We start from the raw sequence: 55708 nt of genomic DNA on the forward strand, positions 1-55708 counted from the left end.
GCGCCACGGCTTCGCCGATGCATGCCGGCGCGATGGGACGCTGCACGGCGGCCAACACCGCCAGTTCCTGCGAGGTCGCGTCCTGGGCAAAGGCGCTGGCAAAAGCGTCGTGCGGCAGCCAGATCCAGCCGTCTCTATCGGGAGCGAGCTTCGGCGCCAACGGATGCGTTTCGCCGCGATAAAACACGTCGGCCACCGTTTCGCCTTCGTCAGGCGCGAGCGCCGCCACATAAACCAGCGCCCGAACCGCTTCGGCCCGCGCCGCACCGATCACCGCGCCGGCATAGGCATGCCCCGCCAGCACGACCGGTCCCGCGGCCCGCCCTATCGCCCGCCCGAGCGCCGCCACGTCGTCGCCGAGCGAGGTGAGCGGCAACGGCGCCGCGATTGCCTCGACGCCAGCCGCCTCCAGACAGCCAATCACCTTGCTCCAGCTCGATCCGTCCGCCCAGGCTCCATGGGCGAGCACCACGCTTACGTTCTCGGATGCCATGTCGCATTCCTCCAGGGAAAGTGGCCACCGTCCCGGCAGTCAGACTCCGCCTCGATCAGTAACCTGTTTGATGTTGTTTTAAAGGTTACTAACCGCACATGTAACTTGTCAAGCGAATTTTTAACGGTTACATTTCGCCCAATATCATTTAATTCGTGGTCAGCAATGGACTATCGTCAAACCCCCGCGATACTCGTGGCCGACGCATTGGGCCTCGACTTCCTGAACTCCGTCGCGACGCCCGTGGACGAACCCGTGGACTGGGTGAGCGACGGGGAAGGTCTGCTCGCATGGCTCGCGCAGACGGATCTCGTGCCGGCCGCCGTGCTCGCGCAATTGCGCGCGCGAGCTACGCAGGACGAGCTGGACGCCATGGCCGCGCAAGCACGAGCGCTGCGCGAATGGTTCAGGGGCTTCGTGCGTTCCCGCAAGGGGAAACCGCTGACGGCGCGCGATCTCGACGACCTCGAACCCCTCAATCAGTTGCTCGCTCAAGACGAGCGGCATGAAGCCATCGTGGCGGCCGCCGACGGCGATGCGCCGGCCCTGGCGCTACGCGCATACCGGCGCTGGACGTCGCCGGACGCCTTGCTGCTGCCGATAGCCGAGGCCATGGCGAAGCTCGTGTGCGAAGAGGATTTCACGCATGTGAAAGCGTGCGAGGGGCCGCGCTGCACGCTGCTGTTCGCCGATCACACGCGCGGCCACGCCCGCCGCTGGTGCAGCATGGCGCTCTGCGGCAATCGCGCGAAGGTTGCCGCGCACCGCAAACGCCTAAAGGAACAGGGCAAGGAATAAGGCAGGAAACGAGAGAAAACATGACGGGGGGCGCTAGGGCGGTGCACACGATGCGCGTATGATCTCCCCCCACGAATGATCTTTCACTGCCGGGTTTGACCATGAATTCTTCCGCCGATAGCGCCTCGCCGCGCCCCCTGCGCACCCTCACGCAACTCGAGGCGCGCATTCTGGGCGTGCTGGTCGAGAAACAGCACACGGTACCGGACACCTACCCGCTGTCGCTCAACGCGTTGACGTCGGGCTGCAACCAGAAGACGGCGCGCACGCCGGTGATGAACGTCAGCGAGACCGAGGTGCTCAGCGCCATCGAGGACCTCAAGCACCTGAGCCTCGTGTTCGAGGGCAGCAGCAGCCGCGTGCCGCGTTTCGAGCACAACCTGAATCGCGTGCTGGGCATTCCGGGCCAGGCCGTGGCGTTGCTGACGGTGATTCTGCTGCGCGGCGCGCAGACAGCGGCCGAGTTGCGCCTGAACTCGGCACGGCTGCACGGCTTCGCGGACGTGTCGTCGGTCGAGGCCTTCCTCGACGAACTGGCCGAGCGCGAGCCGCCGCTCGTCGTGAAGCTGCCGCGCGCGCCCGGCGAGCGCGAGAACCGCTGGATACATCTGCTGTGCGGCGAGGTGGAAATGAGCGCGGGCGCCGCGGCGGCTGGCGATGCGGCGGGGGCCGGCCATGCCGTCTCGTTCGCGGATTTCGAAGCGTTGCGCGGCGAACACGAGCGGCTTGCCGAAGAGGTGGTACGACTGCGCGCGCTCGTCGAGCGGCTGGCCGCTGAACTGGGTGTTGGGGTGGATGAGCCGGGTGAGCGGACGTAACGGTAAGCCGGCTTTCATTGGCGATCGACGATCATCCGACGCCATCACCAGACTCGAATATTGCTCATGAAAATTCGCCGTGGCTCGCCATTCGTCTTTTGTGCGCGAATCGCCATGGCGTAGCGAATAGCCGTTCGGTTCACCGCTGCCCGATAGTCCTTCGGCGCATTTTTTCCAGCACACGCCTGGCCGCCCCAGCGCAGTCCTCGCCTTCCACACGGCTTTCTATATCGCCGGCAAGCGCAACGAGATGCTGTTTGGTCTCCGCCAGTCGCCGCTCCAGCCGTTCGATCTCGCCCACCTTGCTCCGAAGCGCCTCGATCAACGCCTCGTGCGGCCACGCGTTCATGTCCGGCGGCAGAATCGCGCGGATTTCGTCGAGCGAAAATCCCGCGCTCTGCGCGCGATCGATAATCTCCAGCCGCGTCACGGTTTCCGCGCCATATTCGCGATATCCGTTCGCCTGACGCTGCGCGGGCTGAAGCAGCCCTTGCGCCTCATAAAACCGGATCCGCGAGGCAGCAATCCCGCTCAACCTCGCCAGTTCGCCTATCTTCATCCGTTCGCCCCGCACTTGACATTAAAGTTGACTTTAAGGTTAAGGTCCCAACATCGTCAACCGGGGATATACCGATGAAACTCTTCACACCGCTCGCCCTGCCCAATGGCGCCGCAATTCCGAATCGCGTCGCCAAGGCGGCCATGGAGGAAAACATGGCCGACGCGGACCATGCGCCGTCCGAAGCACTCCTGCGGCTGTACGAAGCCTGGGCGCAAGGCGAAGCGGGCCTGATCCTGACCGGCAACGTCATGGTCGACAGCCGCGCCATGACCGGACCGAATGGCGTCGTGCTAGAAGACGACACGCATCTGGACCGTTTTCGCCGCTGGGCGCAGATCGCGCGGACACATGGCGCGCAAGTGTGGCTGCAGATCAATCATCCGGGCCGGCAGATGCAGGCCGCGCTCGGCCAGGCCACGCTGGCGCCCTCAGCGGTCGCGCTCGAACTCGGCTCACTCTCGAAGCAGTTTCCCGTGCCGCGCGCCATGACGGAGCAGGACATCGCCGAGGTGCGGCAGCGCTTCACGAAGAGTGCCCAGCTTGCCGAGCAAAGCGGCTTCACGGGAGTCGAGATCCATGCGGCGCACGGCTATCTGCTGAGCCAGTTCCTTTCCCCGATCACGAACCGCCGCGAGGACCAGTGGGGCGGCAGCATCGAGAATCGCGCGCGCCTGCTGGTCGATATCGTGCGATCCGTGCGCAGCGTGGTGCAGCCGGGCTTCGCGGTGGCGGTGAAGCTCAATTCGGCGGACTTCCAGCGTGGCGGCTTCAGCCCCGAAGACGCGCGGCGCGTGGTCGAGATGCTCAACCCGCTCGGCGTCGATCTGGTGGAACTCTCGGGCGGCAGCTATGAGGTTCCCGCCATGCAGGGCGAAGCGCGAGATGGGCGCACGCTGGCGCGCGAGGCGTATTTCCTCGAGTTCGGGCGCGACATTGCCGCCATTGCGCAGATGCCCTTGATGGTGACGGGCGGGATACGCCGCCGGGCCGTGGCCGAACAGGTCGTGGAGAGCGGAATCGCCATGGTCGGCATCGCCACGGCGCTGTCCATCGACCCTTATCTGCCGCGCGCATGGAAAAATGGTCAGGATACCGTACCGACTCTGCGTCCGATTGCGTGGAAAAACAAGGTGCTCGGATCGCTCGCCAACATGGCGGTCGTCAAGTTTCAGCTCACGCGGCTAAGCCAGGGGCGTGCAACGCGTCCCGGCGTCTCGCCGCTCAAGGCACTGCTGCTGCAGCAACTCTCCGCCACCTGCCAGACGAAACGTTACCGGCGCTGGATGGAGCGGCGCGCGGTCCGCTAGTCCGATAACCGCGCGCCTCGCAGGCAACCGGCGCAGGGCCTACGCCGCGTGCGCCAGCCAAACTCGACTACGCCTTCACGCTCCGTGGCTGCGCTCGCTGTCGAGGTGCGCCATCTGCGCCGCGGCGTAACGCTCGCCAGCGGCCGCGCCTCTCGGCACCGCACGCTCGATGGCCGCGAGATCGTCCGCGCTCAGGACCACATGCAGCGCGCCCAACGCTTCGGTCAGCCGATCGCGGCGGCGCGCGCCGATCAGCGGCACGATGTCGTCGCCCTGGGCGGCCACCCAGGCAATCGCGATCTGTGCCACCGTCGTGCCCTTCTTCTCTGCTACCGTTCGCAGCGCCTCGACGAGCGCGAGATTGCGATCCACGTTCTCGCCCTGGAAGCGCGGGCTATAGGCGCGAAAATCGCCGGCGCCCGCCGCGCTCTTCTGCCAGTGCCCGCTGATGAGCCCGCGCGAAAGCACGCCATAAGCGGTAATGCCGATGCCGAGTTCGCGGCAGACCGGCAGAATCTCGTCTTCGATGCCGCGCGAGATCAGCGAGTACTCGATCTGCAAGTCGCAGACGGGGTGCGCGGCGGCGGCACGGCGGATCGTCGCCGCGCCGACCTCGGAAAGGCCGACGTGCCGCACATGGCCCGCCTTGATCATGTCGCCGATCGTGCCCACGGTTTCCTCGATCGGCACGTTCGGGTCGAGGCGCGCAGGCCGGTAGATGTCGATGTGGTCCACGCCCAGCCGCTGCAGCGAATAGGCGAGAAAGTTCTTCACCGCGGCGGGACGCGCATCATAGAGCGACCAGCCGCCCGCCGGATCGCGCATCGCCCCGAACTTCACGCTGACGATCGCGGCGTCGCGCCGCGAGGGCGGCGCGCTCTTCAGCGCTTCGGCGATCAGCAATTCGTTGTGGCCCGAGCCGTAGAAGTCGCCGGTGTCAAGCAAGGTCACGCCCGCCTCCAACGCGGCGTGAATGGTGGCGATGCTCTCCGCGCGGTCGGACGGACCATACATGCCCGACATACCCATGCAGCCAAGGCCGATGGCCGAGCTGACAGGTCCCGTTGCGCCGAGTCGAAGCTGCTTCATGTCTTTCTCCTGAACTGGCACCGCACACGAGCGGCGGTGGACGAGACGGATTATGGGCGCCGCTCTCGCGTACGATAATCCCCCTTAAACCGAATAGCTTGTCCAGATTTCCGCACAATCCCACGCACGCTCTCCCCTCCGCACTGGCCACCGGTTGAATCGTCCCCTGAAGCCGATCGGCAAAAGACCTCCTTGCACCGCCGGACACCGCCTGTTAGAGTCCGAAACTATTCACTGCATAGTTTCGCGTAGAGGGGACAGTATCATGCGGGCATCGCCCCTGCCAAAGGAGACAAGCATGGAAGTCAGGAACCTGCCGGAAGCAGCCCGGCGCACGCTCGTTACATGGCTCGATCTTCTCGAGCGCAATGCGATGGAAGAACTGGACCCGCTGCTGTCCGACAACATCGTCTTTCGCTCGCCGGTGGCTCACACGCCTTATCCCGGCAAAACTGCGATCAAGCTGGTGCTGAAGACCGTCAACACCGTATTCAAGGACTTCCGCTATCACCGCACGTTCGTGAGCGACGACGGGCACAGCATCGTGCTGGAGTTCAGCGCAACGGTGAACGGCAAGGCCCTGAAGGGCATCGACATGCTGCGCCTCGACGCGCATGGCAAGATTGAGGAATTCGAAGTGATGGTGCGCCCCATGAGCGGCCTGCAGGCGCTCGCCGCCGAAATGGGTGCGCGCCTTGCCGCCTCTCAAGCCGTGCTGACCGGCACGAACGCGTAAGCATCGGGAGATACCATGGTTCCCGCAATATGGTTCGGAGGACGAAATTATTCGCCTGCCTGGATGCAGGCGGAAATCCAGCGCATTCTCGCCGGGCTGCACGGATTGCAATGCAAGGAAGGCGACACCGTAGCCGCCATGCTGCGCAATAGCCCCGAGTACGTTGCACTGGTGCTGGCCTGCCGCCAGGCCGGCCTCTACCTCGCATCGATCAACTGGCATTTCAAGGCGCTGGAAGCCGGACATATCCTCACGGACAGCGCTGCGCGCACGCTGTTCGTCGACGCGGACCTGCTCGCCCAGATCCGCGAGGGGATTCCCGAAGGCGTCCATATTGTCGCTGTGGCGCCCGCGGACACCGCGGCGACGGACCGCGAGGTGCACCGCTGGACAGACTTCGGCAGCGGCCTGCCGCCCATGCCGCCGCGCACCGGCCTGCTGCATGGCGCAATCACCTATACCTCGGGCACCACGGGCAAGCCCAAGGGCGTACGCCGCATTCCGTGGTCTCCCGACGAACAAGCGCAGATGCAGCCGCGCTTGCAGCGCGTCGTCGATATCGTGTATGGAACCGGCACCGGCGTGACGGCCTATTTTTCAGCGCCGATCTACCACAGCGCGGTGATGAACTACCTGCTGCACTTCAGCCAGCTCGGCGCCACGCTGGTCATGGAGCCGCGCTTCGACGCCGATCGCGCGCTCGATCTTCTGGCGCAGCATCGCGTCACGCATGCCTACCTCGTGCCTACGATGTATCAGCGGCTGCTGGCCGTGGATCCCGCCGCCCGCGCCCGCCGCGATCTGTCCGCCTTGCGCCACGTCGCCTCGACCGGCTCGCCCTGCGCCGCCCCGCTGAAGCAGGCCATGATCGAGTGGCTCGGCCCCGTTATCACCGAAGCTTATGGCTCGAGCGAGGCAGGCTACACGACCTTCATCGATTCCGCCGACTGGCTGACCCATGCGGGCTCGGCCGGGCGCCCATTGCCCGATGCCGAGGTCCGTATCCTCGACGAAAACGGCAACCCGCTGCCCATGCGGGAGATCGGCCTGATCTACGTGCGCCAGCGCGCCGTGCCCGACTTCACCTATATCAACCGGCCCGACGCGCGCGCTGCGGCCGAGCGTGACGGCCTCGTCACGCTCGGCGACATGGGCTACCTGGACGAAGATGGCTTCCTCTATATCTGCGACCGGAAGGCGGACATGGTGATCTCCGGCGGCGTGAACATCTATCCGGCCGAAATTGAATCCGTACTCCTGACCATGCCCGGTGTGGAAGATTGCGCGGTCTTCGGCATTCCTGATTCCGAGTTTGGCGAAGCGCTGGCCGCGGCGGTCCAGCCGCGCGCCGGCAGCCACATCGAAGCCCATGCTGTGCAGCACTTCCTGCGCGAACGCATCGCCAACTACAAGGTGCCCCGCGTGGTCGAGATTCACGCGGCGTTGCCGCGCGAAGATAGCGGCAAGATCTTCAAGCGGCGCTTGCGCGAGCCGTATTGGCAAGGTCAAACGCGAGCTATTTGACACCGGCGCCGCGTTCAGCGCTTCTGCGGCGCCACCCGCAGCGCGGAGAGGCAAAACTGGACAACGATGTCGGCCAGTTTCTCCGCGGTGGGGTTTTGGGTCGACGAGATGGAAATCTTGCGCCCATCCAGGGTCAGCACGGCCAGCCCGTGTGTTGCCGCCCAGATGGCGAACGCGAGTTCCTCTTCGCTCAACGCACAGGCATCCGCGCCCTCCAGACAGGGGGCGATCGCGCGACGCAGCAGGTGAAAGGAAGCCGAACCCGCTTCCAGCAGTTCCGGATACTGCTCGCGATTCTGGATCTGAGGCCCGAACATCAGGTGAAAGCGCGCCGGATACGCCTGGGCGAATTCGACATAGGCCAGCATGACCGAACGCAGGCGCCCGGCTGCGTCCTCCGGATCGACCTCGTCCAGCCGCCTGTGGCGGAAGCTCACCAGATCGCGAAAGGCCTGGGCCGCGATGGCCGCAAGCAAGCCGTTGCGGTCCTGGAAGTGATATGCCGGCGCGCCCGGCGAAACTCCGGCGAGCCTCGCAGCCGTGCGCATGCTCATGCCCGCGATCCCTTCGGTGTCGAGCAGATGGGTGCCCCAGGCGATCAGCGAAGCGCGCAGATCGCCGTGGTGCCACTGCCCCTCCGGCTTGATGGTCCCTCCCGCCGTGCGCGCGGACACTTTGCGCTTCGGCGGTTGCCGGCCGTGTTCGGATGCGGATCTGGTCATGCGCGGTAGTGTAGCAGGGCGGTATGGAGAGACCCGGCGGCGGGTCACGCCAGTTCGACCCTGCTCCGTACCGTCACGCTGCCGCGTTCTCGGTACTCAGCTTCGACACCACGCCCGTCCTCGTGTCGTAGTGATAGCCTTGCTGCTCGAGTTGGGCACTGATCGCTTCGACGATCAGTCGCTGCTGGACATCCTTGCGCAGCAATTCGTGCTCCGGATTGATCGAACCCAGCTCGGCGGCCAGCCGACGGCTCAGCGATGCTTCGCCGGCGCCGCGTGCATGGACGACGATCATCTTTTCGTTGGTCTGGGCCAACTGCTGCTTCAGCCCGTTCGCATACTCGGACCACTTCTTCATGTGCTCGCGCGCCTCGGCGATCGCAGCGGCGTGGCTCTCCGCCTCGCGCGAGATCTGGGCCTTCAGCGCTTCGAGTTCTTGCGGATCGGCACCCGCCGGCAACGCCGCATCGGCGCTCTCCACACCCTCGCTCGCCAATGCGCTTTCGGCGAGTTCCGCCGCACGCTGCTGCGCCGCGTTGGCGCGCTCTTCGGCCTCGGACAAGCTGGTCGAGAGCCTGGCGATTTCCGAGGCGTCCGCACTGCGTTCCTCGGTCAGGCTGGCGAGCTGTGCCTGGGCCGTCTGCAGTTCATGAGCCGCGGCATCGCGTTCCGCCTGCACGCCGGCAGCCTCTTCACGCTGCGCGGCATGTGCTTCCTGCTCGGCCTGCAGCGCCGCGCGAATCGCTTCCAGTTCGCTTTCAAGACGAGCAACCGCTTCGGAATGCGCGGTCTCCAGTGCTGCGCGTTCCGCATCGACGTCCGTGGTTGCGGCAACCGGTTCTCCCCGCGAGCGTGCCTCGGTGGCCTCCGCCTCCTGGCGCGAGCGCGCTTCACGTTCCTCAGCCAGCTCCGAGATCGCGCGATCCAGCTCCGCCTGCAGGGTCGCAACGCGTTCCGCAAGCTCCTGAGCACGCTTTTCGGCGACGTCGGTCCGTTGCACCGCGAGCGCGATGTCTTCCTCCAAACCCGTCACCGTATCGACTTTCGCCTCGTAGGCGTTCGCCATCTGGTCCAGCTGGCTTTGCAGCGCATCGAGTTCCTGGACGGTGTTTTGCAGTTCCGCCAGCGCGTCGTCGCGCTCGGTGCAGGCGTCCTCCACGCGCTGGCGCATCGCGGCGAGGCGCCGCGCCACCGCGCGCTCGGCCTCGTCCTGCGCCGACGTCCACAGCCGGTCGAGCGCGTCGCGCATCGTGTCCGTCACGGTCTCGGGCAAAGCGGGACGCTCCACCACCTGCGGCGCCCGCGGCGTGCGCGTTTCGCGCCACTTGCGCAACGCCGCCGCCACCGAGACCACCGAACCGGTGTGGACTTCGGACCAGATGGCCAGCGGAGACACCGTCTGGCCTTCGTTAGCCATGCGGTTTGCAATTTCAGCAACTTGTTCGTCGGTGATCGTAATGCTGCTTGACATATCTGCCTCGACAAAGCGCGAGCGGTGACGAATGCCATTTCGTCGTTCGGCGGGTAGGGGCGCAACAAGGCCCCCTCGTATAAGTACAGATTGTGGGGGAGTGCCCCGGCGGTTAATCGCTCGAAAAGCCGGGCTTACGCGCGGGTATTCATGAGATTGCGCCGCATTCGGGCCGCAGGGTTGCGGCGCCGATTATGGGGTCCGGATCACCTGCCGGTTAGCGACACAGCCCTCCGGAACGATCCGGGGCCGCAATCATTTGGCCGCTTCCGCCTCTTTGAACTCGCCCGCGTCCGGCACGCTGCCCGACGGACTCATCATGCGCGGCTGCAGCATCAGCGCGACGAGCGCGCTCCACCCGGTCTGATGCGATGCGCCGACGCCGCGCCCGTTGTCGCCATGGAAGTACTCGTGAAACAGCACGAGATCGCGGCAATGCGGATCGGCCTGGAGCTGAGGATAGGCGCCCATTACCGGGCGTTCGTTGTTGCGGTCGAGCAAAAAGAGCGTCGTGACGCGGCGCGCCAGCTCGTCGGCAATCTGCGCGAGCGACAGCTTCTTGCCCGAACCGGTCGGATATTCCACCAGAAAGTCGTCGCCGTAATAGCGGTGGAATTCGTACAGCGACTCGATCAGCAAATAGTTGACCGGCATCCATACCGGGCCGCGCCAGTTCGAATTGCCGCCGAACACGCGCGAGTCCGATTCGGCGGGCAGGTATTGGACGCTGAAACTGCAGCCGTTATAGCGGTAGACGAAGGGCTCGTCGAGGTGGGCGCGCGACAGCGCGCGCACGCCATGCTCCGAAAGGAACTCGCTTTCGTCGAGCACGCGGCGCAGCAGCGCCTTCATGCGGTGCCCGCGCAATAGCGAAAGCAGCAGCGCATTGCCCTTGCCCGGTTCGTTCCAGCGCGACACGAGCTGGGCAAGGTCGGGCCGGTGCTGGAGGAACCAGACAAGCCGGTCGCGCAGCCCCGGCAGGTTGCCGTGGACGTGCTCTTCCAGCACGCGCACGGCGAAGAAGGGAATCAGCCCGACGATCGAGCGCATCCGCAGCGGCACGGTGGTGCCGTCGGGCAGTTGCAGCTTGTCGTAGAAGAACTCGTCGACGCTGTCCCACAGCCCCGTCTCGCAGCCGTCGTCGCAGCTCACGGCACTCGCGATATACAGGAAGTGCTCGAAGAACTTCACGCCGATATCGACAAACACGTGATTCGCGAACGCGAGCTCGAGCGCCATCCGCATGAGGTCCAGCGCATACGCGGCCATCCATGCGGTGCCGTCCGCCTGATCGAGACGGCCGCCTGTGGGCAATGGCGACGAACGGTCGAAGATGCCGACGTTGTCGAGCCCGAGAAAGCCGCCCTGGAAGATGTTGTGGCCGTCCGCATCCTTGCGGTTCACCCACCAGGAAAAATTCAGGAGTAGCTTGTGAAAGATCCGCTCGAGAAAATCGCGGTCGGCGTGACCGGTGATCGAGCGATCGATTTCATAGACGCGCCATGCCGCCCACGCGTGCACCGGCGGATTCGCGTCGCCGAATGCCCATTCGTAAGCGGGAAGCTGGCCGTTCGGATGCTGGTAGCGATCCTTCACGAGCAGCAGCATTTGCTTCTTCGCGAACATCGGATCGACGAGGGCGAACGCAACCGCCTGGAACGCGAGGTCCCATGACGCGTACCACGGGTACTCCCACTTGTCCGGCATCGAGAGGATGTCGGCATTGCTCAGATGCCGCCAGTCCGCGTTGCGTCCGCGCCGGCGGGCCGCGGGAGGCGGCGGCTGCAGCGGATCGCCTTCCATCCAGCGGTTCACGTCGTACTGGTAATACTGCTTCGACCACAGCAGGCCCGCGAGCGCCTGACGCTGCACGAGCCGCGCGTCGGCACTCTCGATGTCGTGCTGCAGCGCGGCGTAGAACGCGTCTGCTTCGGCGATACGGTGTGCGAAGAGCGCGTCGATATCGAGCGACACTTCCTCCCTGGGCACGGACAGCGGGCGCCAGCGCAACGTGACGACGGCGCGGCCGTGCGCCGCGAGCTCGAAGTGGACCCGCGCGGCAGCCTTCGTGCCGGCGTCGCGCCGGATCGCATCTTCGCGGCCATGCACGACATAGTCGTTGATGCCGTCCTTGAACGGGCCGGCGCCGTCCATGCCGAAGAGCTGCTTCACGTTGGTGTCGTTCTCGCAAAACAGCCACTCGACACTCGCGCCGTCCTGCGAGGCCGCCGTCACGACGAGCGGCTCGTGCATGTCGCCCCGCGCGACAACGTGTTCGCCGTCGGACGACGGGACCAGCGTGAGCGACGGCTTGCCGGCGGCGGTTTTCCACGACCACGTGTTGCGTGCCCAGATCTGCGGCAGCACGTCGATCGCGGCGTGCTGCCCCGCGCGGTTCTCCACCGTGATCCGCATGACGATGTCGTCCGGCGTGTGCTTCGCGTATTCGATCTGGACGTCGAAATAGCGCGCGTCGTCGAATACGCCGGTATCGAGGATTTCGTATTCGGGCATGTGGGTGCCGCGCCGCGCGTTTTCCTCGACCAGATCCTGGTATGGAAACGCGGCCTGCGGGTACTTGTAGAGCATGCGCATATACGAATGCGTCGGCGTGCCGTCGAGGTAGAAATACAGCTCTTTCACGTCCTCGCCGTGATTGCCCTCTTCGTTCGTGAGGCCGAACAGACGCTCCTTCAGGATCGGGTCGAGGCCGTTCCACAGCGCGACCGAGAAGCACCAGCCAAGCCGCTCGTCGGCAAAGCCGGCGAGGCCGTCCTCGCCCCAGCGATAGGCGCGCATGCGTGCGTGGTCGTGCGGGAAGTAGTCCCATGCGGTGCCATGCTCGCTATAGTCTTCGCGCACCGTGCCCCACTGGCGCTCGCTCAGGTACGGTCCAAAGCGTTGCCAGCGAGCGTAATCGCCCGAATACAGGCGTTGGCCTTCAACCGTCCGGGTGAGGCCGTCGGCACGCTGCAGCATGGGCATCTCCTGTTCGAGGGGCCGCCTGGGTGGGGCCGCGGAGGTCGGGGTTGCGGCGCCGGTTGGCGCGCGAACGCGTCGAGAGCCACATGCTAGCGCGGTTTGACCGCCGGCAGGCGCACCGTAGGCCGGCGTCGGCTACCCCGGCACGCCAAGCCGCTTGAGAACACGCAGCAGCTCGCCGAGCGACCACGCCTGGAACGGCGTGCCGCCCGGCACATGCGGCGCGTCTCCATCGGCCACTTCGGAAACGTGATCGAGCCCGGCGCGGTCGAGATGCGCGAGCAGCGGCGCCACAAACCGTTCGTGCGCGAGCGCGCGCTGCGCCGCGGTATCGCCATGGGCATGCAGCCACGCCTCCACGAAGGGACCCAGCAGCCAGGGCCAAGCCGTGCCCTGGTGATACGCGCCGTCGCGCTCCAGCACGCCGCCCCGGTAATGCCCGCGATACGCGCGATCCGAAGGTGCGAGCGTACGCAGCCCCATGGGCGTGAGCAGATGCGTTTCGACCTGGGCGACGATCGCGCGCGCCGCGTCGCCTTCTAGCAGCGCGAACGGCAGACCGCCCGCCGCGAAAATCTGATTCGGCCGAATCGAGCGATCGACATTGCCGTCGACGTGATCGACGTCGACCACGTCGAATAGCGCGCCCGTCGACCGGTCGATGAAACGCTCCGCGAACGCGGCGCTGGCGCGCGCTTCCAGTTCGCGCCAGCGCGTGTCCCAGGCGCCTGCAATGCGGAGCGCGTTGATCCACAGCGCCTCGATTTCGACCGGCTTGCCGATACGCGGCGTGACCACCCAGTCGCCCGCCTTCACATCCATCCAGGTGAGCTGCACGCCCGGTACGCCGGCTCGCAGCAGCCCGTCGCGCGGATCGGCTGCGATCCGGTAGCGCGTGCCGCGCGCGTAGCCTGCGAGGATCGCGTCGACCGCGCCTTGCAGCATACGCCGCGCGGCTGGCGGCACGTTCGCGGCCGCGAAGTAATCGTGCACCGCAACAACGAACCACAGCGAGGCGTCGACCGAGTTGTATTCGGGCGCACCGCCGCTATCGGGAAAGCGATTCGGCAGCATGCCTTCCGAGACGGTCGCCGCCCATTCCAGCAGGATCGCGCCCGCGTCCTCATAGCGGCCGCTCGCGAGCAGCAACCCGCGCATGGCGATGAACGTGTCGCGGCCCCAGTCGGTGAACCAGGGGTAGCCCGCGACGATCGTGCGGCCCGAGCCGCGCGCGACCAGGTAAGCGCGGGCGGAGCGCTGCAGGCGCGAGCCGAGGGAGGTTCTGCGCACGGCCTCGAAGCCGGCCAGCAGCGCCGCGCGGCTCGCCGCGCCATCGCCGGTCTCGTGCGGGGTATTGGCCGCGCCAGAGCCAGGTCGCGGTTCCGCGCGGAACAGGAGCACGGCGTCGCCTTTGCCGAGATCGAACGAGAACACGCCGGGTGTCGCAAGGTCCTCGATGCAGTCGAGACCGCGCTCGCGTTCGCGCAGATAGCAGAAATTGCGGTACCAGTCCGGCGCATGCTCATAACTGCCGTTCGAGAATGCAACGATCGCGGGCAGATCGCCGTACGGTTGCCAGCCCACCCGCTCGCCGTCGATGTGGGCGTCGAACGCGAACGCGGGGTTCTCATGGTGCAGCGCGTGGTAGTCGCGGCCCGACATCAGCGGGCGGACTTTCAGCGTAAGAGCGGGCGTGGGCGCGGGCGGTACGTCGCGCGGCGCGGCTGCATCGGCGGTCCCTGCGGCATCGGCTTCGAGGCGCCAGCGCAGCACGGTCTCGCGGCTCGCCTTCGCGACGAACAGTTCGGCGGTGAGCATGGCGCCGCCGTCGAGCCCGTAGCGCCACGTCGGCCAGGGCGCCGTGTCGAAGCTCGCGATACGGCTCGAGGTATCGGGATAGAGCAGATCGGGCGCGTAGCGCTGCATCGTCAGCGCGATCTTGCGGTCGCCGCATTCGAGCCACGCCTCGACGCCGTTGACGAGCACCACGCGGCCGGCAGGCGGCCGCATCGCGGCAAGCAGCAGCGCGTGGTAGCGGCGCGTGCGCGCCGTCCCGACCGTGCCGGACGCGAATCCGCCCTCGCCGTCCGCTTCGAGCCATTCGTCGTAGAGGCGGGCCGCATCGATGGGACTATCAAGGCGCGTCATCGGGGTACCTCGCCCTCATGGATATCCTATGGCGCCGAGTGTAATGGAAGCGTCGCCGCCGCGTGCCATGCAGCGCTGCGGCCAAGACCGAAGCGAATTCAGGCGGGGCGCCGCGCCCTTGGCCGCTTCCGGTCATCCGGCCCAATGACGAGGTGCTGGCTGAAATGAGCCCTGACAAAATCCACGAACACCCGAACCTTGGGTGTCATTTTCCGGTTGCTGGGCCACACGATGTGGAATGTATTGGAATCCGCTACGTAGCTGTCCAACACGGTCTTCAAACGCCCATCCGCAACCGCGTGCTTGACGGCGAAGTCCGGCGCGCATGTGATCCCCCGCCCCGCCAAAGCCAGGTAGAGCAAAACATCCAGGCTGCCGCACACCATCGTCAAGGGCAGCGACGACCCCGCTGCGGCGAATGTCGATTGCCGCAGGGGCCATTGATACAGCGTCCCGGTCGTGGCCCAGCGATAATGCAGACACGCATGATCCAGAAGGTCATCCGGCTTCGCGGGCGTTCCCTTTCTTTGCAGATAAGCAGGCGCTGCCACCACGCAAGCGCGCCAGGGGCCAAGCGGGCGCGACACCAACCGCGAATCGCGTAGCGCGCTCCCTCGAATCACCACGTCGAATCCTTCATCGATCACGTCGACCAGACGATCCGTGAAATCAAGATCGAGTTCGATTTCCGGATGGCTCTCCATGAACGCGGCAAGCACGGGCAGCGGCAGTCCCGCGGAGAGGGACAGCCCAACCCTGAGCCTCCCTCGCGGGTGTTGCGCCATGACGCTGAGCTCGTCTTCCGCTGCCTGAACTTCTCCGAGAATGCGTTTGCATCTTTCCAGAAACACTTCACCTTCGGACGTAAGACGGACGCTTCTCGTGCTGCGTTGAAAGAGCCGCACACCCACCCGCTCTTCAAGTCGCGAAATGCTCTTGCTGACGGCCGAGGCCGAGATGCCGAGACCTCGCCCTGCAGCGGCGAAACTCCGCGTCTGCGCAGTCCGTACGAAAACATCCAGCCCTCCCAGCGCACTCAAATTCTCCATGTTTTCTCCCAAGAATCGATTAGTGACATTTTTGTCATTGCTGACAAGAACGGTAGCCCCGTTAATCACGTTGAGTCAATGCGCCTACGATGGAGTCGAAAGGCCGTCCACCTTCGCGGGATTCCGGCGCGCCACTTCAAACAGGAGAAAATTTACGTGAACACTACTGAACATCTCGATGCTTACCTCGAAGCCATGGCCAGGCGCCACGTGGAAGGGACGTTGCCCCACATGGCGGACGACGTCGTGCTCCGCAGCCCGATCGCCCCCACGCCTTTCGAGGGCAAGGAACGGGTGGCTGCTGTCCTCACCCAGCTTCTCGGCACGGTGGACGCCTTCGAACCCAAGCTGCTCCTGCGCGATGCGGCCGACTGTGTCTCGATCTTCACGATCCGATCCGGTGACAACGTAATCGACGGCATGGATCACATGCATCTCAACGACGCCGGCCTTGTCGACAGCATGACGGTTGCATGGCGCCCGCTTCCGGCGGTTGTCGCCGTGCAGCAAAAACTCGCTCCGAAATTGGGAGGGACGGCGCTCATGCTGGTTCCCGCAAATCCCTCCGCCTGAGCAACTGGCCGCCTTGACCACCACGAGGGGTGCGCTTTGCACCCCGTTGATCGCGCCTTCGCGCGCCGAATGTGGCAGATCGTCCAATTTTCGCCAATAATGGCCGAACAACCACTACTGGACGATGGCGGCCATGGATTACAGTCCCGAAGCCATCCGCACGATCGCTCTGGTCGGGCACGCCGGATGCGGAAAAACCTCTCTTGCCGAAGCGCTGCTGCATCAGGGCGGCGCACTGCACACTCAAGGCAGCGTGAACCGCGGCAGCACCCTCTGCGATTTCGACCCGCTCGAACGCAAGTATCACCACTCGCTCAGCTCCGCCGTCGCCCATTGCGATTACCGCGACACACGCATCTATCTGCTCGACACGCCTGGCTATCCTGACTTCGCGGGCCTCGCAATCAGCACATTGCCGGCCGTCGAAACGGCTGCCATTGTGGTCAACGCCCGAACGGGCATTGAAATGACCACCCGCCGCATGATGGCGTACGCGCAGCAACGCAAGCTCTGCCGGATGATCATCGTGAACGGCATTGACGGCGAGAAGGTCGATCTTCCCGGCGTGCTGGCAGATATCCAGGCGGTGTTCGGCAAAACTTGCCTGCCCATCAATCTGCCGGCCCAGGACGGTCGCGAAGTGGTGGACTGCTTTTTCAACCCGGCGGGCGAGGCCGACTTTCATTCCGTGGAAGCGGCGCACAATGCGCTCATCGACCAGGTGATCGAGCTGGACCCCGAGTTGATGGAGCTGTACCTGGAACAGGGCGAAGCCATCCGTCCGGAGCAACTGCACGAACCCTTCGAACGCGCGTTGCGCGAAGGCCATCTGGTGCCGGTCTGCTTCACTTCGGCGGCCACCGGCGCCGGCATCGCACAGTTGCTCGACGTGTTCGTGCAACTCCTGCCCAATGTCACCGAAGGCAACCCGCCGCTCTTCTACCGCGAAGTCGACCATCAGGTGAAAGCCGTGCATGCCGAGCCGGTTGCGGACAAGCACGTGCTCGCGCATGTGTTCAAGATCGTGATGGACCCCTATATCGGCAAGATGGCCGTGTTTCGCATCCATCAAGGCACGGTGATGCGCGACCGGGAGCTCTATATCGGCGAGGGGCGTCAGCCGTTCAAGGTGACGCGTCTGTTCATGCTGCAGGGCAAGGAGCACACGGACGTCCTGCGCGCCGGCCCCGGCGACATCTGCGCGGTGGCGAAAGCCGACGAGATCGGCTTCGACGCCGTGCTGCACGATGCCCCCGAAGACGGCGACATCCACCTCACGCCGCTCGATTTCCCCACGCCGATCTACGGCCTCGCGATCGAGCCGTCGCGCCCCGGCAACGAACAGCGCTTGTGGGAGGTGCTGCAAAAGCTCGCGGTCGAAGACCCCTGCCTGACGATCGGGCACCCGATGGGCACCAACGAAACCGTCGTGCGCGGACTGGGCGAACTGCATTTGCGTTTCATGCTGGAGCGGCTCACCGACCAGTACAAGCTGGAAGTCGTCACGAGGCCGCCCACCATCGCGTGGCGGGAAACCATAGGCGGCAAGGCGGAGGGCCACTACCGGCACAAGAAGCAGACAGGCGGCGCCGGCCAGTTCGGCGAAGTCATGCTGCGCGTGGAGCCTTTGCCGCGCGGCGAGGGCTTCGAGTTCGTCGATGCCGTGAAGGGCGGCGCCATTCCCACACAGTTCATTCCGGCCGTGGAAAAAGGCATCCGTCAGGTCGTGGACAGCGGGCCGCTGGCGGGCTTTCCGATGCAGGACGTGCGCGTCACCGTATTCGACGGCAAGAGTCATCCGGTCGACTCGAAGGAAGTGGCTTTCGTGACGGCAGGGCGCAAGGCGTTTATCGATGCGGTGCTGAAAGCCCAGCCGATCGTGCTCGAACCCATCGTCGATATCGAGGTGATGACGCCCGAAGCGACGTTGGGCGACATCATCGGCGACCTGTCCGCGCGCCGCGGGCAGGTGCATGGAACGCGCACGGTGGGCGGCAATGCAATGGTCCTTGCGGGCAAGGTCCCGCTGGCCGAACTCAACGACTACCAGTCGCGCCTGAACGCGATGGCGGGCGGCCACGGCAGCTACAGCATCCAGTTGAGCCACTACGATCCGGTGCCGACCGTTCAGCAAGAGCGGTTGGCGGCTCAGCACAAGAGCCGGGGCGACAACACCGAGTAAGCATCAAGTATCGCGGCGGCCGGAATCAGCCGTCGCTCAACCGTCGGGCGGCCGCGCCGGTACCTTCTGCCAGCCTCCGGGACAACTCTGCACGTAAGGGTAGTAGCGCTGAGACATGGGGCAGTAGTACCAGACGGCGAGTTGCGCGGGAGGCCCCGGATCGTCCGCGCCCGGGTAGCCTGCGCCTTGATCGTCCGGATAAGCGGTGCCGGCCTGCGGCTGACCCTGCTCGATGTACTCCGTGGGCGGCAACAGGTCGCTGGATACATATGGGTAGTAGACGCTGCCGTAATAGGCCGGGGCGTAGTACGGATAGAACGGGTAACCGTAGATGAAGCCCGGACCGAAGTAGAAACCGACGTTCACGCCGCCGCAGCAACCGTACCAGCCATGGTAGTAACCGCCGCGATACCCGCCGTAGTAGCCGCCGTGGTACCAGCCGCCGCCGTGATAGCCGCCGTTCCAGCCGCTGCTGTGGTTCACGCCGCTATAGCCGCCGTAGCCGCCATAGTGGCCGCCGCCGCGAAACCAGCCTCTGCCCGCGGTGGCCGTGGCGCTGATGCACAGCGCCGCCAGCGCGAACAGCAGCCAGCCCAACACACGCTTGATCATGATGCTCACCTCGACAGCTCCGCGCCCCTGTCCGGCGCGACGCGGCGACCGCATCCGCCGGCGCCGGGTGAGAAACCGCTGCGGCAGCGGGAGCCCACGGGAGCGCACTGGTTGGCTTCATAGATCAGTTTAGGCGTCGGGAAGGGATTTTTCCTGCCGGGTCGCGAGGCCGGTTTCACCGTTATGCGCAGGATGCGGACAAGCGACGCTAATCGTCCCATGTCGCGAGATACGCGATGACCGCGCGCGACGCCTCCTGGCAAATCGCTGCGGACACCAAACCTTCCGTTGCGTAACCGTGCTTCATGCAGGCGAAGGCGATTTCCACGGCGATCGTCGCGGCGTCGGGCGTGGCCGGCAGCGCCTTCAGCACGCCCAGGCTGGCGATTCTCGCGCGAAAGAGCGTTCCGATCGTCACGTTCTTGGCTTCGTGCGCCGCGCGGTCGGTCTCGGCGAATGCCCCTCGCAACAGCAGGACGCTCGCCGCGGGGTGGGCGTTGTAGTAGTCGGCCGCCACCTTGACCACCGCTTCAACCCACGTTCGCCAGCTACGCGTGCGCTCCGCCTTCGACGTGGCCAGCGCCTTCGTCAGCCCGTCCATGTGCAGCAGGGCGAGGTGCGAAAACAGAGCGTATTTGTCCGGGAAAAAGGGGTAAATCGCGGCCCGCGGCACTCCCGTTGCTTCGGCGAGCGCGGGAATGGAAGTTTTCTCGGGGCCGACCGCCTCCAGCATGCGTTCGGCCGCTTCCGTCACTTTGGCCATCCGGGCCGCGGAACGCTCCTGCACAGGGCGGCGCCCATCTCGCACGCGGGTGGTGCTTGATTTTGAATCCGACATAAGTTAGATTTGCATCCGACATTTGTTTGATTTTACACCAGCGACCCGGCACGGTCGAATGGTGCCTTCCGAAGCGAGACCGCAAATGACGACCTATGCACAGCAAGCAAGCTGGCGACGTATCCAGAGCTTTCTTCCCGCCGAGTTTCAATTGCAGCCGGGGCAGGAGCCGCAGGAGGAGTGGTGGCAATGGGGCGCGCACCGCATTCATCTCGACACCTACCGCAATGCCGCCGCGCCGCTGAAAATCATTCTCTTCCATGGGGTCGGCACGAACGGGCGGCAGATGTCGACGATACTCGGCTCCCAGCTCGCGCGCAGGGGCTTCGAAGCCATTGCGATCGACATGCCGGAATACGGCCTGACACAGGTAGGCCGCGGCAAGCCGGTTCGCTACGACGACTGGGTGCAGGCCGGGAGCGATCTCGTCGACGCGGAACTGGCAAAGGACAACCGCCCGATCGTGCTTTACGGCCTCAGTGCCGGAGGCATGGAGACGTATCACGTCGCCGCAAGGAACAGAAAGGTGAAAGGCATTGTCGGCATGACCTTTCTCGATCAGCGCGTGCAACAGGTACGCGACGAGACGGCACGCAATCTGCTCATGAGCCGCGTTGGCGTACCGCTGGCGATGCTGCTCGATCGTACCCCGCTGGCAGGCTTTCGTATGCCCATGGCAGCCGCGAGCAAGATGCACGCGCTGGTCAACGATGCGGCGGCGCTGCGCGCCTGCATGGCGGACAGCACTTCGGCCGGCAAGTGGGTGACGATGCGCTTTCTTTCCAGCTACATGACGTATCGGCCCGATCTGGAGCCCGAGCATTTCGACGTGTGCCCGATCCTGCTGACGCAGCCGGCGCAGGACCGGTGGACGCCGCTGCACCTGAGCGAGCCTTTCCTTCGGCGTATCAGGCGTGTTTCGGTAAAGGTCGAGATGCTGGAAAACGCGGGGCACTATCCGTTGGAGCAGCCAGGACTGGGTCAGATGGTTTCCACCATCCACGACTTCTGCATCGATGTGACGCACGGGCATGCGTAGGCGTGCAGGATTGAGAGAGCGATTCCGGTTTCTTGAGTACACTGCACGCACGTCATTTCTGCCATCACATGCGCCGCGAATGACAACTTCGTGACGCACAGCCAGGAGCGCATTGTTGCATGTACAGCAAACTGATTCGCGCGGCATTGCTGAGTCTCTGCGTTGCCGCACTGGCCCCCGCGAGTCACGCGCAATACACGACCGACTGGCTCGCGAACACGTTCGGCACCCTGGCGTCACACGTTGGTAACGGAGCGCGCTCGATGTGGGTCGCGCCCGAGGGCGTCATCTACACATCGTCGCGGTGGGACGAGAATGCGGGCGGCGTAGCGATCTACCAGAACGGCCGGACGCTCGGCACGATCGGCGCGCACGACGAATTCCAGGGCGGTGCGATCACGGGCAACGCAACCTCGATCTTCGTTGCGCTCGGCGACAACCAGTCATTCGGCAGCGGCTCGGTGGGCCGCTACAACCGCGCCTCGAATACGCGCGACCTGCGCATTCCGGTCAGCACGTGGACCGGCATCCAGAACGCGGACGTGATCACCGGGCTCGCCACGGCCGGCACGCTGCTCTATGTCAGCGACTTTTACGGCAACCGCGTGCGCGTCTACACCACCGACGGCATCTGGCAGCGTGACATCGGCGTGCAGCAACCCGGTGCGCTCGCAATCGACGCCGCGGGCAACCTGTGGGTCGCGCGCGAGAACGCGAGCGTAATCGCGCAGTTCAGTCCGAGCGGCACGCCCATGAACACCATCCAGATGGCACCGGGCGCGCGCCCGTCGGCACTCGATTACGACGCGCTGACGAACCAGCTGCTGGTCGGGGACGAAGGCCCCGACATGAACATCAAGTGCTACGCCCTTCTCGGCGTGCCGGTGCTGGCCGGCACGTTCGGCGTGCAGGGCGGCTATCTCGACACGACGACAGGCATCAAGGGGCAGGTTGGCGACAAGCGCTTCACGCGCGTAGTCGGCATAGGCAAGGATGCGGCCGGCAATCTGTACGTGCTCGACAACGCCTGGGGCGGCGGCTGGGATCTCGGGCGCAACGGCAGCACCCACATTCAGTCGTACAACCCCACGGGCACGCTGCAATGGACGCTGCAGGCCCTGAATTTCGAGGCGGTCGCCGCGCCGGACCCCGCGACCGACGGCGCCTGGTTCTACAGCGGCAACAACATTTATTCGGGCACCTCGGGCGGCACGTTCGTTGCGAACACAATCGATCCGTTCACCTACCCGTCCGATCCGCGCCTGAACATGAACGACTATCAGCGCGGCCAGCATTTCGGGCAACTCGTGGTGGTCGGCGGCAACCGCATTCTCGTCGCGTCCGGCCAGAATCCCGGCAATTTCAACTTCTATTACTTCCAGCCGTCGAGCGGTTACATCGCGATTCCGGCCGGCTCGATCCCGGGCACGCCGTTCAACACGAATCTGCAGGTCACGGCGGGCTTTGCGATCGACGGCAACGGCGACGTATGGGCCGGGCTCAACCGGACCAACCAGATCTACCACTATCCGCTGACGGGCTTCGGCACGAACGGCCAGCCGTCGTGGGGCGCGGCCGCGCCGATCCAGATCCCCCGCACCGTGCTGCCGCTCACACGGATCATCTATCAGTCGGACAGCGACACGATGATCCTCGCTCAAGGCATTTCGGGAAGCTGGGACTGGACGGCGATGAACGGACGCATCGAGGTCTATCACGGCTGGAAAGCCGGCAACACGAACGCGCCGAGCCCCGTCATCCAACTGACGAGCGCGAACCCGAAATCGATCGCGGCGGCCGGCCATTACCTGTTCGTCGGCTACGTGCATACGGTGCCGAACATCGACGTGTACGACCTCAATACAGGCGGCTTCGTTACGACGCTGACGAATTCGAACCCGTCGGCCATGGACGTCGGCAACGACGTGGATTCCATGTACGGCGTTCGCGCGTACCTGCAGTCGACCGGCGAATATCTGATCACGAAGGACAACTACAACGGATCGAGCGTCGTTGTTTATCGCTGGCATCCGTGAGCAGGGCTGAACATCGGGTCAGGTGCGCCCGCGGCGTGCGATAATCGCCATCGAATTCAAAGGGTTGTTCCGATCTCCGCCCCATGTCCGAGCCCGATCTCTCCGATCTGAGCACCTTCGTGGCCGTCGCGCAGGCGCGCGGATTCCGCGCCGCGGCGCTCACGCGCGGCGTGTCGCCCTCGGCCTTGAGCGATGCGATCCGACGCCTCGAGCAGCAGCTTGGCGTGCGCCTCTTCAATCGCACCACACGCAGCGTCACGCCCACCGAGGCGGGCCAAAGGCTGCTCGAGCGCCTGGCGCCGGCCTTCAGCGAGATCGCCGGCGCGCTCGACACCATCAACAGCTTTCGCGACAGCCCAACAGGCACGCTGCGTCTGAACGTGCCTTCCATCGTGGCGCGCGAGATCCTGCCTTCGCTCGTGCCGGACTTTCTCGCCGCCCACCCGGGCATCACCCTGGAAGTCGTGACGAACGATACGTTCATCGACGTGCTGGCCGCCGGCTTCGACGCCGGCATCCGCTACGACGAACGCATCGAAAAGGACATGGTCGCCATTCCGATCGGCCCGCGCAGGCAGCGTTTCGTCGCCGCTGCGGCGCCGCGCTATCTCGAAGCGCACGGCGAGCCGCGCCATCCGCGCGATCTGCTGCAGCATGCGTGCATCCGGCATCGCTTCGACAGCGGCGCGATGCCCGCGTGGGAATTCGAGCGCAACGGCGAGGTTGTCCGCGTCACGCCGAACGGCCCGCTCGTGGCATCCACGACCGATCTCGAACGCGGCGCCGCCATCGCGGGGTTGGGCATCATTTACACGTTCGAGGAATTCTTGCGGCCATCGGTCGAATCCGGCGCGCTCGTGCCCGTGCTTGCGAAGTGGTGGCAGAGCTTTCGCGGCCCGTACCTCTACTATGCGAGCCGAACGCACATGCCGGGTCCGCTGCGGGCATTCGTGGATTTCATTCGCGCCGCCGGTCACGAAGAAGGAAAACAGCAGCGCGCTTGACGGGCAGAGGCGCGTCAGTCCGGCCCCTTCGGCAAGAGGCTCTTGCGCCCGCGCTTGCGCGGCTTCGGCTCGACGCCCATGCGCGGATCGCGCGCCAGCACCAACGCCACCGCCGCCTCGACGGTGTCTTCGAAAGCCGGGTCGTCCTGCGAGACATAGAGCCACTTGCCAAGCACCGGATGCGGCCGCAAGGCGGGCAGTTCCTCGATGAGCGCCGGGTGATGCGGCTGGGACGTGCAGATCATCAAGCCGTTCCACGGCTCGTCGCCGTCGCCGGTCACGAGGTACAGCAGGCCGTCGAGATACGCGGCATCGCATCCGAACATCCGTTTGCCGACGTAGGTGAGTTCGCGCTCGAACGGCTCGAAGATCCAGAGCAGCGAATTGCGGACGGTGGCGGGCATGTGGGGGAAGTCTCCGTGCAAGTGCCCGGAGACGGTAATCCAGTGCGGCGAAGGTCGTCAACTCGCGGGGATGTTCGTCCACGCGAGCAGCCGAAAAGGATGCCGGGCGCCCAGCGCCTCGGTGACGAGCGAAGCCGACCGGTAGCCGCCCGCCTCGCGGCGCGTGTAGTCGAGAAAGGGCGTTGCGTCGGGCATGTCCGTGTTGTCCGCCACGATCAGCGCACCGCGCCGCAAACGCGGCTCGACGAGTTGCAGCACGGGCAGATACAGCGACTTCGCTCCGTCGAGGAACACGAAATCCACGCTCTCGGGAAGACCATTGGCCAGGGTTTGCTGCGCGGGGCCCGTGCGGATCTCGACGGTCGCCTCCACACCGGCCTCCGCAAGGTTGAGCGCCGCACGCCGCGCCTTGGTCTCGTCCATCTCGGTCGTGACGAGCCGGCCGCCGCCGTTCTCGCGCAAGGCGGCCGCCATCCAGATCGCCGAAATGCCAAACGAGGTGCCGAACTCAATGGCCGTATGCGCCGCCGTGGCCCGCACAAGCGCGTAGAGCAGCATGCCGAGATCGGGCGTAACAGGCATATAGGCGTCCTTCATGGCCGCGTAGAAGCCGGGCGCGCCCTCCTCCAGTCCACGGCCAGTCGCCGCTGCGCGCGCGGCGGGGTCCGCGCGCAGCGCGTCGGCATAGAGCCGCTGCAGCGTCGAGTCGACACGTGCGTTACCGATGAAATACGATGGCAGGGTTGCCGGTTGTATTGCGGGTTGCATCGATCAGTCCTCCGTGGGTTGAACACGGCGAATGATGGGCCGGCTAACCCAGGAAAGCTTGTATGGACGCGCCATTCTCCGAACAACCGCCCCGCCCGCGCCTGATGGCCGCGCGCGTGCTCCATGATTCTCTCGTGCCCCGCGCCACGGCCGCCTGCCGGCCGGCGGCGCGCTTTGCACAGGCGGTGGGGCGCGTGGTCAACGGCGTCGTGAGCCATGAAACCTACGCCGGCGCGGCGCGCGCGGCGAACGCGAGCGGCGTGACGCCGCGCCAGGCGCGGCAGAACCTGGCCGACACCGCCGCTTGCGACGCGAGCCCGCTGGCGGCACTGTTCCCGCCTGAGCTGACGACGCGCGCATTCGAACAACGGTGGAACGCATTGAACAAGGCGGCGACGTTCGGTGTGGTGACGATGGTCGCGTCGCCGGGCACGGAGACGGTGTCGATCCGCCGAACGCCGCGCACGAGCGAACGCGACGACCGCTTGCGCGCCGCGCTGAGCGAGGGCTGCATCGAATGGCTGGCAACCCGCGCCGCCGAAGATGCGCATCTGGGCGAGCGGGCGCTGCTTGCCCTGTCGTTGCGGCTGGGCCTCGATCGATCCGCCGTCCACGAAGCCGCCGCCTGCCTCTATGCCGAACCCGCGGCCGACCTCGAGCAGTGCGCAACGGAACTGGCGGTCTCGCCGCGCACGCTGCAGCGCCAGTTGGCGAACGACGGACTCGCCTTCGGGGTGCTGCGCCAGGCCGTGCGCCTCACGATCGCCGGGCAGCGCATGCGTGGTCGTCGAGCCGAATCGATTACGGCCACCGCCCATGCCGCCGGCTTCTACGATTCGGCCCACCTGACCCACGCCTGGCAGCAGGCATGCGGCCTCGCCCCATCCGCCTGGCGGGCGATCGCCGCGAGTCCGGCTTCATAAACGCGCAGGCGCGTTGACGGCCTCACGTCATTGCGCGGGCCGTACCTTCGCCGCAACGGCGTCGGCCACCTGGCTCGCCGCGTTCGCGAGCGCCTTCTTCTCGTCGCCACGCGAAAGGACAAACTTCGCGATCGCGACATAGGGATTGAGCGCGACAACCGCGCCCGGCACGTGCTGGCCCGACTGGCCCTCGGCTTCCTGATAGAGCGGCGTGGGTGTCCGGGTGGCCAGATCGTCGGCGGCGAAGGCCACTTCGAACTGGCTCTTGCCCGAGTTGAAGCCCACCATCGCGCGGCGCACGCGGTTGCCTTCGTCCACGCTCAGGAACACGCCGCGCACGAGCCAGCCCTGCGCCGGCGCGGCGCCGCCCGCGGGCAGCCGGCGCGCATCGATACCCTTCTTGCGCAGATCGTCCAGGATCGTCTGCGCCATCGCGGCGACGATCTGAGGTGCGGTCATCTCGGGATTGCGGCGATGCAGGAGGCCGCCGCCAGGCAGAATGCTGCCGATAATGCGGTGACTCTGATCCACGGGATTGGTGTCGGGCGTGACGTCGGCCGTGTCGAGTTCGAAGTCGCTCACGTAGACAATCGCGGGCGCGGGCAGCGCTCCCGCGCCCTGACCTTGGGCCTGCGCCTGGGCCTGGGTGAAAGGCGCAAGAATGGCCATGCACCCGGCCATCAGGAAACACAGCCATCGCAAGACATTCATCGAACGCTCCAGGCAGATAGAAAACGATGCCGCCATTCTGCCCGTTCTGTGCGTTCGAACCCTGCCAGGTGCCGGCACCCTGGCGCCAGGCACTTCGCCGCGCTCGCTTTGTTGCACTTACTTCGTTGCACTTACTTCGTTGTATAACCGCCGTTGATCAGGATGGTCTGGCCGGTGATCCACCAGCCGTCGCTCACCAGATGACGGATGAACGGCACGACGTCCCCGATATCGGTGAGCCCCGTCTTCGAAAATGCCGACAAGGCGGCCGCCGTCTTGTGATACGCCACCGCGTCGGCACCTTCGGCGGGATAGAAGAACGGCGTATCCATGGGGCCGGGGCCCACGGCCGTCACCGAAATCCCGCGCGCGCCGAACTCCTTCGCCGCCGCCCGCGTGAAGTGCTCCACGGGCGCCTTCATGCCGGCATAGGCCGCATAGAACGGCGTAAACGCGCCGAGCAACGAGGTCACCAGCGTCACGATCTTGCCGTTGTCGTTCAGATGCTTGCCGGCTTCGCGCAGAAAGAAGAATGCCGTCTTCGAATTCACGGCGGCCATTTCGTCGTATTCCGCCTCGGTAATGTCGACGAACGACTTCTTCAGCACCTTGCCCACCGTGTTGATCGCGATGTCCGGGCGCCCTACGGCGGCAACCGTGTCGGCGAACAGCTTTTCGACCGCCGCGGCCGAACTGAGATCGGCCTGCAACGCCACGGCCTGCGCGCCGGCCGCCTTCAACGCCGCAACCGTTTCGTCGGCAGCCGCTTTCGTGCCCGCGCTGTTGTAGTGGATCGCCACCGCCTTCGCACCGTGCGCCGCCAGGTCCCGCGCGATCAGCCCGCCCAGATTCTTCGCGCCGCCCGCGATGAGAACCGTTTTGCCTTCGATGCTGTGGTTTGCCATGAGCCGTTCCTCCGTGCCGGAGGCCGCCCGATGCGACCTCCTGTTGCTGACGATGATATCGGCCAGGAATCGGACATAAAGCGGCTGATTCTGGAATCACTATCCAGAGCAGGCGAACAGATTTTGCCGCTCGCTTGTACGAAAAGCGCTTCATGCCTCCGCCCAATGACCCATGAGTCCGTGCCCCAGGTTGCGGGCGGCTTTCGTTAGAATCTGCTTTCGGAGCGGAAAAAACCTGTTTGCATTGTTGCGGTAGTATCAGGACCGCCCGTACTGCTCACATTGTTCATTCCTTACCGGAGGCGGACGTGCCAGGTTTACTTCCCAATGTCGACCGCGAGGGACTCCTCGAATACTCGGTGGTGTACACCGACCGCTCGATCAATCATATGTCGCAGCGCTTTCAAGGCGTCATGCGGGATATTTCCAGCGCCCTGAAAAACGTCTACAACGCGAAGTCGGTCGTTGTCGTCCCGGGCAGCGGGACTTTCGGCATGGAAGCCGTGGCCCGGCAGTTCGCGACGAACAAGAAGTGCCTCGTCATTCGCAACGGCTGGTTCAGTTTCCGCTGGTCGCAGATTTTCGACATGGGCGGCATTCCGTCCGAATCGATGGTGTTGAAGGCGCGCCCGGTCGAGCCAGGCAGGCAGGCCGCCTATGCGCCGCCCCCGATCGAAGAAGTGGTCGCCGCGATCAAGGAAAACCAGCCGGATCTCGTCTTTGCGCCGCATGTCGAAACCGCGTCCGGGATGCTGCTGCCCGATGCGTACTTGCGCGCGGTGGCCGACGCTGTGCATGCCGTCGGCGGCATGTTCGTACTGGATTGCATCGCCTCCGGCACGATCTGGGTCGACATGGCGGCAAGCGGCGTAGACGTCCTGATCAGCGCGCCGCAAAAGGGGTGGAGTGCCTCGCCCTGCTGTGCGATGGTCATGCTCAGCCCTATCGCCCGCGAAAGAATCGACGCAACGACCAGCACCAGCTTCGCCTGCGATCTGCGCAAATGGCTGCAGATCATGGAAGCCTACGAGAACGGCGGGTTCGCATACCACGCCACGATGCCCACGGACAGTCTTGCGACGCTGCGCGACGTGATGAAGGAAACCGGGGCATACGGCTTCGACAAGGTGAAGGCGGAGCAGCTTGAACTCGGTACGCGCATTCGCGCACTCCTCGCCGACAAGGGTTTCAAAAGCGTGGCGGCCGAGGGTTTTGAGGCGCCTGGCGTCGTAGTCTGTTACACGGACGACGACGGCATACGATCCGGCAAGAAATTCGCCGATGCGGGCTTGCAGATCGCCGCCGGCGTTCCCCTGCAATGCGACGAGCCCGACGATTTCAAGACTTTTCGCATCGGATTATTCGGGCTGGACAAGCTGAATGACGTCGAAGCCGCGGTCGCGCGGTTCGCCAAGGCATTGGACCGCGTTCTATAGATTGTCTTTCCGGAGCCTGCGGGCATGATCGCGCTACGTCGCGCTGTCGGCGAGCGCCTTGATGCGTTCGGCCGTGTCGTCGTCGAGCGGCGTATAGACGATCATGCCCAGATCCGGCCGACCATCGACAGAGAACGCCGAGTACTCGAACTCGATCGGCCCGAGCTTCGGGTGCGACAGGCGTTTCACGCCGCCATCGGCGTGGTTATGCAAATCGTTTTCACGCCATAGCGCTTCGAATTCGGGGCTCGTGCTGCACAACTCGTCGACGAGTTCGCCAGCCTCCGAAACAAGGCCCGCACGCGCCACGTCGGCTCTGAATGCACCCACGACAAAACGCGCGACGCTCTCCCAGTCGTGCTGCTTCGCACGCATCAGCGGATTGCCGAACAGAAAACGCAAGATATTGCGCCCATCGGGCGGCAGCGCGCCGTAATCGGTCAGCACGACCGCCGCGGCGCGATTCCACGCGACAACGTCCCAAACCGGGTTCTTGATGATCGCGGGACTCGATGGCAGTGAATCGAGAAAGCGCTGCAGCCGTGGATTGACGTCGTTGACGGCCCGGTAGCGGACTTCCGGCGGTCTGCCCAATCCAAGCATGAAAAGATGTTCGCGCTCCGTGTTCGTGAGCATCAGCGCGCTTGCAATGCGTTCGAGCACGTCTGCGGAGGGTGCGCCGCCGCGCCCCTGTTCGAGCCACGTGTACCAGGTCGAACTGATATTCGCACGTTGCGCCACTTCCTCGCGGCGTAGGCCTGGCGTGCGTCGGCGCCCCGAATATCCAAAGCTCGCGGGATCGAGCCGGGTACGGCGGCTCCTCAGGAAGTCGCCGAGCGAGGCAGGCGTGGTGACCGGCATGAGATTCCTGTTAGTCGTTTTACCATGATAACGTCACTACTTTAACGGAATAAGAAATCGACAGATAGTGTGGAGGTCACGACCACGAGGAGTTGAATATGCGAATCTTTTTGACGGGTGCGACCGGCTTCATCGGGTCGGCCCTTGTTCCTGAACTGATTCAGGCCGGTCACGAGGTCATTGGAACGGCCCGTTCGGACGCCGGCGCGCAGGTGCTCAGGAAGGCAGGCGCCGAACCCCACCATGGCACGCTTGAAGACGTCGAAAGCCTGAAACGCGGTGCCGAGAAGGCGGATGCGGTGATCCACACGGCGTTCGACCACGACTTTTCGCGCTTCGTCGAAAACTGCGAAAAAGACAAGCGCGCGATCGCTGCGCTCGGCTCGGTGCTGGCCGGCTCGGATCGGCCGCTGCTCATCACGTCGGGCACCGGCGTTGGCAGCGGTGAGCCCGGCGAACTCGCTCGCGAGGACGTTTTCAACACGAGCCATCCCAATCCGCGCATCGGCTCGGAAATTGCGGGAAACGCGCTGCTCGACGCGGGCGTGAACGTTTCGGTGATGCGCTTGCCGCAAGTGCATGACCCGCTCAAGCAGGGGCTGATTTCACCGCTGATCGCGATCGCCCGTGAGAAAGGCGCCGTGGCCTACGTTGGCGAGGGCCGCAACCGCTGGCCGGCGGGGCATCTATCCGACGTCGTCCGGCTCTATCGGCTCGCGATCGAAAAAGCGCAACGAGGCGCGCGGTATCACGCCGTGGGGGAAGAAGGCGTCAGCAGCCGCGATATCGCCGAATCGCTCGGGCGTGGTCTGAAGCTGCCCGTCGTGTCGATCACTCCGGAGCAGGCGCAAGCCCAGTTCGGCTGGATGGCCATGTTCGTCGGCATGGATATGCCCGCCTCCAGCGCGTTGACTCAGGCACGCCTCGGCTGGCGGCCGACCGGACCGTCGCTCATATCGGATCTGGATCAAGCGCGATATCTGTAGCGTCCGGACAACGGCATATTCGCTTCGTGCGGCCGGCAAGCGCCTCTCTCGGGCATTGCCGGCCGACCCTCCCTCCCGGCACCCAGGGAAACCCCTCCCTTCAACCCGCCCATCGTCGGTCGATATCGCAACCATCCGTGCCATCCGGGCACGCGGAGGAGCCGCCGATGAAAGTTCGTTTGCCAGTCGCCGCAATCATCTGGGCAGCAGCGTGTGCAGGCGCCTCATCGGCGTTCGCGGGAAGTTCAACCGCATCTTCCGAAGACGACAGTGCCGCCGTGTTCGCCTCGGTGAAACTGGCCACGCAGCAGAACATTAGCGGCAGCGCCGCGCTCGATGCGCCGTCTGCTGCCGTGGGAACCGACGTGCTGCGCGGCGCAAGCGGCAACATAGGCGTGAATCTGGCGGCGGGTGCGCTAAACGCGCAGGCCAATCAGATCGCACTGGTGACCACGCATCAGGCGGAAATCGTCACGCAACAGAATGTGCACGCCATCGCACGTATGACCGGCGGTAGCGCCGTGGCCGAACTCGGCGCAGGCGCGCTCGCCGCCGCGAGCGGCAATATCGGCGTCAATATCGCCGCCGGCGCCGGAAATGCGCAGTCCAACGGGCTAGTGGTGCATTAAGCGGGCCCGGTGCCGAACGGCACCCGGGCACTCGCGCTAGTGCCCGTGAGCCTCACGCCACCTGGTGCCCTTTTCGCGCGGCCGACCGGCGGTACCGGTATGAAAGCCCGCCGAGACTAAAAAAAGGACTCCTGCGAAAGGCCAGAGATAGGTGGCCAGGATGAGGCACAGCAAGCATGCGTCCCGTGGAGGGTAGGCATGGAGTGCCCAGAAAAGACACGCAGCCGGCAACATCAGCAGACACAGCGCCGACCGGTTCAGAAAAGCGGCGACCCTGCCGTTCTTGAGCGTTTCAGCTTGCATGCCTGTCTCCATAGGAAATGGCACTGGCATATAGCGTGGCACGACGGCCATTTGATGAAAACTCGGTAAATTCCCTGGCGCGCGTCTAACCGGCGGATAGTTATGAAGCAAACACATAATAACTAACCGGCTCACGCGGGACGAAGTTGTCGCCAACTTGCAAAAACCAAAACGAATATTTTGAACATATGTTCTGAAACATCCGTTGAGCATGTAGCATGCAGTAACTCGCGTCCCGACCTCGACGGACCGCGATTGTCCGCCTATAACAATCATGCACGGATGTGCCGGTTACGATCTATCGAATGATCGATGACACAGCGGTCTTAATCTGCAGATCTCAAGAAATTTTCTCTCATATTTTAGTGGATAGAAAATGCACCACCACATCATCGTTACGGTTTCAATCGCCTATGATGAAGAAGTCATTCAAGGTGGCATGGCGCTCTATTTCAAGCATATGTCGAAAGGCCAGAAGGTTACCTGGTACGATTCGCATATACAGAATACGGGCAACAACTCATCGTCCATCACCTATAAGGTAATGTGTACAAATGCCGCCGGGCACGCGACCAGCAGAGTCTCCTTGTACATCATCTCGCATAGCGTGGGAGGAACATTCGGCGGCCTCGACGCGCATATCCTGGCATCCATGTTGCGCGGCTTTCTGAAATACACGGTAAAGGTGCCTACGGGTACTCCCGTGGAGAAGTTATCCCTGATCGGATGCGGTACTGCCAGGGGAGACGCCGGAACCGATTACATTTCAAAGGTTGGACTGAGCTGGGAGAGTGGACATCCTATTAAAATCGTCGCCTGGACAGCTTATGTCACGCTATTCGACATTCGCTTTCTGATTAAATTATTCAACAACACGCCCCGCTTCGCGACAATCGTGAATAGATATGTTGGCGATTGCCTGCGTGAGCTTGCCGGCAGCAGTTCGAGCCACGCCTTGCAATTGCAAAACAACCTGACTACGAATTTTCAGGCAACAACCAATCTTTACAAGAATTTCAGGGCATTCACTGCGGAATATAACGCCATAGTCGCAGAGAAAATTCGCGAGGCCGCGGACGAGGCCATTTATAATTTGATCGGGAAAAAAGTCAACAAATTAGTCAGCCCCGGAAATTACTTTTCTAATCCGCCTGCTTTTTTGCGCATAGGTGCCGGAACCGAGGACTCAGTGCCGCGCCCCAGCTTTGGCGATTCGCGCGATCAGCTTCGTTTGCTTCGAGATGTGAATTTCGAGAGAAGAGTCCAGCTCGCGTTGATACTGCGGCGAATCTTCATCGAGGAAATTTGCGCCATCATCCTCGACCTGGTAGGAGATTTGTTCGAATGGCAATATTATCCCGAGAAGGCAAAAGTCTCGCTAATCAGGCACACCGGATATGAGCAATAAAAATACGACAAATCGAGCAACCCTCCGCTGAGTTCCGGAGGTGTAGGCGCAGCGCATATTCTTTCCGTGCCGCCGCTTGAAATGCGATCCCTGCGAGCGCAATCAAAACGGCGCTCATCGTCTCCAGTCCGCCGGTAAGCCGGCCTCACCAGCGCGGATAACCGCCACCGGAAAATTATCGATCAGGCGTCCTTGTCTTCTCCCTGCCAATCCCGGGCCGCAATCTTCAATTGACGCAGCTTGTGATACAGCGTCTTCTTCGGCATTCCAAGCTCGGCGCTTGCATCCGCTACGTTCCCGTCATGGCGTCGCAGCGCTTCCTCGATCAGCAACTGTTCGAAATGCGCAAGCTGTTCGGGAAGCGTGCCGCCCTTCGCGGCGCCCGCGGCCGCGGAGAGCAGGCTGTCGCCGGTCAGCCCCAGCACGAAGCGATCCGCGACGTTCTGCAACTCGCGCACGTTGCCGGGCCACGCGTGAGTCATCAGTTCGGACAACTGCGCGGCGGTCACGACCGGTGCCGCCGTACCGAAGCGGCGCGCGGCCGCGAGCACGAAGTGCTCGAACAGCAAGGGCACGTCCTCGCGCCGCTCGCGCAACGGCGGCAGTTCGATCTGCGCGACGTTGAGCCGGTAAAGCAGATCCGCGCGGAAGCGGCCGTCGGCTGAAAGCTCGACGAGGTCGGCCTTCGAAGCGGCAACAAACCGGCAATCGACGGGAATCAGCTCGTTTGCGCCCAGCCGTTCGATCACGCGCTCCTGCAGCACTCGCAGCATCTTGATCTGGAGCGGAACCGGCATCGTCTCGATCTCGTCGAGAAAGAGCGTGCCGCCGTTCGCCCACTCGATCTTGCCAACCCGCTTCTTGATCGCACCCGTGAACGCACCGGCCTCGTGGCCAAACAACTCGCTCTCGAACACCGGCTCGGGCAAGCCGCCGCAGTTCAGCGCGACGAAATGCGCGTCACGCCGCCCGCTGAAGTCATGCAGGCTGCGTGCAATCATCTCCTTGCCGGTGCCGGTCTCGCCGGTGATCAGCACCGAAACGGACGTATCCGCCAGCCGCAGGATCTTCTTGCGGACTTCCGCCATCGCCGGCGAGTTGCCCAGCACCAGTGCCTCGATCCCCTGCCCGTTGCGCAGCGAGGCGCGCAGCCCCTCGACCTCGAGCGTCAGCCGGCGCTTCTCGACCGCGCGCGCCACCCTCGCGGCGATCACTTCGGACGAAAACGGCTTCTCGATGAAGTCGTAGGCGCCCACGCGCATCGCGCCCACCGCCGTCGAAATATCCGCATGGCCGCTGATCAGCAGAACCGGAATCTGTGCGTCGGCCGCCATCACGCGGTCGAGCAGTTGCAGCCCATCCATGCCGGGCATCCGCACGTCGGAGACGACCACGATGGGCGCGCCCGGCACAACGTCGGCGCATGCATCCACGGCCGACGCGTAAGCGCTCACCGGGAACCCTGCCAGCGCGACCGCCTGCTCCACGCCGATCCGGACATTTTCGTCGTCCTCGACCACCAGCACCCGAATCTCATCTTCCATGCTCTGACCTTTGCGGCTCGGCGGCCGCGAATTCGATAGTGAATCTGGCGCCGCCTTCGTCGCCGCCGTCACCGTTGATCGCGGAGATCTTCGCGCCGAACCCCTCGACAATCCGCGACGTGATTGCAAGCCCGAGCCCCAGACCTTGCCCGCGCGGCTTCGTCGTGACGAACGGCTCGAACAGATGGGCAAGCACTTCGGGCGCAATGCCCGGGCCGCTGTCGGCAATCGTGAAGCGCACGCGGCCCGGCGGATCGCCCTCGCTTGCGTCGATGCTGACGACGCGCGTGCGCGCGCCGCGAACCGCATCGAGCGCATTGCCAAGCAGGTTGACGATCGCCTGCTGAAGCTGGCTCGACTCCGCATACACGCTCGTGCCGGGCGGAATCCGCACCGCCAGCCGCACCCCTTCGTCGCGAATCCGCGCTTCGTAAATGAGCCGCGCGTGCGCCACCGCCTCATCGAGCGGCACCGCGACGCGCTCGAACTCCGGCTTGCGCGCGAACGCTTTCAGCTCGCCCGTGAGCACCGCCATGCCATCGACGAGCCGGCCAACGCGCTCGAGATTGGCGATGGCCGGCGCGGGCTGATTGCGCTCGAAGAACGTGCGTGCGTTGTCACAGAGCGTGCGGATCGCGACGAGCGGCTGGTTCAGCTCGTGCGTGAGGCCCGCCGCCAGCTGGCCGATCACCGCAAGCTTGCCGGCATGCACGACTTCCTGCTGCGTCGCGCGCAAGCGCTGCTCGGTGCGCTCGCGTTCGGCGATCTCCTGCTGCATCCTTTGGTTTGCTTCGGTCAACGCGGCAGTGCGCTGGGCAACCGTCGTTTCGAGCCGGTCGTTCGCACTGCGCAACACTTCCTGGGCCTTGAGCTTTTCCTGTATCGTCCGGCGGCGCTGGACCGCATAGAGCGCGTAGAGCACGCCGATCAGGAACACGCCCGTTACGAACGCGAACGCCACGCGCTGCTGCCGCCGTGCGCCTTCGGTGTTGAGCAGCACCATGATCGTGTCGTGTCCCTGCGGCGCCGGGCGCGACATCGCGAGATAGCGGGCAGTGCGGCCCGCGCGGCGCAGGTCGGGAAACACGCCGAACCACGCGGCGCTGTTCCACTCGCCAACGCGCCGGTAGCGCAGCGCCTCCACGGTGCGGCCCGCATATTGCCGCGTCGCCTGAATCTCGCGCTGCTGCTGCGCCGTGATCGTCCGCATGGCGGTGAATTTCCACGCGGGCACGGTCGAGATCACGATCACGCCGTTGCCGTCGACCACCATCGCCGCTTCGCCGGGAATGCGCCACGCCGATTCGAGCTCGTCCACGCTGACCTTCACGGCCACGGCGCCCACCGCCTTGCCGGCGTCGAGCACCGCGTTCGCGAAGTACAAGCCCGGCACGCCGGTGTTCGTGCCGATGCCGAAGAAGCGGCCGCTGCCGCGCGCGAGCGCGTCCTGGAAGTACGGACGGTACGACACGTTGGTGCCCACGAAGCTGAGCGGCTGGTTCCAGTTGCTTGCGGCAATCACCGAGCCGCGGGCATCGATCACATAGGCAGCGCCGCTGCCGGCGTCGCGGTTGGCGGCTTCGAGATAGGCATCGACCGTGCGCGACAAGCCGGGCGCATCATTCGGCGACGCCTTCAGCAATGCGCGCACGCTGTCCTGCCGCGCGACGAGCGCGGGCATCATCTCGAAGCGCCCGAGCCCGCTCGTCAGGCTGGCCGAATACAGATCGAGCCGATGCGCGCCGGTGTCGGCAAGCGCATCGATTGCGCGGTCCCACGCAAACACGACCGCGGCGGTGACGGCTCCCACGTACAGCACGGCCGCCGCCGCCCATCCCCACCACGCGATTCCCTTATAACGCTTCGGCACGTTTGCCCTCATCGATGCCCGTCAGCGGGCGGCGTGGATTCGCCGGCACCGCCATCGCGAGAATTCCTCCCTGCCGGGTTCATCCACCGAAATGCGCGACCAGGATCAGCGTCACCGTGACGACGATCGCGCCGCCGATACGCGTGGCGATCTGCGCGAACGGCATGAGCTGCATCCGGTTGGCGGCGGTCAGGATCGCAACGTCGCCCGTGCCGCCCTGGCCGCTGTGGCAGGCGTTCACGATTGCGGTGTCGATAGGGTACATCTTCATCAGGCGGCCGACCACGAAACCCGTGCCCATCAGCGTCACGACCGTCGCGGCAATCGTCACCACGTTGACGAGCGTGAACGCCGCCATCAGCTTGTCCCACGGCGTCATCGCCACGCCGATCGCGAACAGCAGCGGATAGGTGACCGCCGTCGAGAAAAAGCGGTAGACCACGAACGCCCCCTCCTGCAGCGGCGGCGAGACGGCGCGCGCGAGCTTCACGAGCACGGCGAGGAACAGCATGGCGACGGGCGCGGGCAGACCGAACAGCCGGTGCGCCATGAGCCCGATCAGGTAGAGCGTGATCGCCGTGATGCCCGCGGCGGCGATATGGCCGACGTCGATGTGCACGCGCGACTCCTCGTTCGACGGCGCCATTTCCCCGCTCTCGCCCACCTGCAGCCGCCCGTTGCCGGTCAGATGCGGCAGGCGCCTGCCAAGCATGTCGAGCAGGCCGGCAAGGACGATGGCGATGAGGCTGCCGAGCATCACGGGGGGCAGCACCTGCGCGAACAGGCCGCCCTGCGCCACATGCATGATTTCCGAGTAGCCGACGGAGAGCGGGATCGCGCCTTCGCCCACGCCGCCCGCCATGATCGGCACGACGACGAAGAGCAGCGTATGTTTGACGCCGAGGCCCAGCGCGGCGCCAACCGCGGTGCCGACCACCGTCGCGGCAACCGTACCCGCCGCGAGCGGGATGAAAATCTTCAGGAATCCCTGGATCAGCACGCGCCGGTCCATGCTCAGAATGCTGCCGACGATGATCGACGCGATGAACAGGTAGAGGAAGTTCGTCTGCTTCGTGAAGTCCACCGTCAGTTGCTGCACCGGCTTCGGCAACACGTGGTAGTAAGTGAGCGCCGACGGCACGAAGGTCGCGAGGATCGCGGCCGCGCCGATATTGCGCAACAGCGGCAGGCGCTTGCCGAGCTCGGCGCAGGTGAAGCCGAAGAACGCGAGCACCGCGATGGACATCGAGATCTCGCCGGGCACCTTGCCGCTAACCGCGAAGCCGGCAATGAGCGCGGCCAGGATCACGTAGATCGGCAGCGGAATGATGCCGATGCGGATTTCCATCAGCTTCCACCAGCCTTCCGGCCAGAAGCGATCCCGGGTGGCCGGGCTCTGATCGGGCAGCGCCGGGGACGCGGCGGATGCGGACGCACTGTTTCGCACGGGATGTCTCCTTCGTATTCGCGACCGGATCGCATCGCGCTTCCGGAGCTTGTTCTGGCAAGAGGGAACGACGGCCCAAAGGCCGCCGGACGGCTATAAAGCAGCAGCCATGCCAGCGCGCGTCCGCACGGAGAAATATCCCTAACCCATTGATTTACCTATCCTTCCAGATTGGATCACCAAGCGGGCCACCCATGCCCCGCTCCGAAGATTCAGAATTCGGTCGACCGGCAGGCTGAAATCTCAGCCTGCCGCCCCCTGCTTGATGTCCCGCCACTCCCCGGCGCTCGCGCTTTCAACCGCCGCGTCGACGAATGCCAACCCTTTGACGCCGTCCGAAACGTCCGGGAAGAGCCGAGGCGGCTGCCCTTCGTCGTGCCCGGCAATCCGGCTTGCCACCCGGGTCGCGAACTCCGTGTAGAGATTGGCGAAGGCTTCGAGGTAGCCTTCGGGGTGGCCGATCGCGGTGCGCGTCGAGCGTTGGGCCCCCTCGCTCATCAGCGGGCCAGTGCGCCGCGTGAGGATCTGCTCGAAGTCCCCTTGCCTTCGGTGGACGAGACGATTGGGCTCCTCCTGATGCCATTCGAGGCCGCCCTTGTCGCCGTGAATGCGAAAGCTGAGTCCGTGTTCCGAGCCGGCGGCGGCATTCGTCACCCAAAGCGAGCCGCGCGCGCCGTTTTCGTAACGCAATAACGCGGCAACATAGTCGTCCACTTTCCGCCCCGGGATGGGGGAGCCCACGTCCGCGCAGATCCGCGTGGCCGTGAGGCCGGTAACGAACGCGCCCAGATGAAAAGCGTGCGTGCCGATGTCCATCAACACGAGCGACTTTCCCGCGCGTCCCGCGTCGGTGCGCCATGCCGCCGGCAACTCGTGCTCGGCCAGGTAGCTTTGCACGTATTGAAGGTGGATCTGGCGTATTTCGCCTATTTCGCCCTGCAGGACCATATCGCGCGCCTGCCGAACCATCGGAAAACCCGTATAGCAATAGGTCACGCAAAATTCGGCACCGGTGCGCGCGACCTGTTGGGCAATCTCCTGGGCCTGCGTAGTATCGGTTGCGAGAGGCTTGTCGCAAATGACGTGAAACCCCTTCTCCAGGGCCATCATGCAAACGGCGTGGTGCGAGTCGTTTGGCGTCATGACGGCGACAACGTCGATCTTGTCGGCACGGGTTGCCTCGGTCTCGAGCATTTCCCGCCACGATCCATAGGCCCGCTCCGCCGCAATGCCGAGTTCCAGCGCGGTGCGCCGCGAGCGCTCCGGGTCCGAAGCCAGGGCGCCGGCAACGATGTCGTAGTGCCCGTCGAGCCGCGCGGCGATTCGATGGACCTCTCCGATAAACGAGCCCGGCCCGCCTCCCACGAGCGCGAGGCGAATGCGTCTGCCCACCTTCCCTGTCATCTTGTCCCTCCGGATTGAGTGCGGGTTCTGCGGCAAAGGTTCGCCCGGTCATGCCGTGACCGAGTTTCCCTTCAGCAGCATAACGACACCGCCAACGCTTGCGAGGCCGCAAACCCATCAAAAAGCCATCAAGCGGCGGAGGAACGCGGGCCGCCGATCCGGCTATCGAAGTCGAGCGCAGCTTTTCCATGGCCTTGCGCGCGAGACGTTCGACCCGGTGATATTGTTCGCCAACACCATCAGGGAAGCGCCGTGGATCGAATCGAACTCTTTCGCGTATTCGCCCGAGTCGTGGAATGCGCAAACTTCACGCGTGCCGCCGATACGCTCGGCCTGCCGCGCTCGTCGGTATCGGCGGCCGTGCAGGAGCTGGAGGGGCGCGTGGGCGCGCGGCTTTTGCATCGCACGACCCGCAGCGTCTCGCTCACGCAGGACGGCGCCGCGCTGTACGAGCGCTGCCTGCGGCTCATCGCCGACGTAGAGGACACCGAAAACCTGTTCCGCCAGGGCGCCGTGGGGCCGAGCGGCAAGCTGCGCGTCGACGTGCCGGGCCGCATCGGACGGCTGGTGGTCGCGCCCGCGCTGCCCGTCTTTCTCGATGCGTGGCCGAAGATCGATATCGAACTCGGCAGCACGGACCGCGCCGTGAACTTCGTGGAGGAACGCATCGACTGTGCATTACGTGTAGGCATGCTAAACGATTCGAGCATGATCGCGCGCCCCATCGGCAACCTCACGCTCATCAACGTCGCGAGTCCCGCCTATCTCGCGCGCCACGGCACGCCGCGCACGAGCGCCGACCTCGCGGCGCACGTGGCCGTGCAATACGCTTCGCCTACCAGCGGACGCATCGCGCCGTGGGAGTGGCTCGACGGCGAGACCACGCGCACCGTGGCGGTGCCGGGCCGCGTCACGGTGAACAATGCCGAAGCGTATATCGCCTGCTGCCTCGCGGGCCTCGGCCTGATCCAGATTCCCGCCTACGACGTGGAGGTGCATCTGCTGGCGGGCGAACTCGTCGAAGTGCTGCCCATGCAGCGCGCCGCGCCCATGCCGATGACGCTGCTTTATCAGCACCGCCAGCATCTGTCGCGGCGGCTGCAGGTTTTCGCCGACTGGCTGGAGACGCTGCTGCGCGAGCATCTTGCGGCGTTTTCCGCGTGACGTATGGGCGCCGGATACGGTCCCCGTCCGCAGCCCCGCGCCGAGCGCCCCAGGATCGCGCACGCAGCCTGGATGTCTGCGTTGCCGGCTTCATGCCGCCGAACAGTCCAAAAGCAGGTTGATCAAAAAAACGCGTATCGTCACGTATCTGAACTCCGCGTCGCGCCCATGAACGCCATCCACCACCACCTTATGCCCGCAAAGTATTCGCTACCGCGTGCCGCCGCTATCGCCGCGACATTGCTCGCGTTGACGGTAGCGGGCTGCGCCGGCTCCTCGCCGTGTGCTTCGCGCGACTCGCAAGCGTCCTCCGCCGCCGCGACGTCCCTCGATGCCGCAATCGGCGGCTCGCAACGCAGCGAACAGGCCAGGGCGCGCGACGTCTATCGGCATCCGAAGGAAACGCTGACGTTCTTCGGCCTCGGCCCCACGCAAACGGTACTGGAAATCGCACCGGGCGGCGGGTGGTATACGGATATTCTTGCGCCCTGGCTGCACGATGCGGGGCATCTGTACGAAGCCCAATATGTCAGCCCGTCGGCCCAACTGGCCGCCGAGGAGCGCACAAGCGATGCCACTTTTTCGCGCAAGCTCGCGGGCAACCCCGCTATCTACGGAAACGTCGTAGTCGGCACCTTGCACGCGGGCGAGTTTGCGGGCTTCGACGCCACCGGGCGGTTCGACCTCGTGCTCACGTTCCGAAACATCCATAACTGGATGAAGGACGGCCAGCTCGACGCGAACCTCCGTGCGTTCTATCGCGCGCTGAAGCCGGGTGGAACGCTCGGCGTCGAAGAGCATCGCGCCCGGCCAGGCACGACCCTGCAGCAGATGATCGATACCGGCTACGTGACCGAGGCTTTCGTTATCGAGCATGCGCAGGCGGCCGGTTTCGTGCTCGCCGGGCGCAGCGAAATCAACGCGAATCCTCGCGACACGAAGGATTATCCGCACGGCGTGTGGTCACTGCCGCCCACCTACGAGGGCGGCGACACCGATCGGGCGCGCTATGCCGCGATCGGCGAATCGGATCGCATGACGTTGAAGTTCACCAGGCCCTAACGGGCGTGCCCGGCGCGAAGGCGCCGTTGCGCGGAGGCCGGATCAGGCCTATTCTTCGAAGCGGTGCAACCGGTACGCCTGCGGGGCGATCACCGAGAGATAGCCGTGCATGGCAGTGCGAAGCATCCGCCCGATGGCAACGATGTCCGGCAGGATCGTTCGGGTCATGAAGGCCTGCGTAACGAGACCGTGAACGATCGAATGGGCGGTGCACGCGGCCTCTGGCGTTGGCGCGCGATCGGGCCGGCCGGCGGCGCTTCGCTGAAGCGGGAGAGGGTGACGGCGGCACGAGGTTTTTCAAATCCGAACACCCTGGCAGAAGGTCGTCCTTACACTTTTCCGTGAAGCCAGTGTCGTTGCGTCGACACGCATCGGGAATCACGAAAGGAAGCTTGCGATATGAACTGGACGACCCATGAAGTCACGAATGTCGTGGCGGACCTGAAAAATTATAACCTCTACAGCAGCGACATCGCCCTGCAGGAAGCAGTACGGCGCGCCGGCGCAGCGCCACACGAGGCCGAACTCGCCCGCTACGGCGCCTTGCTCGGCAGCGAAGCCTCCCTGCGTATGGCCGAAGACGCCAACCACTTCAAACCCGAACTCCACACCTTCGACCGACAGGGCAATCGTACCGATCGCGTGGAATTTCACCCCGCCTGGCACGGTTTCATGAGAATGGCCCGCGAGCAGAATCTCGTCGCGCTGCCCTTCAACGATACCCGGCCGGGCGCCTGGGCGGCCTATGCGGCCGGCTTTTCGATGCATGGGCAGATCGAGCCGGGGTCGCAGTGCCCGAACTCGATGACCTTCGCCTGCATTCCGGTCCTGCAGAAGGAGTCCGAACTATTCGAACAACTTGCGCCGAAGCTTTATTCGCACACCTACGATGCGCGCGATATTCCGTTCGAACAGAAGTCGTCGATGCTCGTCGGTATGGGCATGACGGAGAAACAGAGCGGCTCGGACTACACCTATGCCGCGATCGACGTGCTGTCGCGGCGTGCCGCGACGGTTCTCGCGCAGCAAGGCGTACAGCGCGGCGACCGTGTCGCGCTCATGTGCCTGAACGCGCCCGGCTTCGTCATCGCGATGCTGGGCGCCTGGCATCTCGGCGCGGGCGTCGTCCCCGTCAACCAAAAGCTGCAGGCGCCCGAGGTCGACTACATATATGATTCGTGATCCGAACAATGAAGCACTGGCATTTTCCAGCGAGCCCGGCCAGGAAGACGAGATTGCAGAAATTCTCTACACGTCGGGAACGACGGGGCGGCCGAAAGGTTGCCTGCTATCCCATCGCAGCGCATGTGTGGCCGCATCCACGAGCGCCCTGGCGCTTTCGATGACACGCGACGAGCGCACGCTGATCGCCATGCCGCGCTGGCATTCGTCGCCGCTCAACAACTGGATGCTGGGCACGCTACTCGTCGGCGGCACCGTGGTGCTGCTGCGCGAGTACCAGCCCGAGCGCTTTTTGCAGACCGCGCAGGACGAAGCGGTGACTCTGTATTTCGGCGCGCCGGTCTCCTACCTGTTACCCCTGCAGATGGACCTCGACGTCCGGCAATTCAGACTCGATTCGGTCCGCGCATGGATCTGCGGAGGCGGTCCGATCGGGCCGGACACCGCGAGGCGCCTCGCCGAGGTTTATCGAAGCAAGAACTTCTTTCAGGTGTTCGGCATGACCGAGACCGGTCCTTCGGACACCGTACTGTATCCGGACGAGCAACTCGCCAAGGCCGGGTCGATCGGCCGCGTGGCCACGCCTGGCGTAGACCTGCGGCTGGTTCGCAAGGACGGCGGCGACGCGGGCGCAGGCGAAGCGGGAGAGATCTGGCTGAAGGCCGACTCGATGATGCAAGGCTATCTCGATGACGAGGCGGCCACGTCCAGTGCGTTCCGCGCGGGCTGGTATCGTTCCGGCGACCTCGCCCGCTACAAGATTCCACGTGACTATCTCGTCCGCGAGAGCCTGCCTCGCACGCCAACCGGCAAGCTGATGAAGCACGTTGTGCGCGGCATGGTGCAAGCGGCGGGATGAACCCGGGCAAGCCCGGTGGAAACGAGACTACCCGCCGCCCCCGTGCCCGCCCCCTTCCCCGCCGCCGTGAGCCGATTCGCCGAAGCCTCCACGCGCGATCTCTCCGGATTTGCCCGCTTCGGTCAGCGAACGCGCGGGCACGCTCGATTCGTTGACCGCGCTTGCATGAAGCGTCGATACGCGCTCCGTGGTTTCGTCGCCGTTGCTGTGGTAGACGGTGCCGCTCCGCGTGTAGTAAGGCCCGTACCAATGTCCGCCGCCGTGAGCGCCGCCGGCGGCGCCGCTACCCGTCGAGCTCGCACCGGAGGCGGGCTGCGGGTCATCTCCGACGAACACGCAGTCGTCTGCCCGCGACCAGTCCTGCTCGCAATCGGCCTGCGTCGCATAGCGCGCGCGGTCGACGTCCAGCATCGAATTGTCGTCGCAGCCGGCGACGAACGACACGCCGGCCAGCAGGCCTGCCGCGCCAACCAGGGTGAGCTTTGGACGTTTGCGGGTATTCATGTCCGATCGTTCTTGTTGAAGTAATGCGGCACGAAGAAACTCGTGTTGCGCGTAATCGGCTGCAGTTCCTCGCGCACGCACAGCCCGACCGACTCGTCACCGACAACCCACGAACCGATCGTCGCATAGCGGTCGCCAAAGCGCGGCAGCGGTGCATAGGCCTGGTACACGAATCCTTCTTCGCCGTACCGCCCGCCTTCGGCGATGGTCTGCCCGTCGGACAGCGTCAGCGACACGTTCGCGCCCTCGCGCGAGAAGAACGGTTTGCGCGCGTGCGCCTTGCCGGCGAAGTCGTCTTTCGAAAGCGAAGCGGGCAGCAGATTCGGGTGATCGGGAAAGAGCGTCCAGAGTACGGCCAGGATCGCCTTGTTCGAGAGGATCATTTTCCACGGTGGCTCGATCCATCGCGTGGGGCTCGCGATCAGCCGGGGGCCGAAACTCTCGCGCAGCATCCATTCCCACGGATAGAGCTTGAACATCAAATCAACGGGCTCGTCCTGCTCGTCGAAAAACCGGTCCACGCGGTCGACACCTATCCTGCCCATGTCGAGGATCTTGACCGCCCATCCGGCCTGCACCGCGGTGTCCATCAGGTATTCGACATTCGCCACGTCTTCCAGGCTGTCGAAGATGCAGGCGAAATGCAGCGTCTGTACGTCCGGATAGTGCCGGCGCAAGGCCCGCCAACGATCGACCAGGGCTTCGTGGATACTGTTGAACTGGTCGTGGTCGGGCTGCACGTCGGTTTTCCAGAACCACTGCGCGATGCTCGACTCGATCAGCGAGGTCGGCGTATCCGCGTTGTACTCGTACATCTTCGGCACGCCGCGCTCGTCCAACGTCATGTCGAAACGGCCATAGACGCTCGGGTCGCGGCGCTCCCAGGACGCGCGGATCAGCGGCTCGAACTCGGGCGGAATGGCCATGCGGGAAAACAGCCGCGCGCGGATCACATAGTCCACGGCGTCGAGGCAACGCGCGTGCAATTCGCGTGTGGCCGCCCACACGGCTTCGATTTCGTCTTCGCTGAATAAATAGGCCGCGTTTTCGACCCAGTAGGGAAAGCGATGGGGGTCCGGCGTCTGCATGACGCCGTGTTCGTCGATGGAATGAAAGCGGAAACCGATCTCGTCGAGTCGCCCGGGCCAGTCGGGGCGTGGCTGCTGCCTTGCGCGTTGCATACGTGGTGCGGCGTGGGTGCATGGGTTAGTGTATTGGCCCGCTATCCTACACTCGCACGGCTTCGGCGTACACGCACCTACAAGACGCATAGCATGGTCTTCACGCCATGCGTCCTCACTTGGCGAACAACTGCCCAAGGTCCTTGAACGCCTTGAACTCCAGCGCATTGCCGCAGGGATCGAGCAGGAACATCGTGGCCTGCTCGCCCACTTGCCCTTGAAAGCGGATGTAAGGTTCGATCACGAACTTCGTGCCGAACTGCCGAAGCCGCTCCGCCAGCGCCTCCCACTGGTCCCATGGCAGCACGATGCCGAAGTGCGGCACGGGAACGTCGTGGCCGTCCACAGGATTCGTATGCGCGTGCTCTTGCGAAGCCGTCTTGGGGTGCTCGTGGATCACGAGCTGATGCCCATAGAAGTCGAAATCCACCCAGGCGCTGCTGGAGCGGCCCTCGCTCAGCCCGAACACCCGCCCATAGAAATCGCGTGCGGCGGCAAGGTCGTAGACCGGAATGGCCAGATGAAACGGGGAAAGACTCATGGTGTGCTCCCGAGGAAATAAAACAATGGTAGACAGCCGCGGTCGAAAATAAAATCAATATATAGTTTTCGGATATACAAAGGAAATTTGTGAATGATCCGTGAACTAAAGACGCTGATCGCCGTGGCCCGCGAGGGCACATTCGCCGCCGCGGGCCAAAAAATCGGCCTCACGCAGGCTGCGATCAGCGCGCAGATGCAGCGCCTCGAAGCCGAGCTGGGTTTCGCGCTGTTCGACCGCGAAGGCCGCACGGCCCGCCTGAATGCGCGCGGGCAGCAGATTCTCGTGCAGGCTCAGGAAGTGCTGCGGCTCTATGCCGGGCTCAGCGAGGTCAGCGTGGATCCCGCGGTGGCGGTAAGACTCAACCTCGGCGCGATCGCCTCGGTCCAGCGCTCGCTGCTGCCCGATGCGCTCGCCGAGTTCTTCCGCCAGTGCGCGGGGGCTCAGGCGCGCGTTGTTCCGGGCTTGTCGTCGGAACTCGTCAACATGGTGGACATCGGCGAACTCGATTTCGCCGCCATCATCCGTCCACCGTTCGCACTGCAAAGCGACTTGCGCTGGACGCCGCTCGCGCACGAACCGTTCCGGCTCGTCGTGCCGCGCGGCACGCGCGGGCGCGACTGGATCGAGCTTGTCGCGACGCTGCCGTTCATTCGCTACGACCGTGCCTCATTCGGCGGCCGGCAGGTGGACCGCTTTCTGCGCCGCATGCAGCTCGCCGTGCGCGAAATTTGCGAGCTCGACGAACTCGATGCCATCGTGCGGCTCGTCGAAAACGGCGTGGGCGCCGCGCTGCTGCCGCAAACCGCCCAGTATCGGCGCTGGCCGACCGGCGTGCGTGCGATCGATCTCGGCCATCACACATTCCATCGCGATATCGGGCTGGTCCACCGCGACCCGCGCCAGATGAGCGACGCCGCCAATATCCTCATGGGCATCGTGGCGCGCCATGCGCGCGCGTCGGGTTCGCCGTCGCGCCCGGTGCGCGGTCCCACTCCGAAAGCGCGCGGGAATTCCGGTTAAAATTGTCTTTATGGACACATGCCGTTACTGCGGAAAAATTCGTGACGAATGGGACTGCCACGGCCAGGCCTGTCGTACGGCCATTGCGCGGGCGCTGAAGCGTCAGCGCCAGGGGCTGCCGATGGTGGCCAACGTAATCCGCAACGAAATCCCCCCGCATGCCAGCACCGGCGAAGTCATCGCCGTGCTGTCACGCCAGCGCATGCGCGCGCGGCGCGGCAACGAGGAGCGCCGCGAACGCAAGGAACTCGAGGGCACCGACGGCGAGTGACCGCGCTTTCCCGTCCGTTTTTCTCTTATTTGCGCGCCGTCTCCTGCCCGTCAGCGCCCAGCCCGAACTGCGCAAACGCCTGTTCGAGAAAGTCGACGCACACCCGCACTTTCGCCGACTGCGCAAGCCGCGCCGGATAAACCGCCCACACGTTGGCCGGCTGCGCAACGCCCGGCAGCACACGCACGAGCTGCCCGCTATCGAGCAGCGGCGCGACGTCCCAGATCGAACGCAGCACGATGCCGCGGCCGGCGAGCGCCCATTGCACGGCCACTTCGCCGTGATTGGTCGAGAGCGGGCCGCGCACCTTCACGGAAACCGTTTCCCCCTTCACGTCGAGCCGCCACACGCCGAACGGATGATCGCGCTCCTTGATCGCGAGGCACGCATGCGAGGCGAGATCGGCTACCTGCTTCGGCGCGCCGTGCCGTTCGAGGTACGCGGGCGCCGCGCACAGCACGCGATGATTCGAGGCGAGACGCTTCGCGATCAGGTGCCCGGCAATCTCGTCGCCAATGCGCACGTCGAGGTCGAAGCCTTCGCCGGCCACGTCCACGAGCCGGTCGAACACCTCCAGCCTCACGTCGAGCTGCGGATAGCGGTCCGAGAAGTCCGCGAGCGCCGGCGCGAGACAGGTTCGCCCAAAGCCGAAGCTGCTCGATATGCGCAGCGTGCCGCGCGGTATGCGCCGCGTGGTCGAAACGTCTTCCACGAGGTGGTCCACGTCGTCGAGAATTTTTTCCGCCCACGCGTAGACGCGCTCTCCTGCCTCCGTCACGGCGACGCGGCGCGTCGAGCGATGCAAAAGCCGCGTGCCGAGGTTTGCTTCGAGCACCGCCACCCGCTTGCTGACATAGGCCGCCGATGCCGAAAGCGCCTCGGCGGCCGCGCTGAAGCTGGCCTTGCGCGCGACCGTGCAAAAGACACGCAGGTCGTCGAGTTCGGGAGTGACGGGGACTTTCATCGGTCGCTCGTGCAGGCCGCGCGGGCCTGCTTGGTCGTCGAAAACGGTGTGAAACTATAGCCCATCAACGTTCGGGCGGGATCAGTTCAGGCCGCGGTCGGCTTCGCGCACGAGCTGGCGCTCCTTCTCGATGTCGAGCGAGCGGCAGGTCCACAGATAGACGAGTGCGGCCACCGGCAGACCCACGAGCATCGCGATGTCGGTGCCGCCCAGCGCGCGGGCCACGGGGCCCGTGTACAGGTCCGTCTTGAAGAACGGAATCATGGCGACGAAGCCCACGGCGTAGGCGGTCAGGCCGCGCCAGTTCCAGCGCCCGTAGATGCCGCGCGGATTGAAGATCTCGCGCACGGAATAGTGCGAATGACGCACGATGAAGAAGTCGACCAGATTGATGGCGGTCCACGGCGTGAACAGGTAGCCGAGTATGCCGAGGAAGTCGCCGAACTTGTCCATGAAGTGGTCGGACGCGGAGAACGCCAGCGAAGTCGCGACGATCGCCACCACGAGCAGGCTCACGATACGCTTGGCCGCGTTCGATTTGACCGGCCTGAACGAGTCGGTAATGCTGAGCAGCGTGAGCGACGCGCCGTAGAAGTTCAGGCCCGTGATCGCCAGCAGGCCCAGCAGCGAGAGCAGCAGCGTGACCGTGCCGAAACCGGGAAAGATGGCGTCGCCCGCCTGCTGCACGGCGTTCGAAATGTCGATCTTCACGTTGAACGCCGCCGCGGCGGTGCCCACGAGCATCATCCACACGCCGCCGATCAGCGCGCCGAGGAAAGTCCACCAGAAAGTTGCGCGCACGCCCGTGGTGGGCGGCAGATATCGCGAGTAGTCCGAAACGTAGATCGACCACGACAACTGATAGGCGGCGGCCGAGAAAAGCTGCACGAGGAACGGTGTCGCCTTGAAGCCGGCGAAGCTCAGCTGCCCGGCCGGAAACGGCACCTTCACGCAAACGCCGATGCTGAAGACGGTGAGCGCGGCGAGCAACGCAAAGGCCAGCCAGCGCTGCGCCTTGTGGATCAGGTCATAGCCGAACACCGCGAGCGCGACGGCAATCACGGTGAAGACGATATAGCTCAGATGCGGCTCGGTGCCGAGCAACTGGTGGGCGGTTTGCCCCGCCATGAGCTGGTTGAACGAGTTGTAGCCCACGTAGGTGACGAGCGCGACCACCCAGACGAGCAGCGCGCCCATATAGCCGAACTGCGGCCGCGACTGGATCATCTGCGGCAGGCCCAGTTGCGGTCCCTGGCTCGAATGGAACGCCATGAAGAACGTGCCCAGCACGTTGCCGAGCACCACCGCAATCGCGCTCCACAGCAGGTTGCCGCCCATGCTGACGCCGATCGCGCCGGCGGCAATCGTGGCCAGATTCGCGTCGCCCGTAAACCAGACGGGCCACAGATGCCAGGCCTTGCCCTTTCGTTCGGCAAGCGGCACGTAGTCGATCGAGCGCGACTCGATCCGGGATCTGGCGCGCGCGGGCTCGTTGGCAAGCGCTTCGGCAATGGCCTCGTGTGACATATCTCCTCCAGATGCGGGGTGGCGGCGCACGGGTGCGCCCGACCACCTGCGACGCCGGACCGGTGCAGGGATGACCCGCTTCGACCGCGGCGAAGTTAGCTTAAGGTTAACAATGAACTATCAGTTAACAATGCTACGCAACTTCGAAGTAGACAGATCACTATCGTATCCTCCTATTGACTCACTCTGGAAAATCGCATTGTCTTGCGCTCAAACAAGCTGACAAGGCGATCAAACTCAAGAATAGCCAATTGGCATCAGCTTGATCCACGGAATCTGTGTTAGTCGAGGGATAACCCCGATCCCCTTCCATGGAGAGTTCGCCTATATTTTCGTTAACCTTTGGTTTCGTAGTAACCATTAGTTAATTTTCATGAGTGGTGGACCCCATGACCTACCTTCCTATCGAATTCCACAAGCAATCCAAGCTTCCGAAGCTCCCGGCCGACTTCTGCTCGAACCCGAATCTCGCGTGGACCATTCCCGCGAGCTACTACACCGCCGAGTCGGTCTACAAGGTCGAGGAAAAGAAGATCTTCGAAAACACGTGGATCTGCGTCGCGCACCGTAGCGAGCTTGCCGAAGCGAACGCTTACATCACCCGCGAGATCATCGGGGAAAGTATCCTGGTCGTGCGCGGCAAGGACAAGGTGCTGCGCGCGTTCTACAACGTCTGCCCGCACCGCGGCCACCAATTGCTGGAAGGCAGCGGCAAAGCCAAGAACGTGATCACCTGCCCGTATCACGCCTGGGCATTCAAGCTCGACGGCGTGCTGGCGCATGCCAACAACTGCGACCACGTGGAAGCCTTCGACAAGGAAAATTCGTCGCTCGTCCCGGTGCGCGTGGAGGAGTACGCCGGTTTCGTGTTCATCAACCTGAATCCGGAAGCCGGCAACGTCGAATCGCAACTGCCCGGCCTCGAAGCCAGCATGCGCGAAGCCTGCCCCGTCATCGACGACCTCAAGCTCGCCGCCCGCTTCGTCACCGAAACGCCGGCCAACTGGAAGTCGATCGTCGACAACTATCTGGAGTGCTATCACTGCGGTCCGGCGCACCCCGGCTTCTCCGACTCGGTGCGGGTCGACAAATACACGCATACGCTGCACGGCAACTGGACGCTCCAGTTCGGTCACGCGCAGTCGTCGGAGCGCTCGTTCAAGCTCGATCCCTCGATCACGGACCCGTCGTTCCACGGCTATTGGGCCTGGCCCTGCACGATGTTCAACGTGCCGCCCGGCAGCAACTTCATGACGGTGATCTATGAGTTTCCCGTGAACGCCGAAGTCACGCTGCAGCACTACGACATCTACTTCCTCAACGAAGAGCCTACCGAAGAGCAGCAGAAGCTGATCGAGTGGTATCGCACGGTCTTCCGCCCGGAAGATCTGCGTCTCGTGGAAAGCGTGCAGAAGGGCCTCAAATCGCGCGGCTATCGCGGCCAGGGCCGCATCATGGTCGACCCGCAGCGCAGCGGCATCAGCGAGCACGGCATCGCCCATTTCCACAACATGATCGCGCAGTACTACCAGGACTGAAGCCAAGGACTGAAGCACGCCGACGCAGCCCTATCACGGAGATCGACTGCATGACTTCGCTGCAACAACCCGGCCTGCTGCGCCAGCAGGCCTATATCGACGGGCAGTGGCGCGACGCCGAAGACGGCGCCACGCTCGACGTCCACAACCCCTCCACCGGCGAGTGGCTCGCCCGCGTGCCCAACATGGGCGCCGGCGAGGCGCGTGCCGCCATCGAAGCGGCGCACCGCGCCTTCCCGGCATGGCGCGCGCTTACGGCAAAGGAACGCGCCCGGCTTCTGCGCAACTGGTTCGACCTCGTGATGGCGAACCAGAACGAACTGGCCGCGCTGATGACGCGCGAGCAAGGCAAGCCGCTTGCCGAAGCGAAGGGCGAGATCGCCTACGCCGCGTCCTTCATCGAATGGTTCGCCGAACAGGCCAAGCGCATTGACGGCGACGTGATCCCGAGCCCGAACCCCGATCAGCGCCTTGCCGTGACGCGCGAGCCGGTAGGGGTCTGCGCCGCCATCACGCCGTGGAATTTCCCGGCCGCGATGATCACCCGCAAGGCGGCGCCCGCGCTGGCCGCGGGCTGCACCATCGTCATCAAGCCGGCCAACGAAACGCCGCTCTCCGCGTTCGCGCTCGCCGCCCTCGCGGAACAGGCCGGCATCCCGCCAGGCGTGATCAATGTGGTGACCGGCAAGTCGCGCGAGATCGGCCTTGAAATGACGAGCAGCCCGCTCGTGAAGAAGCTCACGTTCACGGGTTCGACCGAAGTGGGGCGCCTGCTCATGCGCCAGTGCTCGGATACGGTCAAGAAGGTCTCGCTCGAACTCGGCGGCAACGCGCCCTTCATCGTGTTCGACGACGCCGACCTCGACGCCGCCATTGACGGCGCCCTGCTCTCGAAGTATCGCAACGCGGGACAGACCTGCGTCTGCGCCAACCGCTTCTTCGTGCACGACAGCGTCTACGACGAGTTCTGCCGCCGGTTGGCGGCGCGTGTGGAAGCGTTCAACGTGGGCGACGGTTTTGCCGAAGGTGTGAATGTAGGACCGCTGATCAACGAAGCGGCACGCGAAAAGGTGGACGGTCTGGTACGCGACGCCGTAGCGCAAGGCGCACGCGTGCTGACGGGTGGCTCGGTGCACGCGCGCGGCGGCAACTTCTACGCGCCCACCGTGCTGGCCGACGCGAAACCCGGCATGGCCGTGCTCAGCGAAGAGATCTTCGGACCGGTCGCGCCCATCGTGCGCTTCTCGGACGACGCCGAGGTGGTCAAGCTCGCGAACGACTCGATCTACGGTCTCGCCGCCTACTTCTACAGCCGTGACATCGGCCGCATCTGGCGCGTCGCCGAGCAGCTCGAATACGGCATTGTGGGCATCAACACGGGGCTGATTTCGAACGAGGTGGCGCCGTTCGGCGGCGTCAAGCAGTCGGGCATCGGGCGCGAAGGCTCGAAATACGGGATCGAAGACTATCTGTCGATCAAGTACCTCTGCATGGCCGGCGTGGCCAGCTGAGTTGCCCACTGAGTAGCCGACTGACCCGCCAGCGGATGCGGCCCGCGCTGCATCCGCGCTTCAGGAATCCAGAACAACCATTACCGGGGCATCTGTCGCGCGCCTTAAGTGGCATGCGTGCGCCGCCCGGCCCGCGGTCAAGGAAAGCATCATGAACGCCCGCGAATCGATCACCGTCGAAGTCGTCGCCATCGAGCCGCTCACGCCGCTCATCAAGCGCTTCACGCTTGCGCTGCCGGACGGCGCGCCCTTGCCGCCTTTCACCGGCGGCGCACACGTGCTCGTCTCGATGCAGGACGGCGCCACGTGGCATCACAACGCGTACTCGTTGCTCAGTTCTCCGCACGATACGCGCCGCTATCAGATCGCGGTGCGCCGCGAAGAAGCGTCGCGCGGCGGCTCCGCGTTCATGCACGACAAAGTGCAGGTGGGTAGCCGTCTTGCGATCGGCTCGCCTGCCAATCTGTTCGAACTCGCGCCCGAGGCCCGCCGCCATGTGTTCATTGCAGGCGGCATCGGCATCACGCCGTTTCTTGCGCAACTGGCCGAGCACACGCCTGAGGCGCGCGAACTCGAACTGCACTACGCCTTTCGCAGTCCCGAGCATGGCGCATTCGTGAACGAGCTCAAGCAAGGCCCACACGCGGCCAACGTGCATTGCTACGCGGACAGCGAGGGCCAGCGCCTCGACCTGCTCAAGCTGTTCAAGAGCCTGCCGCCCGACGCGCACGTCTATGTGTGCGGCCCGCAAGGCCTGAACGACGCGGTCTATGCGAACGCCGCGCTGCTCGGCTGGCCGAAGGCACAACTCCACTCGGAGCAGTTCGCGGCCACGGACACGGCCGGCAAGGCCTTCACCGTGGTACTGGCGAAGTCGGGCCTCGAACTGACGGTGGGCGAAGACGAAACCATCCTCAAGGCGATCGAGCGCGCCGGCGTAACGGTCGAGTCGCTGTGCCGCGAGGGCGTGTGCGGCACCTGCGAAGTCGCGATCCTCGAAGGCGAAGCCGATCACCGCGACCAGTATCTCGACGACGACGAAAAAGCCGCGCAGAAGACGGTCCTGCTGTGCGTCTCGCGCTCGCGCACGCCGCGCCTCGTGATCGACCTGTAGGGCGGCGGCGCCGCCGATCCGTTAAACTACGGCGAGTCGCGTTCGGGCCCTGTGTCCGGGCCGCGCGCTTCGTCCATCACCGGTGCATTATCAGCGGCTCATCGGCAACACGCGCCCGGCCCGATCGGCGGCCAGGCGCGCAGGTTGCCTTTTCTGCTTCTTCGCTCGACCGCGCGATTCGTCATAAAGGGAATTGGATGTCCGAGGAAACGTTCGCGTTCCGTCTCAAGGTGCTGCTCGAGCACAAGAAATTGAGTCTGCAGCAGGTGGCCGACGCCGTCGGCATTTCGCGTCCCGCGGTCCACAAGTGGACGCGCGGCGGCGAGATCGACTATTCGAACCTGCGCCGCCTCGCTGCATTCCTCGATGTGAACTGGGTCTGGCTGCGCTACGGCGACGACGCCGTGACCGATCTCGGCCTCGGCGGCAAGACCGAACTCCCGATGACCGATCTGCGCCGGCGCTATACGGCCGAAATCATGTCGAACGAAGCGCGCATGAAGCAGGCGCAGGAAGCGGCGGGCATCGTGACATGGGAATGGAATCTCGTAACCGACGAGTTGATCTATTCGAGCAACTGCGCAAGGCTCTACGGCCGCGAGATCCGCACCAACGACGAGTTCTGGGAGATCCTGCATCCGGAGGACGCGCTCTGGCTCAACGCGGAAGCGTTGAAGGAAGTCGTGGCGGGCAATGCCCCGCGTATGTGGGACTTCCGCATCATCTGGCCGGACGGCCAGATCCGCTGGATCGAATCGCGCCTCGCCACCCTGTTCGACGACGCCGGGCGTCCCGTGCGCGTGGTGGGCACGACCATCGACATCAGCGCGCGCAAGGAAGCCGAATGCGCGGTGGAGCGGCGCGTGCAGCTGTTGAACGACGCCGAGCGCATGGCGGGCTTCGGCGCCTGGCGCTGGCTGCGCAACCAGGACGAACTGCTGGTCTCGGACGAATGGTGCCGCCTGTTCGGCATCGCGCCCGCGGCGGGGCCGCGCCATTACGCGGATCTCGCGAAGCATATCCATCCCGATGATCGCGCGGCGCGCAATGCGGCTGTAGACGAGGCGATCGTCGGTCGTACCGATTATCGTGTGCTCTATCGCGCTTCGCTGCCGGATGATACCTGGCGGCTCGTGGTCGAACAGGGGCAGGCGCGTGTCTCGCCGCATGGCGATGATCTTTGGCTTACTGCCCTTTGCCGGGCAGCGCAGCCGACGGATATGGCGGCGGCCGCGCAGCCTGTTGCGGATAACCCGACTGCTGTCGTTGCCGCGCGGTCTTGATGTTTTATTTGCGGTTGTTGCTGGTTTGGGGGGGTTCTTGTTTTCGTGGTGGTCTGCCTGGGTTGCCCCTGTGCGGGGCGGCACCTACTTTCTTTGCCGCGGCAAAGAAAGTAGGCAAAGAAAGCCGCTTTAAACCGCCAGTGTGACGCCGTTCACCACTCGCCCACCCTGGTAGTGGTTCCGGAGCGTCTGTCGCCTTGCACCCTTCACGTTAGTGACAAAGGGCTCATCCTTCCTGCTGCGCGCTACGCGCGCCGCAGACAGGTCTGCAAGGGAAACCACGCGTGCTGCATGGACTCCTGAATACGCATGCGCCCCACTGGTTGGGTTTATGCCCTTCGGCGCGCGCAGCGCCGCCGGAAGAATGAGCGCCTTGTCACTCCGTTGGAAGGCGAGTGATGG

47 protein-coding genes and 2 pseudogenes (1 of these 49 only partly in view) are annotated in these 55708 nt (G+C 64.6%); 25 read left to right on the plus strand and 24 right to left on the minus strand.

All coding sequences use genetic code 11. From position 1 onward, the window contains the following. Window positions 1-493: the 5' portion of an alpha/beta fold hydrolase gene (locus tag BAC01S_RS11155; protein WP_027794837.1), read on the minus strand. Its footprint begins 203 nt before the window's first position; 493 of the gene's 696 nt are visible here — the first part of the coding sequence; it begins with the start codon at window positions 491-493; its stop codon lies off the left edge, out of view. Window positions 494-658: 165 nt separating this feature from the next. On the opposite strand from BAC01S_RS11155, the gene BAC01S_RS11160 reads away from it, so the two are divergent. Further along, the gene (locus BAC01S_RS11160; RefSeq protein WP_027794838.1) at window positions 659-1291 is read left to right on the plus strand and encodes a CGNR zinc finger domain-containing protein; all 633 of its coding nucleotides are present in this window, start codon (window positions 659-661) and stop codon (window positions 1289-1291) included. Window positions 1292-1392: 101 nt separating this feature from the next. Next, window positions 1393-2109 (plus strand): YceH family protein, encoded by a 717-nt coding sequence (locus BAC01S_RS11165; RefSeq protein ID WP_027794839.1) that lies wholly within the window; start codon window positions 1393-1395, stop codon window positions 2107-2109. A gap of 139 nt (window positions 2110-2248) precedes the next feature. On the opposite strand, the gene BAC01S_RS11170 is transcribed toward BAC01S_RS11165, so the two are convergent. Continuing rightward, window positions 2249-2668: a MerR family transcriptional regulator gene (locus BAC01S_RS11170; RefSeq protein ID WP_027794840.1), complete on the minus strand. Its 420-nt coding sequence runs from the start codon at window positions 2666-2668 to the stop codon at window positions 2249-2251. A 74-nt stretch (window positions 2669-2742) separates the two neighbouring features. On the opposite strand from BAC01S_RS11170, the gene BAC01S_RS11175 reads away from it, so the two are divergent. After that, window positions 2743-3978, plus strand: a complete 1236-nt coding sequence (locus tag BAC01S_RS11175) for an NADH:flavin oxidoreductase/NADH oxidase family protein (protein WP_027794841.1) — start codon at window positions 2743-2745, stop codon at window positions 3976-3978. A gap of 75 nt (window positions 3979-4053) precedes the next feature. On the opposite strand, the gene BAC01S_RS11180 is transcribed toward BAC01S_RS11175, so the two are convergent. Next, on the minus strand, window positions 4054-5067 hold the full coding sequence (locus BAC01S_RS11180) for an aldo/keto reductase (protein WP_027794842.1): 1014 nt from the start codon (window positions 5065-5067) through the stop codon (window positions 4054-4056). 298 nt (window positions 5068-5365) lie between these two features. On the opposite strand from BAC01S_RS11180, the gene BAC01S_RS11185 reads away from it, so the two are divergent. After that, window positions 5366-5803, plus strand: coding sequence for a nuclear transport factor 2 family protein (locus BAC01S_RS11185; RefSeq protein WP_027794843.1), 438 nt, complete (start codon window positions 5366-5368; stop codon window positions 5801-5803). A gap of 15 nt (window positions 5804-5818) precedes the next feature. Then, on the plus strand, window positions 5819-7327 hold the full coding sequence (locus BAC01S_RS11190; protein ID WP_027794844.1) for an AMP-binding protein: 1509 nt from the start codon (window positions 5819-5821) through the stop codon (window positions 7325-7327). Between the two features lie 14 nt (window positions 7328-7341). Here the strand turns inward: BAC01S_RS11190 and BAC01S_RS11195 are convergent, their stop codons facing one another. From BAC01S_RS11195 to BAC01S_RS11215, 5 genes are all read right to left on the minus strand, one after another. Continuing rightward, window positions 7342-8001 (minus strand): TetR/AcrR family transcriptional regulator, encoded by a 660-nt coding sequence (locus tag BAC01S_RS11195; RefSeq protein ID WP_245616566.1) that lies wholly within the window; start codon window positions 7999-8001, stop codon window positions 7342-7344. A gap of 121 nt (window positions 8002-8122) precedes the next feature. Next, window positions 8123-9520, minus strand: a complete 1398-nt coding sequence (locus BAC01S_RS11200) for a DNA-binding protein (protein WP_027794846.1) — start codon at window positions 9518-9520, stop codon at window positions 8123-8125. Window positions 9521-9775: 255 nt separating this feature from the next. Further along, window positions 9776-12505, minus strand: coding sequence for an MGH1-like glycoside hydrolase domain-containing protein (locus BAC01S_RS31020; protein WP_043201909.1), 2730 nt, complete (start codon window positions 12503-12505; stop codon window positions 9776-9778). 132 nt (window positions 12506-12637) lie between these two features. Continuing rightward, entirely contained in the window at window positions 12638-14650 is a 2013-nt protein-coding gene (locus BAC01S_RS11210) for an amylo-alpha-1,6-glucosidase (RefSeq protein WP_027794847.1), read from the minus strand. Between the two features lie 98 nt (window positions 14651-14748). After that, a complete protein-coding gene (locus BAC01S_RS11215; RefSeq protein ID WP_218001675.1) occupies window positions 14749-15690 on the minus strand; it encodes a LysR family transcriptional regulator in 942 nt (313 codons plus the stop codon). Window positions 15691-15855: 165 nt separating this feature from the next. Here BAC01S_RS11215 and BAC01S_RS11220 point away from each other — a divergent pair, with 165 nt between their 5' ends. Together BAC01S_RS11220 and fusA are read left to right on the plus strand one after the other, a co-directional pair. Further along, on the plus strand, window positions 15856-16272 hold the full coding sequence (locus BAC01S_RS11220; RefSeq protein WP_027794849.1) for a nuclear transport factor 2 family protein: 417 nt from the start codon (window positions 15856-15858) through the stop codon (window positions 16270-16272). A gap of 133 nt (window positions 16273-16405) precedes the next feature. Further along, a complete protein-coding gene (gene fusA, locus BAC01S_RS11225; RefSeq protein ID WP_027794850.1) occupies window positions 16406-18454 on the plus strand; it encodes an elongation factor G in 2049 nt (682 codons plus the stop codon). A 36-nt stretch (window positions 18455-18490) separates the two neighbouring features. Here fusA and BAC01S_RS35550 read toward each other — a convergent pair whose 3' ends face one another. Beyond that, entirely contained in the window at window positions 18491-19075 is a 585-nt protein-coding gene (locus tag BAC01S_RS35550) for a hypothetical protein (protein ID WP_052408734.1), read from the minus strand. A gap of 199 nt (window positions 19076-19274) precedes the next feature. Then, window positions 19275-19820 carry a TetR/AcrR family transcriptional regulator gene (locus tag BAC01S_RS11235; protein WP_218001668.1) on the minus strand — a complete coding sequence of 182 codons (546 nt, stop codon included), beginning with the start codon at window positions 19818-19820 and terminating at the stop codon, window positions 19275-19277. 169 nt (window positions 19821-19989) lie between these two features. On the opposite strand from BAC01S_RS11235, the gene BAC01S_RS11240 reads away from it, so the two are divergent. The 3 genes from BAC01S_RS11240 to BAC01S_RS11250 all read left to right on the plus strand — a co-directional run bounded on the left by BAC01S_RS11240 (window position 19990) and on the right by BAC01S_RS11250 (window position 23983). Continuing rightward, the gene (locus BAC01S_RS11240; protein WP_027794852.1) at window positions 19990-20943 is read left to right on the plus strand and encodes an alpha/beta hydrolase; all 954 of its coding nucleotides are present in this window, start codon (window positions 19990-19992) and stop codon (window positions 20941-20943) included. Window positions 20944-21062: 119 nt separating this feature from the next. Next, window positions 21063-22979 (plus strand): NHL repeat-containing protein, encoded by a 1917-nt coding sequence (locus BAC01S_RS11245; protein WP_027794853.1) that lies wholly within the window; start codon window positions 21063-21065, stop codon window positions 22977-22979. A gap of 83 nt (window positions 22980-23062) precedes the next feature. Further along, entirely contained in the window at window positions 23063-23983 is a 921-nt protein-coding gene (locus BAC01S_RS11250; RefSeq protein WP_027794854.1) for a LysR family transcriptional regulator, read from the plus strand. Between the two features lie 14 nt (window positions 23984-23997). Here BAC01S_RS11250 and BAC01S_RS11255 read toward each other — a convergent pair whose 3' ends face one another. Beyond that, complete coding sequence (locus tag BAC01S_RS11255; protein WP_027794855.1) at window positions 23998-24387, minus strand: hypothetical protein; 390 nt, start codon at window positions 24385-24387, stop codon at window positions 23998-24000. Window positions 24388-24444: 57 nt separating this feature from the next. Then, a complete protein-coding gene (locus BAC01S_RS31030) occupies window positions 24445-25155 on the minus strand; it encodes an O-methyltransferase (RefSeq protein ID WP_052408735.1) in 711 nt (236 codons plus the stop codon). A gap of 62 nt (window positions 25156-25217) precedes the next feature. Here BAC01S_RS31030 and BAC01S_RS11265 point away from each other — a divergent pair, with 62 nt between their 5' ends. Beyond that, complete coding sequence (locus tag BAC01S_RS11265) at window positions 25218-26078, plus strand: helix-turn-helix domain-containing protein (protein ID WP_027794856.1); 861 nt, start codon at window positions 25218-25220, stop codon at window positions 26076-26078. Window positions 26079-26105: 27 nt separating this feature from the next. Here BAC01S_RS11265 and BAC01S_RS31035 read toward each other — a convergent pair whose 3' ends face one another. Both BAC01S_RS31035 and BAC01S_RS11275 read right to left on the minus strand, forming a co-directional pair. Then, complete coding sequence (locus BAC01S_RS31035; RefSeq protein WP_052408736.1) at window positions 26106-26789, minus strand: DUF4410 domain-containing protein; 684 nt, start codon at window positions 26787-26789, stop codon at window positions 26106-26108. Between the two features lie 131 nt (window positions 26790-26920). Beyond that, entirely contained in the window at window positions 26921-27694 is a 774-nt protein-coding gene (locus BAC01S_RS11275) for an SDR family oxidoreductase (protein WP_027794857.1), read from the minus strand. A 308-nt stretch (window positions 27695-28002) separates the two neighbouring features. Between BAC01S_RS11275 and BAC01S_RS11280 the strand changes: the two genes are divergently transcribed. Beyond that, the gene (locus BAC01S_RS11280; protein ID WP_027794858.1) at window positions 28003-29130 is read left to right on the plus strand and encodes an aminotransferase class V-fold PLP-dependent enzyme; all 1128 of its coding nucleotides are present in this window, start codon (window positions 28003-28005) and stop codon (window positions 29128-29130) included. Between the two features lie 33 nt (window positions 29131-29163). Here the strand turns inward: BAC01S_RS11280 and BAC01S_RS11285 are convergent, their stop codons facing one another. Continuing rightward, complete coding sequence (locus BAC01S_RS11285) at window positions 29164-29991, minus strand: helix-turn-helix transcriptional regulator (protein ID WP_027794859.1); 828 nt, start codon at window positions 29989-29991, stop codon at window positions 29164-29166. A 98-nt stretch (window positions 29992-30089) separates the two neighbouring features. On the opposite strand from BAC01S_RS11285, the gene BAC01S_RS11290 reads away from it, so the two are divergent. The 3 genes from BAC01S_RS11290 to BAC01S_RS11305 all read left to right on the plus strand — a co-directional run bounded on the left by BAC01S_RS11290 (window position 30090) and on the right by BAC01S_RS11305 (window position 33317). Further along, window positions 30090-30977, plus strand: a complete 888-nt coding sequence (locus BAC01S_RS11290) for an SDR family oxidoreductase (protein ID WP_027794860.1) — start codon at window positions 30090-30092, stop codon at window positions 30975-30977. A 167-nt stretch (window positions 30978-31144) separates the two neighbouring features. After that, on the plus strand, window positions 31145-31606 hold the full coding sequence (locus tag BAC01S_RS31040; protein ID WP_156954385.1) for a hypothetical protein: 462 nt from the start codon (window positions 31145-31147) through the stop codon (window positions 31604-31606). 679 nt (window positions 31607-32285) lie between these two features. Next, complete coding sequence (locus BAC01S_RS11305) at window positions 32286-33317, plus strand: hypothetical protein (RefSeq protein WP_027794862.1); 1032 nt, start codon at window positions 32286-32288, stop codon at window positions 33315-33317. Between the two features lie 182 nt (window positions 33318-33499). On the opposite strand, the gene BAC01S_RS11310 is transcribed toward BAC01S_RS11305, so the two are convergent. From BAC01S_RS11310 to BAC01S_RS11325, 4 genes are all read right to left on the minus strand, one after another. Next, window positions 33500-34861, minus strand: a complete 1362-nt coding sequence (locus tag BAC01S_RS11310) for a sigma-54-dependent transcriptional regulator (protein ID WP_027794863.1) — start codon at window positions 34859-34861, stop codon at window positions 33500-33502. Beyond that, a complete protein-coding gene (locus BAC01S_RS11315; protein ID WP_027794864.1) occupies window positions 34851-36743 on the minus strand; it encodes a sensor histidine kinase in 1893 nt (630 codons plus the stop codon). The genes BAC01S_RS11310 and BAC01S_RS11315 overlap by 11 nt, the downstream gene beginning before the upstream one ends. A 67-nt stretch (window positions 36744-36810) precedes the next feature. Next, a complete protein-coding gene (locus BAC01S_RS11320) occupies window positions 36811-38178 on the minus strand; it encodes a 2-hydroxycarboxylate transporter family protein (protein ID WP_027794865.1) in 1368 nt (455 codons plus the stop codon). Window positions 38179-38421: 243 nt separating this feature from the next. Beyond that, on the minus strand, window positions 38422-39618 hold the full coding sequence (locus tag BAC01S_RS11325; protein ID WP_245616567.1) for a Gfo/Idh/MocA family protein: 1197 nt from the start codon (window positions 39616-39618) through the stop codon (window positions 38422-38424). Window positions 39619-39834: 216 nt separating this feature from the next. On the opposite strand from BAC01S_RS11325, the gene BAC01S_RS11330 reads away from it, so the two are divergent. The 4 genes and pseudogenes from BAC01S_RS11330 to BAC01S_RS31045 form a co-directional block, all read left to right on the plus strand. Beyond that, complete coding sequence (locus tag BAC01S_RS11330) at window positions 39835-40746, plus strand: LysR family transcriptional regulator (RefSeq protein WP_027794867.1); 912 nt, start codon at window positions 39835-39837, stop codon at window positions 40744-40746. Between the two features lie 192 nt (window positions 40747-40938). Continuing rightward, window positions 40939-41808: a class I SAM-dependent methyltransferase gene (locus BAC01S_RS11335; protein WP_156954388.1), complete on the plus strand. Its 870-nt coding sequence runs from the start codon at window positions 40939-40941 to the stop codon at window positions 41806-41808. 399 nt (window positions 41809-42207) lie between these two features. Then, window positions 42208-42690, plus strand: a pseudogene (locus tag BAC01S_RS35555) (DNA alkylation response protein); the annotation flags it as partial. Window positions 42691-42804: 114 nt separating this feature from the next. Then, window positions 42805-43744, plus strand: a pseudogene (locus BAC01S_RS31045) (class I adenylate-forming enzyme family protein); the annotation flags it as partial. 132 nt (window positions 43745-43876) lie between these two features. On the opposite strand, the gene BAC01S_RS33290 reads toward BAC01S_RS31045, so the two are convergent. The 3 genes from BAC01S_RS33290 to BAC01S_RS11360 form a co-directional block, all read right to left on the minus strand. Then, complete coding sequence (locus BAC01S_RS33290) at window positions 43877-44353, minus strand: hypothetical protein (protein WP_052408738.1); 477 nt, start codon at window positions 44351-44353, stop codon at window positions 43877-43879. Beyond that, window positions 44350-45534, minus strand: coding sequence for a glutathionylspermidine synthase family protein (locus BAC01S_RS11355; RefSeq protein ID WP_027794869.1), 1185 nt, complete (start codon window positions 45532-45534; stop codon window positions 44350-44352). Before BAC01S_RS11355 ends, BAC01S_RS33290 begins: the two co-directional genes overlap by 4 nt. 115 nt (window positions 45535-45649) lie before the next feature. Next, window positions 45650-46075, minus strand: coding sequence for a VOC family protein (locus BAC01S_RS11360; RefSeq protein ID WP_027794870.1), 426 nt, complete (start codon window positions 46073-46075; stop codon window positions 45650-45652). Window positions 46076-46168: 93 nt separating this feature from the next. Here BAC01S_RS11360 and BAC01S_RS31055 point away from each other — a divergent pair, with 93 nt between their 5' ends. Together BAC01S_RS31055 and BAC01S_RS11370 are read left to right on the plus strand one after the other, a co-directional pair. Continuing rightward, entirely contained in the window at window positions 46169-47098 is a 930-nt protein-coding gene (locus BAC01S_RS31055) for a LysR family transcriptional regulator (protein WP_043201915.1), read from the plus strand. A gap of 10 nt (window positions 47099-47108) precedes the next feature. Continuing rightward, window positions 47109-47369, plus strand: a complete 261-nt coding sequence (locus BAC01S_RS11370) for a hypothetical protein (protein WP_027794871.1) — start codon at window positions 47109-47111, stop codon at window positions 47367-47369. 25 nt (window positions 47370-47394) lie between these two features. Here the strand turns inward: BAC01S_RS11370 and BAC01S_RS11375 are convergent, their stop codons facing one another. Together BAC01S_RS11375 and BAC01S_RS11380 are read right to left on the minus strand one after the other, a co-directional pair. Then, the gene (locus BAC01S_RS11375; RefSeq protein ID WP_027794872.1) at window positions 47395-48333 is read right to left on the minus strand and encodes a LysR substrate-binding domain-containing protein; all 939 of its coding nucleotides are present in this window, start codon (window positions 48331-48333) and stop codon (window positions 47395-47397) included. Window positions 48334-48414: 81 nt separating this feature from the next. Further along, window positions 48415-49860, minus strand: a complete 1446-nt coding sequence (locus tag BAC01S_RS11380; protein WP_027794873.1) for a purine-cytosine permease family protein — start codon at window positions 49858-49860, stop codon at window positions 48415-48417. A 389-nt stretch (window positions 49861-50249) separates the two neighbouring features. Between BAC01S_RS11380 and BAC01S_RS11385 the strand changes: the two genes are divergently transcribed. The 4 genes from BAC01S_RS11385 (at window position 50250) to BAC01S_RS31060 (ending at window position 55306) form a co-directional block, all read left to right on the plus strand. Further along, on the plus strand, window positions 50250-51398 hold the full coding sequence (locus BAC01S_RS11385) for an aromatic ring-hydroxylating oxygenase subunit alpha (protein WP_043201918.1): 1149 nt from the start codon (window positions 50250-50252) through the stop codon (window positions 51396-51398). Window positions 51399-51448: 50 nt separating this feature from the next. After that, window positions 51449-52909: an NAD-dependent succinate-semialdehyde dehydrogenase gene (locus tag BAC01S_RS11390; protein WP_027794875.1), complete on the plus strand. Its 1461-nt coding sequence runs from the start codon at window positions 51449-51451 to the stop codon at window positions 52907-52909. A 151-nt stretch (window positions 52910-53060) separates the two neighbouring features. Continuing rightward, the gene (locus BAC01S_RS11395) at window positions 53061-54023 is read left to right on the plus strand and encodes a PDR/VanB family oxidoreductase (protein WP_027794876.1); all 963 of its coding nucleotides are present in this window, start codon (window positions 53061-53063) and stop codon (window positions 54021-54023) included. A 197-nt stretch (window positions 54024-54220) separates the two neighbouring features. Further along, window positions 54221-55306, plus strand: a complete 1086-nt coding sequence (locus BAC01S_RS31060; protein ID WP_043201923.1) for a PAS domain-containing protein — start codon at window positions 54221-54223, stop codon at window positions 55304-55306. The last annotated feature ends 402 nt before the right edge of the window (window positions 55307-55708 follow it).

This window comes from Paraburkholderia acidipaludis NBRC 101816, from assembly GCF_000684975.1.
Classification (GTDB): Bacteria; Pseudomonadota; Gammaproteobacteria; order Burkholderiales; family Burkholderiaceae; genus Paraburkholderia; species Paraburkholderia acidipaludis.

Coding starts and splice junctions, on each gene's coding strand:
- BAC01S_RS11310 (WP_027794863.1), bottom strand. CDS start 34,861: ATGGAAGATGAGATTCGGGTGCTGGTGGTCGAGGACGACGAAAATGTC.
- BAC01S_RS11265 (WP_027794856.1), top strand. CDS start 25,218: ATGGACGCGCCATTCTCCGAACAACCGCCCCGCCCGCGCCTGATGGCC.
- BAC01S_RS33290 (WP_052408738.1), bottom strand. CDS start 44,353: ATGAATACCCGCAAACGTCCAAAGCTCACCCTGGTTGGCGCGGCAGGC.
- BAC01S_RS31035 (WP_052408736.1), bottom strand. CDS start 26,789: ATGAATGTCTTGCGATGGCTGTGTTTCCTGATGGCCGGGTGCATGGCC.
- BAC01S_RS31030 (WP_052408735.1), bottom strand. CDS start 25,155: ATGCAACCCGCAATACAACCGGCAACCCTGCCATCGTATTTCATCGGT.
- BAC01S_RS11160 (WP_027794838.1), top strand. CDS start 659: ATGGACTATCGTCAAACCCCCGCGATACTCGTGGCCGACGCATTGGGC.
- BAC01S_RS11290 (WP_027794860.1), top strand. CDS start 30,090: ATGCGAATCTTTTTGACGGGTGCGACCGGCTTCATCGGGTCGGCCCTT.
- BAC01S_RS11245 (WP_027794853.1), top strand. CDS start 21,063: ATGTACAGCAAACTGATTCGCGCGGCATTGCTGAGTCTCTGCGTTGCC.
- BAC01S_RS11315 (WP_027794864.1), bottom strand. CDS start 36,743: ATGAGGGCAAACGTGCCGAAGCGTTATAAGGGAATCGCGTGGTGGGGA.
- BAC01S_RS11250 (WP_027794854.1), top strand. CDS start 23,063: ATGTCCGAGCCCGATCTCTCCGATCTGAGCACCTTCGTGGCCGTCGCG.
- BAC01S_RS11380 (WP_027794873.1), bottom strand. CDS start 49,860: ATGTCACACGAGGCCATTGCCGAAGCGCTTGCCAACGAGCCCGCGCGC.
- BAC01S_RS11200 (WP_027794846.1), bottom strand. CDS start 9,520: ATGTCAAGCAGCATTACGATCACCGACGAACAAGTTGCTGAAATTGCA.
- BAC01S_RS11165 (WP_027794839.1), top strand. CDS start 1,393: ATGAATTCTTCCGCCGATAGCGCCTCGCCGCGCCCCCTGCGCACCCTC.
- BAC01S_RS11360 (WP_027794870.1), bottom strand. CDS start 46,075: ATGAGTCTTTCCCCGTTTCATCTGGCCATTCCGGTCTACGACCTTGCC.
- BAC01S_RS31060 (WP_043201923.1), top strand. CDS start 54,221: ATGTCCGAGGAAACGTTCGCGTTCCGTCTCAAGGTGCTGCTCGAGCAC.
- BAC01S_RS11240 (WP_027794852.1), top strand. CDS start 19,990: ATGACGACCTATGCACAGCAAGCAAGCTGGCGACGTATCCAGAGCTTT.
- BAC01S_RS11395 (WP_027794876.1), top strand. CDS start 53,061: ATGAACGCCCGCGAATCGATCACCGTCGAAGTCGTCGCCATCGAGCCG.
- BAC01S_RS11335 (WP_156954388.1), top strand. CDS start 40,939: ATGCCCGCAAAGTATTCGCTACCGCGTGCCGCCGCTATCGCCGCGACA.
- BAC01S_RS11180 (WP_027794842.1), bottom strand. CDS start 5,067: ATGAAGCAGCTTCGACTCGGCGCAACGGGACCTGTCAGCTCGGCCATC.
- BAC01S_RS11210 (WP_027794847.1), bottom strand. CDS start 14,650: ATGACGCGCCTTGATAGTCCCATCGATGCGGCCCGCCTCTACGACGAA.
- BAC01S_RS11170 (WP_027794840.1), bottom strand. CDS start 2,668: ATGAAGATAGGCGAACTGGCGAGGTTGAGCGGGATTGCTGCCTCGCGG.
- BAC01S_RS11285 (WP_027794859.1), bottom strand. CDS start 29,991: ATGCCGGTCACCACGCCTGCCTCGCTCGGCGACTTCCTGAGGAGCCGC.
- BAC01S_RS11385 (WP_043201918.1), top strand. CDS start 50,250: ATGACCTACCTTCCTATCGAATTCCACAAGCAATCCAAGCTTCCGAAG.
- BAC01S_RS11190 (WP_027794844.1), top strand. CDS start 5,819: ATGGTTCCCGCAATATGGTTCGGAGGACGAAATTATTCGCCTGCCTGG.
- BAC01S_RS11185 (WP_027794843.1), top strand. CDS start 5,366: ATGGAAGTCAGGAACCTGCCGGAAGCAGCCCGGCGCACGCTCGTTACA.
- BAC01S_RS31020 (WP_043201909.1), bottom strand. CDS start 12,505: ATGCCCATGCTGCAGCGTGCCGACGGCCTCACCCGGACGGTTGAAGGC.
- BAC01S_RS11305 (WP_027794862.1), top strand. CDS start 32,286: ATGCACCACCACATCATCGTTACGGTTTCAATCGCCTATGATGAAGAA.
- fusA (WP_027794850.1), top strand. CDS start 16,406: ATGGATTACAGTCCCGAAGCCATCCGCACGATCGCTCTGGTCGGGCAC.
- BAC01S_RS11255 (WP_027794855.1), bottom strand. CDS start 24,387: ATGCCCGCCACCGTCCGCAATTCGCTGCTCTGGATCTTCGAGCCGTTC.
- BAC01S_RS11355 (WP_027794869.1), bottom strand. CDS start 45,534: ATGCAACGCGCAAGGCAGCAGCCACGCCCCGACTGGCCCGGGCGACTC.
- BAC01S_RS11370 (WP_027794871.1), top strand. CDS start 47,109: ATGGACACATGCCGTTACTGCGGAAAAATTCGTGACGAATGGGACTGC.
- BAC01S_RS31040 (WP_156954385.1), top strand. CDS start 31,145: ATGAAAGTTCGTTTGCCAGTCGCCGCAATCATCTGGGCAGCAGCGTGT.
- BAC01S_RS11175 (WP_027794841.1), top strand. CDS start 2,743: ATGAAACTCTTCACACCGCTCGCCCTGCCCAATGGCGCCGCAATTCCG.
- BAC01S_RS11275 (WP_027794857.1), bottom strand. CDS start 27,694: ATGGCAAACCACAGCATCGAAGGCAAAACGGTTCTCATCGCGGGCGGC.
- BAC01S_RS11390 (WP_027794875.1), top strand. CDS start 51,449: ATGACTTCGCTGCAACAACCCGGCCTGCTGCGCCAGCAGGCCTATATC.
- BAC01S_RS31055 (WP_043201915.1), top strand. CDS start 46,169: ATGATCCGTGAACTAAAGACGCTGATCGCCGTGGCCCGCGAGGGCACA.
- BAC01S_RS11375 (WP_027794872.1), bottom strand. CDS start 48,333: ATGAAAGTCCCCGTCACTCCCGAACTCGACGACCTGCGTGTCTTTTGC.